The sequence below is a fragment of the Pseudomonas sp. EA_65y_Pfl2_P74 genome (assembly GCF_963970575.1).
GTDB lineage: Bacteria > Pseudomonadota > Gammaproteobacteria > Pseudomonadales > Pseudomonadaceae > Aquipseudomonas > Aquipseudomonas baetica_A.
Genome location: NZ_CAXAOQ010000019.1, coordinates 57,070 through 111,552 on the forward strand (window position 1 = coordinate 57,070; position 54,483 = coordinate 111,552).

The 54,483-nt window shown below is 58.8% G+C and carries 59 protein-coding genes (2 of these 59 cut by a window edge); 26 read left to right on the top strand and 33 right to left on the bottom strand.

The window, feature by feature from the left end; translation table 11 throughout:
- Positions 1-248: the 5' end (the start) of a c-type cytochrome gene (locus tag AACY18_RS16590; RefSeq protein WP_339432365.1), read on the bottom strand. The gene continues 358 nt to the left of window position 1, outside the view; 248 of the gene's 606 nt are visible here — the first part of the coding sequence; it begins with the start codon at positions 246-248; the stop codon falls past the left edge of the window.
- A gap of 32 nt (positions 249-280) precedes the next feature.
- Positions 281-586: a c-type cytochrome gene (locus tag AACY18_RS16595; RefSeq protein WP_339432366.1), complete on the bottom strand. Its 306-nt coding sequence runs from the start codon at positions 584-586 to the stop codon at positions 281-283.
- Positions 587-765: 179 nt separating this feature from the next.
- Here AACY18_RS16595 and yihA point away from each other — a divergent pair, with 179 nt between their 5' ends.
- Positions 766-1,410, top strand: a complete 645-nt coding sequence (gene yihA, locus AACY18_RS16600) for a ribosome biogenesis GTP-binding protein YihA/YsxC (protein WP_123455004.1) — start codon at positions 766-768, stop codon at positions 1,408-1,410.
- Positions 1,411-1,743: 333 nt separating this feature from the next.
- On the opposite strand, the gene polA is transcribed toward yihA, so the two are convergent.
- Positions 1,744-4,548 carry a DNA polymerase I gene (gene polA / locus AACY18_RS16605; protein WP_339465412.1) on the bottom strand — a complete coding sequence of 935 codons (2,805 nt, stop codon included), beginning with the start codon at positions 4,546-4,548 and terminating at the stop codon, positions 1,744-1,746.
- 74 nt (positions 4,549-4,622) lie between these two features.
- Here polA and AACY18_RS16610 point away from each other — a divergent pair, with 74 nt between their 5' ends.
- Together AACY18_RS16610 and AACY18_RS16615 are read left to right on the top strand one after the other, a co-directional pair.
- Positions 4,623-4,919, top strand: a complete 297-nt coding sequence (locus tag AACY18_RS16610) for a DUF2782 domain-containing protein (protein WP_339465414.1) — start codon at positions 4,623-4,625, stop codon at positions 4,917-4,919.
- A 61-nt stretch (positions 4,920-4,980) separates the two neighbouring features.
- Positions 4,981-5,934, top strand: coding sequence for a homoserine kinase (locus AACY18_RS16615; RefSeq protein ID WP_339432370.1), 954 nt, complete (start codon positions 4,981-4,983; stop codon positions 5,932-5,934).
- Positions 5,935-6,033: 99 nt separating this feature from the next.
- On the opposite strand, the gene znuA is transcribed toward AACY18_RS16615, so the two are convergent.
- Positions 6,034-6,954, bottom strand: coding sequence for a zinc ABC transporter substrate-binding protein ZnuA (gene znuA, locus AACY18_RS16620; protein WP_339432371.1), 921 nt, complete (start codon positions 6,952-6,954; stop codon positions 6,034-6,036).
- Positions 6,955-7,020: 66 nt separating this feature from the next.
- On the opposite strand from znuA, the gene AACY18_RS16625 reads away from it, so the two are divergent.
- From AACY18_RS16625 to AACY18_RS16640, 4 genes are read left to right on the top strand one after another with little or no spacing between them, the layout of a single operon-like run.
- Positions 7,021-7,503, top strand: a complete 483-nt coding sequence (locus tag AACY18_RS16625) for a Fur family transcriptional regulator (RefSeq protein WP_339432372.1) — start codon at positions 7,021-7,023, stop codon at positions 7,501-7,503.
- Entirely contained in the window at positions 7,503-8,288 is a 786-nt protein-coding gene (gene znuC / locus AACY18_RS16630; RefSeq protein WP_339432373.1) for a zinc ABC transporter ATP-binding protein ZnuC, read from the top strand. Before AACY18_RS16625 ends, znuC begins: the two co-directional genes overlap by 1 nt.
- Positions 8,281-9,069, top strand: a complete 789-nt coding sequence (gene znuB, locus AACY18_RS16635; protein ID WP_339432374.1) for a zinc ABC transporter permease subunit ZnuB — start codon at positions 8,281-8,283, stop codon at positions 9,067-9,069. The genes znuC and znuB overlap by 8 nt, the downstream gene beginning before the upstream one ends.
- Positions 9,070-9,106: 37 nt before the next feature.
- Positions 9,107-9,820 carry a PA5502 family lipoprotein gene (locus AACY18_RS16640; RefSeq protein WP_339465415.1) on the top strand — a complete coding sequence of 238 codons (714 nt, stop codon included), beginning with the start codon at positions 9,107-9,109 and terminating at the stop codon, positions 9,818-9,820.
- A gap of 124 nt (positions 9,821-9,944) precedes the next feature.
- Here the strand turns inward: AACY18_RS16640 and katE are convergent, their stop codons facing one another.
- Complete coding sequence (gene katE, locus AACY18_RS16645; protein WP_339465416.1) at positions 9,945-12,086, bottom strand: catalase HPII; 2,142 nt, start codon at positions 12,084-12,086, stop codon at positions 9,945-9,947.
- A gap of 262 nt (positions 12,087-12,348) precedes the next feature.
- Here katE and AACY18_RS16650 point away from each other — a divergent pair, with 262 nt between their 5' ends.
- The 3 genes from AACY18_RS16650 (at position 12,349) to AACY18_RS16660 (ending at position 14,882) form a co-directional block, all read left to right on the top strand.
- The gene (locus tag AACY18_RS16650) at positions 12,349-13,356 is read left to right on the top strand and encodes a methionine ABC transporter ATP-binding protein (protein ID WP_339432377.1); all 1,008 of its coding nucleotides are present in this window, start codon (positions 12,349-12,351) and stop codon (positions 13,354-13,356) included.
- On the top strand, positions 13,356-14,030 hold the full coding sequence (locus tag AACY18_RS16655) for a methionine ABC transporter permease (RefSeq protein WP_339465417.1): 675 nt from the start codon (positions 13,356-13,358) through the stop codon (positions 14,028-14,030). Before AACY18_RS16650 ends, AACY18_RS16655 begins: the two co-directional genes overlap by 1 nt.
- A 78-nt stretch (positions 14,031-14,108) precedes the next feature.
- Positions 14,109-14,882, top strand: a complete 774-nt coding sequence (locus AACY18_RS16660; RefSeq protein WP_339432378.1) for a MetQ/NlpA family ABC transporter substrate-binding protein — start codon at positions 14,109-14,111, stop codon at positions 14,880-14,882.
- A gap of 175 nt (positions 14,883-15,057) precedes the next feature.
- Here the strand turns inward: AACY18_RS16660 and AACY18_RS16665 are convergent, their stop codons facing one another.
- Genes AACY18_RS16665 through AACY18_RS16685 form a run of 5 tightly spaced genes read right to left on the bottom strand, consistent with a single transcriptional unit; the run spans position 15,058 to position 18,966 of the window.
- The gene (locus tag AACY18_RS16665; protein WP_339432379.1) at positions 15,058-15,693 is read right to left on the bottom strand and encodes an SCO family protein; all 636 of its coding nucleotides are present in this window, start codon (positions 15,691-15,693) and stop codon (positions 15,058-15,060) included.
- Complete coding sequence (gene cyoE, locus AACY18_RS16670) at positions 15,690-16,589, bottom strand: heme o synthase (RefSeq protein ID WP_339465418.1); 900 nt, start codon at positions 16,587-16,589, stop codon at positions 15,690-15,692. The genes AACY18_RS16665 and cyoE overlap by 4 nt, the downstream gene beginning before the upstream one ends.
- Entirely contained in the window at positions 16,577-17,656 is a 1,080-nt protein-coding gene (locus AACY18_RS16675; protein ID WP_339432381.1) for a COX15/CtaA family protein, read from the bottom strand. Before AACY18_RS16675 ends, cyoE begins: the two co-directional genes overlap by 13 nt.
- A gap of 10 nt (positions 17,657-17,666) precedes the next feature.
- On the bottom strand, positions 17,667-18,260 hold the full coding sequence (locus AACY18_RS16680) for a hypothetical protein (protein ID WP_339465419.1): 594 nt from the start codon (positions 18,258-18,260) through the stop codon (positions 17,667-17,669).
- Entirely contained in the window at positions 18,226-18,966 is a 741-nt protein-coding gene (locus AACY18_RS16685; protein ID WP_339465420.1) for an SURF1 family protein, read from the bottom strand. Before AACY18_RS16685 ends, AACY18_RS16680 begins: the two co-directional genes overlap by 35 nt.
- 70 nt (positions 18,967-19,036) lie before the next feature.
- Here AACY18_RS16685 and AACY18_RS16690 point away from each other — a divergent pair, with 70 nt between their 5' ends.
- Positions 19,037-19,240, top strand: coding sequence for a twin transmembrane helix small protein (locus tag AACY18_RS16690; protein ID WP_007911731.1), 204 nt, complete (start codon positions 19,037-19,039; stop codon positions 19,238-19,240).
- 9 nt (positions 19,241-19,249) lie between these two features.
- On the opposite strand, the gene AACY18_RS16695 is transcribed toward AACY18_RS16690, so the two are convergent.
- From AACY18_RS16695 to coxB, 4 genes are all read right to left on the bottom strand, one after another.
- The gene (locus AACY18_RS16695) at positions 19,250-20,137 is read right to left on the bottom strand and encodes a cytochrome c oxidase subunit 3 (protein ID WP_339432384.1); all 888 of its coding nucleotides are present in this window, start codon (positions 20,135-20,137) and stop codon (positions 19,250-19,252) included.
- A 25-nt stretch (positions 20,138-20,162) separates the two neighbouring features.
- Positions 20,163-20,714 (bottom strand): cytochrome c oxidase assembly protein, encoded by a 552-nt coding sequence (locus tag AACY18_RS16700; RefSeq protein ID WP_339432385.1) that lies wholly within the window; start codon positions 20,712-20,714, stop codon positions 20,163-20,165.
- A gap of 63 nt (positions 20,715-20,777) precedes the next feature.
- Positions 20,778-22,364 carry a cytochrome c oxidase subunit I gene (ctaD, locus tag AACY18_RS16705; RefSeq protein WP_339432386.1) on the bottom strand — a complete coding sequence of 529 codons (1,587 nt, stop codon included), beginning with the start codon at positions 22,362-22,364 and terminating at the stop codon, positions 20,778-20,780.
- Positions 22,365-22,446: 82 nt separating this feature from the next.
- Positions 22,447-23,574: a cytochrome c oxidase subunit II gene (gene coxB / locus AACY18_RS16710; RefSeq protein ID WP_221732288.1), complete on the bottom strand. Its 1,128-nt coding sequence runs from the start codon at positions 23,572-23,574 to the stop codon at positions 22,447-22,449.
- A 370-nt stretch (positions 23,575-23,944) separates the two neighbouring features.
- Here coxB and AACY18_RS16715 point away from each other — a divergent pair, with 370 nt between their 5' ends.
- Entirely contained in the window at positions 23,945-24,595 is a 651-nt protein-coding gene (locus AACY18_RS16715) for a hypothetical protein (RefSeq protein ID WP_339465421.1), read from the top strand.
- A 138-nt stretch (positions 24,596-24,733) separates the two neighbouring features.
- Here AACY18_RS16715 and AACY18_RS16720 read toward each other — a convergent pair whose 3' ends face one another.
- On the bottom strand, positions 24,734-26,260 hold the full coding sequence (locus tag AACY18_RS16720; protein ID WP_339465422.1) for a SulP family inorganic anion transporter: 1,527 nt from the start codon (positions 26,258-26,260) through the stop codon (positions 24,734-24,736).
- Positions 26,261-26,350: 90 nt separating this feature from the next.
- The gene (locus AACY18_RS16725) at positions 26,351-27,079 is read right to left on the bottom strand and encodes a carbonic anhydrase (protein ID WP_221732291.1); all 729 of its coding nucleotides are present in this window, start codon (positions 27,077-27,079) and stop codon (positions 26,351-26,353) included.
- Between the two features lie 429 nt (positions 27,080-27,508).
- Between AACY18_RS16725 and AACY18_RS16730 the strand changes: the two genes are divergently transcribed.
- The gene (locus AACY18_RS16730) at positions 27,509-27,901 is read left to right on the top strand and encodes a hypothetical protein (RefSeq protein ID WP_339465423.1); all 393 of its coding nucleotides are present in this window, start codon (positions 27,509-27,511) and stop codon (positions 27,899-27,901) included.
- Positions 27,902-27,965: 64 nt separating this feature from the next.
- On the opposite strand, the gene AACY18_RS16735 is transcribed toward AACY18_RS16730, so the two are convergent.
- Positions 27,966-29,024, bottom strand: a complete 1,059-nt coding sequence (locus tag AACY18_RS16735) for a PA0069 family radical SAM protein (RefSeq protein WP_339465424.1) — start codon at positions 29,022-29,024, stop codon at positions 27,966-27,968.
- 218 nt (positions 29,025-29,242) lie between these two features.
- On the opposite strand from AACY18_RS16735, the gene AACY18_RS16740 reads away from it, so the two are divergent.
- Positions 29,243-29,545, top strand: coding sequence for a hypothetical protein (locus AACY18_RS16740; protein ID WP_339465425.1), 303 nt, complete (start codon positions 29,243-29,245; stop codon positions 29,543-29,545).
- A gap of 105 nt (positions 29,546-29,650) precedes the next feature.
- Here AACY18_RS16740 and AACY18_RS16745 read toward each other — a convergent pair whose 3' ends face one another.
- Positions 29,651-30,220, bottom strand: coding sequence for a hypothetical protein (locus tag AACY18_RS16745; protein WP_339465426.1), 570 nt, complete (start codon positions 30,218-30,220; stop codon positions 29,651-29,653).
- A gap of 263 nt (positions 30,221-30,483) precedes the next feature.
- Here AACY18_RS16745 and AACY18_RS16750 point away from each other — a divergent pair, with 263 nt between their 5' ends.
- Positions 30,484-30,759 carry a hypothetical protein gene (locus AACY18_RS16750; protein ID WP_221732296.1) on the top strand — a complete coding sequence of 92 codons (276 nt, stop codon included), beginning with the start codon at positions 30,484-30,486 and terminating at the stop codon, positions 30,757-30,759.
- 56 nt (positions 30,760-30,815) lie between these two features.
- Here AACY18_RS16750 and AACY18_RS16755 read toward each other — a convergent pair whose 3' ends face one another.
- The 3 genes from AACY18_RS16755 to AACY18_RS16765 are packed head-to-tail and all read right to left on the bottom strand — an operon-like array spanning position 30,816 to position 34,651.
- Entirely contained in the window at positions 30,816-32,114 is a 1,299-nt protein-coding gene (locus AACY18_RS16755; protein ID WP_339465427.1) for a c-type cytochrome, read from the bottom strand.
- Positions 32,115-32,126: 12 nt separating this feature from the next.
- Positions 32,127-33,911 carry a GMC family oxidoreductase gene (locus AACY18_RS16760; RefSeq protein ID WP_339432395.1) on the bottom strand — a complete coding sequence of 595 codons (1,785 nt, stop codon included), beginning with the start codon at positions 33,909-33,911 and terminating at the stop codon, positions 32,127-32,129.
- A 2-nt stretch (positions 33,912-33,913) separates the two neighbouring features.
- Positions 33,914-34,651: a gluconate 2-dehydrogenase subunit 3 family protein gene (locus AACY18_RS16765; protein WP_339465428.1), complete on the bottom strand. Its 738-nt coding sequence runs from the start codon at positions 34,649-34,651 to the stop codon at positions 33,914-33,916.
- Between the two features lie 292 nt (positions 34,652-34,943).
- On the opposite strand from AACY18_RS16765, the gene AACY18_RS16770 reads away from it, so the two are divergent.
- Positions 34,944-35,588, top strand: coding sequence for a phosphatase domain-containing protein (locus AACY18_RS16770; RefSeq protein WP_339432397.1), 645 nt, complete (start codon positions 34,944-34,946; stop codon positions 35,586-35,588).
- 9 nt (positions 35,589-35,597) lie between these two features.
- Here the strand turns inward: AACY18_RS16770 and AACY18_RS16775 are convergent, their stop codons facing one another.
- The 3 genes from AACY18_RS16775 to prlC form a co-directional block, all read right to left on the bottom strand.
- On the bottom strand, positions 35,598-37,628 hold the full coding sequence (locus AACY18_RS16775) for a M3 family metallopeptidase (protein ID WP_339465430.1): 2,031 nt from the start codon (positions 37,626-37,628) through the stop codon (positions 35,598-35,600).
- Positions 37,629-37,738: 110 nt separating this feature from the next.
- Entirely contained in the window at positions 37,739-38,029 is a 291-nt protein-coding gene (locus AACY18_RS16780; protein WP_339465431.1) for a YheV family putative zinc ribbon protein, read from the bottom strand.
- Positions 38,026-40,077: an oligopeptidase A gene (gene prlC, locus AACY18_RS16785; RefSeq protein WP_339465433.1), complete on the bottom strand. Its 2,052-nt coding sequence runs from the start codon at positions 40,075-40,077 to the stop codon at positions 38,026-38,028. Before prlC ends, AACY18_RS16780 begins: the two co-directional genes overlap by 4 nt.
- Positions 40,078-40,166: 89 nt before the next feature.
- Here prlC and AACY18_RS16790 point away from each other — a divergent pair, with 89 nt between their 5' ends.
- Both AACY18_RS16790 and AACY18_RS16795 read left to right on the top strand, forming a co-directional pair.
- Positions 40,167-40,712: a gamma carbonic anhydrase family protein gene (locus AACY18_RS16790; RefSeq protein WP_339432401.1), complete on the top strand. Its 546-nt coding sequence runs from the start codon at positions 40,167-40,169 to the stop codon at positions 40,710-40,712.
- A 28-nt stretch (positions 40,713-40,740) separates the two neighbouring features.
- A complete protein-coding gene (locus tag AACY18_RS16795) occupies positions 40,741-41,394 on the top strand; it encodes an HAD family hydrolase (protein ID WP_339465434.1) in 654 nt (217 codons plus the stop codon).
- Between the two features lie 86 nt (positions 41,395-41,480).
- On the opposite strand, the gene AACY18_RS16800 is transcribed toward AACY18_RS16795, so the two are convergent.
- A complete protein-coding gene (locus AACY18_RS16800; RefSeq protein WP_339465435.1) occupies positions 41,481-42,557 on the bottom strand; it encodes an aminopeptidase in 1,077 nt (358 codons plus the stop codon).
- A 58-nt stretch (positions 42,558-42,615) separates the two neighbouring features.
- Here AACY18_RS16800 and AACY18_RS16805 point away from each other — a divergent pair, with 58 nt between their 5' ends.
- Positions 42,616-43,038 carry a PA0061/PA0062 family lipoprotein gene (locus AACY18_RS16805; protein WP_339432404.1) on the top strand — a complete coding sequence of 141 codons (423 nt, stop codon included), beginning with the start codon at positions 42,616-42,618 and terminating at the stop codon, positions 43,036-43,038.
- Between the two features lie 40 nt (positions 43,039-43,078).
- Complete coding sequence (locus AACY18_RS16810; protein ID WP_339432405.1) at positions 43,079-43,498, top strand: PA0061/PA0062 family lipoprotein; 420 nt, start codon at positions 43,079-43,081, stop codon at positions 43,496-43,498.
- Between the two features lie 6 nt (positions 43,499-43,504).
- Here the strand turns inward: AACY18_RS16810 and AACY18_RS16815 are convergent, their stop codons facing one another.
- Both AACY18_RS16815 and AACY18_RS16820 read right to left on the bottom strand, forming a co-directional pair.
- Positions 43,505-43,744, bottom strand: a complete 240-nt coding sequence (locus AACY18_RS16815) for a DUF1161 domain-containing protein (protein WP_339432406.1) — start codon at positions 43,742-43,744, stop codon at positions 43,505-43,507.
- A 244-nt stretch (positions 43,745-43,988) separates the two neighbouring features.
- Positions 43,989-44,420 carry an OsmC family protein gene (locus AACY18_RS16820; protein WP_221732310.1) on the bottom strand — a complete coding sequence of 144 codons (432 nt, stop codon included), beginning with the start codon at positions 44,418-44,420 and terminating at the stop codon, positions 43,989-43,991.
- A 238-nt stretch (positions 44,421-44,658) separates the two neighbouring features.
- Between AACY18_RS16820 and AACY18_RS16825 the strand changes: the two genes are divergently transcribed.
- Positions 44,659-45,660: an LLM class flavin-dependent oxidoreductase gene (locus AACY18_RS16825; RefSeq protein WP_339465436.1), complete on the top strand. Its 1,002-nt coding sequence runs from the start codon at positions 44,659-44,661 to the stop codon at positions 45,658-45,660.
- A gap of 97 nt (positions 45,661-45,757) precedes the next feature.
- Positions 45,758-46,411 (top strand): hypothetical protein, encoded by a 654-nt coding sequence (locus tag AACY18_RS16830; protein ID WP_339465437.1) that lies wholly within the window; start codon positions 45,758-45,760, stop codon positions 46,409-46,411.
- Position 46,412: 1 nt separating this feature from the next.
- On the opposite strand, the gene AACY18_RS16835 is transcribed toward AACY18_RS16830, so the two are convergent.
- The 3 genes from AACY18_RS16835 to AACY18_RS16845 all read right to left on the bottom strand — a co-directional run bounded on the left by AACY18_RS16835 (position 46,413) and on the right by AACY18_RS16845 (position 48,328).
- Positions 46,413-47,609 (bottom strand): DNA cytosine methyltransferase, encoded by a 1,197-nt coding sequence (locus tag AACY18_RS16835; protein ID WP_339465438.1) that lies wholly within the window; start codon positions 47,607-47,609, stop codon positions 46,413-46,415.
- Between the two features lie 150 nt (positions 47,610-47,759).
- Positions 47,760-47,984 (bottom strand): DUF1161 domain-containing protein, encoded by a 225-nt coding sequence (locus tag AACY18_RS16840; protein ID WP_339432408.1) that lies wholly within the window; start codon positions 47,982-47,984, stop codon positions 47,760-47,762.
- 128 nt (positions 47,985-48,112) lie between these two features.
- On the bottom strand, positions 48,113-48,328 hold the full coding sequence (locus tag AACY18_RS16845) for a dodecin (RefSeq protein ID WP_339432409.1): 216 nt from the start codon (positions 48,326-48,328) through the stop codon (positions 48,113-48,115).
- Positions 48,329-48,484: 156 nt separating this feature from the next.
- Between AACY18_RS16845 and AACY18_RS16850 the strand changes: the two genes are divergently transcribed.
- Positions 48,485-48,811 (top strand): DUF883 family protein, encoded by a 327-nt coding sequence (locus tag AACY18_RS16850; protein ID WP_339432410.1) that lies wholly within the window; start codon positions 48,485-48,487, stop codon positions 48,809-48,811.
- Here the strand turns inward: AACY18_RS16850 and AACY18_RS16855 are convergent.
- The gene (locus tag AACY18_RS16855; protein ID WP_339432411.1) at positions 48,784-49,701 is read right to left on the bottom strand and encodes a LysR family transcriptional regulator; all 918 of its coding nucleotides are present in this window, start codon (positions 49,699-49,701) and stop codon (positions 48,784-48,786) included. The two genes, AACY18_RS16850 and AACY18_RS16855, sit on opposite strands and share 28 nt — an antisense overlap.
- A 107-nt stretch (positions 49,702-49,808) precedes the next feature.
- Between AACY18_RS16855 and trpB the strand changes: the two genes are divergently transcribed.
- The 3 genes from trpB to AACY18_RS16870 all read left to right on the top strand — a co-directional run bounded on the left by trpB (position 49,809) and on the right by AACY18_RS16870 (position 52,430).
- Positions 49,809-51,041, top strand: coding sequence for a tryptophan synthase subunit beta (trpB, locus tag AACY18_RS16860; RefSeq protein WP_339465439.1), 1,233 nt, complete (start codon positions 49,809-49,811; stop codon positions 51,039-51,041).
- Positions 51,041-51,853 (top strand): tryptophan synthase subunit alpha, encoded by an 813-nt coding sequence (gene trpA, locus AACY18_RS16865; protein WP_339432413.1) that lies wholly within the window; start codon positions 51,041-51,043, stop codon positions 51,851-51,853. Before trpB ends, trpA begins: the two co-directional genes overlap by 1 nt.
- A 121-nt stretch (positions 51,854-51,974) precedes the next feature.
- Positions 51,975-52,430, top strand: a complete 456-nt coding sequence (locus tag AACY18_RS16870; RefSeq protein WP_339432414.1) for an anti-virulence regulator CigR family protein — start codon at positions 51,975-51,977, stop codon at positions 52,428-52,430.
- Positions 52,431-52,477: 47 nt separating this feature from the next.
- On the opposite strand, the gene AACY18_RS16875 is transcribed toward AACY18_RS16870, so the two are convergent.
- Both AACY18_RS16875 and AACY18_RS16880 read right to left on the bottom strand, forming a co-directional pair.
- The gene (locus AACY18_RS16875; RefSeq protein ID WP_339465440.1) at positions 52,478-54,439 is read right to left on the bottom strand and encodes a DUF7844 domain-containing protein; all 1,962 of its coding nucleotides are present in this window, start codon (positions 54,437-54,439) and stop codon (positions 52,478-52,480) included.
- On the bottom strand, positions 54,436-54,483 hold the end of the coding sequence (locus AACY18_RS16880; protein WP_221732320.1) for a DUF2388 domain-containing protein. 273 nt of this gene lie beyond the right edge of the window; the window shows 48 of its 321 coding nt (coding positions 274-321); its start codon lies off the right edge, out of view; the stop codon is at positions 54,436-54,438. The genes AACY18_RS16875 and AACY18_RS16880 overlap by 4 nt, the downstream gene beginning before the upstream one ends.

Here is a 54,483-nt window from a genome sequence, read left to right on the forward strand (position 1 = left end):
TTGGTCAACAGGCCGGTCATTTCCAGAACCGTGCGCTTGCCCGACTTGATGTCGTGCAGTTGCTTGGTCAGGTAGCGTTCACCTTGACCCGCCAGTTTCGGAAAGTTTGGCGCCATGCTGTTCCCGTCCGGGCCATGGCAGGCGCCGCAAACGGCGGCTTTTGCCTGGCCGGCGGCGGCATCACCGGCAGCATGGGCAAAGCCTGAGATTCCCACGGTCAACAGCAGACTCACGATCAATTTGTTCATCAGCTAATCCAACTACGGCTAAGGGTTAAGAGTTATGGGCCGGGCTTACTCTCGCTCATCCAAAGGATGATGGCCTGGTAATCCTCGGCACTGCAGTCCATGCACAAACCACGCGGCGGCATCGCCTTGAAACCCTGGGTCACGTGTTGCACCAGCGTCTCCATACCTTTCGCCAACCTCGGCGTCCAAGCCTTCTGATCGCCTCTTTTGGGCGCCATGGGGAGTTGGCCGGAATGACAGGCACCACAAACACGGTTGTACACGGCTTCCGGTTCCTGTGTAGCCTGTGCGCTGTAAAGCGGTATCAGGACTCCGGCAGCCAGCAGCCATTTCGTCATAAAACGACCTTTTCAGGGTTGAGAGCGTTCTGCGTTCTAATGCGCAATCAAGGTCTGTCGCTCTCCTGAGCTTCATCCTACGCTGGGACAAAGCACACACAAAATCTGCGGCATTATATACTGGCGTCACTGAAACGGAAGCGACACCGCGTTCCGGCGCCGCCCACATCGGAAATCTCATGCAACTCAAGAATCCCATCCTCGGCCTGTGCCAACAGTCCACGTTCATGCTCAGTGCCGCCAAAGTCGATCAATGCCCCGACGACGAAGGCTTTGAAGTGGCTTTCGCCGGTCGTTCCAACGCCGGCAAATCCAGCGCCCTGAACACCCTGACTCACGCCAGCCTGGCGCGCACCTCGAAAACCCCGGGGCGCACGCAACTGTTGAACTTCTTCAAGCTAGACGATGATCGGCGTCTGGTCGACCTTCCGGGCTACGGTTATGCAAAAGTGCCGATCCCGCTCAAGCAGCACTGGCAGCGTCACCTTGAGGCTTACCTCGGTGGCCGCGAGAGTTTGAAGGGGTTGATTCTGATGATGGACATCCGTCATCCAATGACCGACTTCGACCTGTTGATGCTCGACTGGGCCGTTGCGGCCGGCATGCCGATGCACATTCTGCTGACCAAGGCCGACAAGCTGACTTACGGCGCGGCCAAGAACACGCTGCTCAAAGTGCAGTCGGAAATTCGCAAGGGTTGGGGTGATCTGGTCACTATCCAGCTGTTCTCGGCGCCAAAACGCATGGGCCTGGAAGAGGCCTACACTGTGTTGGCAGGCTGGATGGAACTGGCTGACAAGGGCGCTGAAGCAGCGGCTGAGTAAGTGATTGCAAAATTGTCAGTGGCGCATTCTGGCAAGGGCGTCGCAGGCAATTTTTGGGCAAAAAAAGCCCCGGATTTCATTTGGGGAGGGAGAAATTCCGGGGTTCAAGTTCCGAACCGCTAGGGCGGGGTTCAGATATCTGCCAACACTTAACACAACATAGGAGCATCGAAGGGCTTCACCAGCCATTCAGTAACTCTGAGTCGTGTTCTTCCAGATTAGTTCAGATTTTTTTCAAAAAGCTTTGGAATAACCCCAAGAGCTTTTCGGACTAAGCGCATTTTCCGGGCTCTGCCGCGACGTCATGCCGCAGCAGAGCCGGTTTCAAATGGCTCAGTGAGCCTCATCCCAGTTGTTGCCCACGCCGACTTCCACCAGCAACGGCACATCCAGTTTCGCCGCTTCGCTCATGTGCACGCGAATCTCGGCGCTGACCTGCTCGACCAGATCCTCGCGAACCTCCAGCACCAGTTCATCGTGCACCTGCAGGATGACTTTGGCGTCCAGTCCGGACGTCGCCAACCAGTTGTCCACCGCCACCATGGCTTTCTTGATGATGTCCGCTGCGGTGCCCTGCATCGGCGCGTTGATCGCCGTGCGTTCGGCGGCGGCGCGTTCCTGTGGCTTGTTGGAGTTGATCTCCGGCAGGTACAGGCGCCGACCAAAGAAGGTCTCGACATAACCTTGATCCGCCGCTTGGGCGCGGGTGCGATCCATGTATTCGCGAACACCCGGATAACGGGCGAAGTAGGTATCGATGTAAGCCTTGGCGGTCTTGGTGTCGACGCCGATGTCCTTGCCGAGTTTCTGTGCGCCCATGCCGTAGATCAGACCGAAGTTGATCGCTTTGGCGCCGCGGCGCTGGTCGGAGGTGACTTCGTTGAGCTCCACCTTGAACACTTCGGCAGCGGTTGCGGTATGCACGTCCAGATTGTTGCGGAAGGCGTTCATCAAACCTTCGTCCTTGGACAGGTGCGCCATGATCCGCAGTTCGATCTGCGAATAGTCAGCCGCCAGCAGTTTGTAGCCTTTTGGCGCCACGAACGCCTGACGGATGCGCCGGCCTTCAGCGGTGCGTACCGGAATGTTCTGCAGGTTCGGATCGCTGGAGGACAAACGACCGGTCGAGGCCACCGCCTGATGGTACGACGTATGGATGCGCCCGGTACGCGGGTTGATCTGCTCCGGCAGGCGATCGGTGTAAGTGCTTTTCAGCTTGCTCATGGAACGGTGTTCCATCAGCACTTTCGGCAAGCGGTGATCGTCCTCGGCCAGTTTCGCCAGCACTTCTTCAGCGGTGGATGGCTGGCCCTTGGCGGTTTTCTTGAGTACCGGCAGGCCGAGCTTCTCGTAGAGAATCACGCCCAGTTGCTTGGGCGAGCCAAGGTTGAATTCTTCCCCCGCGATCTCGAACGCTTCGCGCTCCAGTGCGACCATTTTGTTACCCAGTTCAATACTCTGGATGCCGAGCAGTTCGGCATCGACGAACGCCCCTTGGCGCTCGATGCGCGCCAACACCGGTACCAGCGGGATTTCGATGTCGGTCAGCACGCTGGCCAGGCTTGGGATCGCGCTGAGTTTTTCGAACAACGTCTGGTGCAGACGCAGGGTGATGTCGGCGTCTTCGGCGGCATACGGCCCGGCCTGCTCCAGCGCAATCTGGTCGAACGTCAGCTGTTTGGCGCCTTTGCCAGCGATGTCCTGGAAACTCACGGTGGTGTGGTCCAGGTACTTCTGCGCCAGGCTGTCCATGTCGTGACGGGTGGCGGTGGAGTTGAGCACGTAGGACTCGAGCATCGTGTCGAAGGCGATGCCGCGCACGGTGATGCCTTCGTTCTGATCACCGCCGATGGCGCAGTTGGCCAGGATATTCATGTCGAACTTGGCGTGCTGGCCGACCTTGAGCTTGTTCGGGTCTTCCAGAATGGGCTTGAGCGCGCGCAGCACGGTGTCACGATCCAGTTGCTCAGGCACGCCGATGTAGGAGTGGGTCAACGGGATGTACGCCGCTTCGTTGGCCTGCACGGCGAACGACAGACCGACCAGTTGCGCCTGCTGCGCGTCGATGCCGGTGGTTTCGGTGTCGAAGGCGAACAGCTTGGCGCTCTTGAGTTTTTCCAGCCAGACGTCGAAACGCGCCTGATCGAGGATGGTCTCATAGGCGGCTTGGGCCGGAGCGGCCGGGGTCTCGGCCTCTGGCGTGCTGAACAGATCGCCCGCCGGCTCAGGCGCCGCAGCGCTGCTCAATTCCAGTCGTTTGGCGTCTCGATCGAGATCGTTGATCCAGCTCTTGAACTCCAGGAGCGTGTAAAGCTCGTAGAGCTTGGCCTGATCTTCGGCGCGCATCTGCAAATCGTCGAGTTCGACGTCCAGCGGCACGTCGATCTTGATGGTCGCCAGTTGATAGGAGAGGAACGCCATCTCCTTGTGCTCTTCGAGCTTGGCCGGCAGGGTTTTGGCGCCGCGAATCGGCAGGGTCGGCACGATGTCGAGATTGGCGTACAGCTCGGTGAGACCGCCATTCACGCCGACCAGCAGGCCGGACGCGGTTTTTGGGCCGATGCCGGGAACGCCCGGAATGTTGTCGGACGAATCGCCCATCAGCGCCAGATAATCGATGATCTGCTCCGGAGCGACGCCGAATTTCTCCTTCACGCCCTCCACGTCCATCGAACTACCGGACATCGTATTGACCAAGGTAATGTGGCCATCGACCAGTTGCGCCATGTCCTTGTCGCCGGTGGAGATGACCACCGGGCGATCCGCCGCCGCGCTGCTGCGCGCCAGGGTGCCGATCACGTCGTCAGCCTCGACGCCTTCCACGCACAGCAGCGGGAAGCCGAGAGCGATCACGCTCTGGTGCAGCGGCTCGATTTGCACGCGCATGTCGTCGGGCATGCTGGGGCGATTGGCCTTGTATTCGGCGTACATCTCATCGCGAAAGGTCCCGCCCTTGGCGTCGAAAACCACGGCGAACGGGCTGTCCGGGTACTGCTTGCGCAGACTCTTGAGCATGTTCAGCACACCCTTGACCGCACCGGTCGGCAGGCCTTTGGAGGTGGTCAACGGGGGCAGGGCGTGGAAAGCGCGGTACAGGTAAGACGAACCGTCCACCAGGACGAGGGGGGCTTGGCTCATGAGCAGAATCAACCTTTTCGGCGGGCCCGGCGCTAGAATAGCGGGACCGTTGACGACAAAGGGACAAGGTTATCATGCGTACGTTAAATCGCTTGCTGCTGGTCAGTTTGATTGCTGTCTCACCGTTGGCCGCAATGGCGGCAGATGATGCGCCGTCAAAGGAGCCGGAAGTTACCATTAACACGCACACGGAAGGCGACAAGGTTATCCAGGAATACAGTCGCAGTGGTTTCGTCTATGCGATCAAGGTCACGCCGAAGGGTGGCAAACCGTATTTCCTGGTGCGCGCCGATGGTACGGACGCGAACTACATTCGCTCCGACCAGCCGGATATGCTGATTCCGTCGTGGGAAATCTTTACCTGGAAGTAAGTTTCCCGACTTTTAATCGGCGTCGCCTGACCGCGACGCCTGAACTGAGCAGTTTTTAACCATGTCTGTGTTCACTCCCCTGGCTCGGCCCGAGCTGGAAACCTTTCTCGCCCCTTACGGGCTTGGCCGTCTGCTTGATTTCCAGGGGATCGCCGCCGGCAGCGAAAACACCAATTTCTTTATCAGCCTGGAGCAGGGCGAGTTTGTCCTGACCTTGGTCGAGCGCGGCCCGGTGCAGGAGATGCCGTTCTTCATCGACCTGCTCGACGTGCTGCACGAAGCCGATTTGCCGGTGCCTTACGCACTGCGCACCACCGAAGGCCAGGCGTTGCGGGAGCTCAAGGGCAAACCGGCGCTGCTGCAACCGCGCCTGGCCGGCAAGCACATCAAGGTCGCCAATGCTCAGCATTGCGCGCAGGTCGGCGAGTTGCAGGCGCATCTGCACCTGGCGACCCAGGGCGAGCGCATGATCAAGCGCACGACCGATCGTGGCCTCGACTGGATGCTGGAAGAGGGCACCGAGTTTCTCTCGCACCTGGCCGACGAGCCGCGTGCGCTGCTGCACAAAGCGCTGGATGAGATCACTGCGCAGAAAGAAAAAATTCTCGCGCTGCCACGGGCCAACATCCACGCCGACCTGTTCCGCGACAATGCGATGTTCGAAGGCACGCACCTGACCGGTCTGATCGACTTCTACAACGCCTGCTCGGGGCCGATGCTGTATGACGTGGCGATTGCCTTGAACGACTGGTGTTCGGACGATGACGGCTTGATCGACGGCCCGCGTGCCCGGGCTTTCCTCGGTGCCTATGCGGCGCTGCGGCCGTTCACGGCGGCGGAGGCTGAGTTGTGGCCGACGATGCTGCGCGTGGCGTGTGTGCGGTTCTGGCTGTCGCGGTTGATCGCGGCCGAACAGTTTGCCGGGCAGGACGTGTTGATTCACGATCCGAAGGAGTTTGAGCAGCGTTTGGCGCAACGCCAGCAGGTTCTCACCCCTCTACCGTTTGCCCTTTAAAAGCTTCGCGAGCAAGCCCGCCACCTTGGTTCTGTGTCATGCACACATCCAAGGTGGGAGCGGGCTCGCACGCGAATGGGCCGACACAGATGGCCGGGTTTAGAGAGACTCCAGGCAGCCGGCCAGATCATTGCCCAATTTTTCCAGCACCTGCTCATACCCCTGAGCAGTCGCCGGGGTGTACCCGCCCAGCGCATCGAGCTCGGCCAGTTTTACCGGCAGACCGGCCACCAGTGTTTCCGCCAGACGCGGGCGCAGTGGCGGCTCGCTGAATACACACGTCTTGCCTATTTCCTGCAAGCGTTTGCGCATTGCCGCCACGTGTTGCGCACCTGGCTGCACTTCCGCCGCTACGCTGAACACGCCGGTGTGCTTCAAGCCGTAAGCGTCTTCGAAGTAATCAAATGCTTCGTGAAAAACGAAGTACGGTTTGCCTTCAATGCTGGCCAGACGCTTCTTGAGCCGCTGATCCAAGGCATCCAGTCGTTCATCGAACGCCTTGGCGTTGTGCTGATAGCGCTCGGCATTGGCCGGGTCGGCGGCGCTTAGATCCGTTGCCATTTTGTCGGCAATAACGCGCGCGTTCACCGGCGATAGCCACAAATGCGCGTCCAGCGTGCCCGGACGGTGATCGTGATCATGCTCATCGGCGTCTTCGGCGTGGGAATGGCTGTCTTGCGCGAAATGACGCAATTTCAATCCCGGCAAATCCTGCACCGCCACGCTCGGCAGCTTCCGACCGCTCAGCACGCGCGGCAGGAACCCTTCCATGTCCGGGCCGATCCAGTAGAGCAGGTCCACCGATTGCACTTTCCGTACGTCGGATGGGCGCAGGGCATAGTTATGTGGCGAGGCGCCCGGCGGCAGCAGCACTTCGGGAGTCGCCACGCCGTCCTGCACCGCCGCTGCAATCAGTTGCAACGGTTTGATGCTGGTGAGGACTTTGACCTCGGCCTGAGCCGAACCGATCAGCAGGAAACTGGCGACAAATGCCGCAAAAACAGAAAAAAGTCGGGACACGATGACCACTCAAGGAGGCGAGAACGGGTAACATAATAACGTCTCTATCAAAACTCGTCGCCGCCCATGCCTATTACACCGATTGCCAGCCGTCCCCACGACCACTCTCATTGCGTGCACAGTGCTTTGTCCGAGGCCGATGCCTTGTGCGCCCAGAAAGGCCTGCGCCTGACCGCGTTGCGCCGCCGGGTGCTGGAGCTGGTGTGGCAGAGCCACAAGCCGCTGGGCGCTTATGACATCCTCGCGGTACTCAGCGAGCAGGACGGCCGCCGCGCCGCGCCGCCGACCGTCTATCGCGCACTGGATTTCCTTCTGGAAAACGGCCTGGTGCATCGCATTTCCTCGCTCAATGCCTTCGTCGGCTGCGTGCAGCCGGAGCACGCGCATCAGGGCCAGTTCCTGATCTGCCGCGACTGCCACGCCGCAATCGAACTTGAACAAAAATCCATCAGCGACGCGATCATCAACAGCGCCAGGGATGTCGGTTTCATCGTCGAAGCCCAGACCGTCGAAGTCGTCGGCCTGTGCTCCGGTTGCCAGGGGGCTTGATGAGCAACGCGCTGATCCGTCTGGAGCAGGTCGCCGTCACGTTTGCCGGGCAGACCGTGCTGGACAACATCGATTTGAGCGTCGAACCGGGACAGATCGTCACTCTGATCGGCCCCAACGGCGCCGGCAAAACCACGTTGGTGCGCGCCGTGCTCGGGTTGTTGAAGCCGGACAGCGGCAGCGTCTGGCGCAAGCCGAAGCTGCGCGTCGGCTATATGCCGCAAAAACTTCATGTCGACCCGACCCTGCCGCTCTCGGTGCTGCGTTTTCTGCGCTTGGTGCCGGGCGTCGATCGCCCGCGTGCACTGGCGGCGTTGAAGGAAGTGGGCGCCGAACACGTCATCGACAGCCCGGTACAAAGCGTTTCCGGCGGTGAAATGCAGCGCGTGCTGCTGGCCCGGGCGCTGTTACGCGAACCGGAGCTGTTAGTGCTCGACGAACCGGTGCAAGGCGTCGACGTTGCCGGTCAGGCCGAGTTGTACAGCCTGATCACCCGGCTGCGCGACCGCCATGGCTGCGGTGTACTGATGGTTTCTCACGATTTGCATCTGGTGATGAGCACCACCGATCAGGTGGTCTGCCTCAACCGTCACGTCTGCTGCTCCGGGCACCCCGAGCAAGTCAGCGGCGATCCGGCGTTCGTCGAGCTGTTCGGCAAGAACGCGCAGAGCCTGGCGATCTATCACCACCATCATGACCACGCCCACGACCTGCACGGTTCAGTGGTCAAGGGCCCGGTTTCGGGCCAACCCCACGTTCATGGAGACAACTGCAAGCATGGCTGATTTTCTGTTGTATGCCCTGCTTGCAGGTCTGGCGCTGGCGCTGGTTGCCGGGCCGTTGGGGTCTTTCGTGGTCTGGCGGCGCATGGCCTATTTCGGCGATACGTTGTCGCATGCGGCCCTGTTGGGGGTGGCCTTGGGCTTTGTGCTGGATGTCAGCCCGACGGTTGCCGTAACGGTCGGTTGCCTGCTGCTGGCGGTGCTGCTGGTGACGTTGCAACAGCGCCAGCCACTGGCGTCCGACACGCTTTTGGGAATTCTCGCACCGAGCACGCTCTCTCTCGGGCTGGTGGTACTAAGCTTCATGCATGAAGTGCGGATCGACCTGATGGCCTATCTGTTCGGCGACCTGCTGGCGATCAGCCCGACCGATCTGGCGTGGATCCTCGGCGGCAGCGCGGCGGTGCTGGTGTTGCTGGTGACACTGTGGCGCCCATTGCTGGCGATCACCGTGCATGAAGAGTTGGCCAAAGTCGAAGGCCTGCCGGTGGCCGGTCTGCGCATGGCGCTGATGCTGTTGATTGCGGTGGTGATCGCGGTGGCGATGAAAATCGTCGGGGTGTTGCTGATTACTTCGCTGTTGATCATCCCGGCGGCTGCGGCACAGCGTCATGCCCGTTCACCGGAGCAAATGGCCGTGGGCGCAAGCCTGCTGGGCATGCTCGCTGTGTGTGGCGGCCTGGCGCTGTCGTGGTTCAAGGACACCCCGGCCGGCCCGTCAATCGTTGTGACGGCGGCCGCACTGTTTCTGCTGAGTTTTGTTCTGCCCCGTCGAGGGGTGTAGACTTGCTCGCTTTTTGCGCAAATAGAGAGTCGCAGGAATGAAGCCGTTCGCCTCCCGTTATCTGCTCCTTGTCGCATTTTCACTGCTGCTGGGCGCCTGCCAAAGCACGCCACCGGTGGCTGAAGTCGCCGATGCGCGAGCTACGGCCATCGCACAGCTGGAGCAAAGCCTGGCCAGTAGCGAATTGGCCACTGCCGAAGACCAGTTGGCCGCCATGCAGGCCGAAACCCCCAACGATCAATCCCTTGAGCACTATCAGCGGCAATTGGCCGAGGCGTATCTGCGTCGTAGCCAGATCGTGCTGCAGAAGGGGGACGTGAATGCTGCGGCTACCGCGTTGAGCCGTGCGCGTGCGTTGATGCCGAAAGCGCCAGCGCTGACCGGTGGCGTCAACGGTGCCATCACCCAAGCGCGCAAGGCCGAACTGGAAAAGGCCGAAGCAGCGTTGTTGGCAGCCGAAGCCAAGCCGAAAGCCAAGGTGATTGATCCGACCGCCGAGAGCACTACGGTTGCGCTGAACATCACCGATAGCCGCAAACTTCGTCGGCAGCTCGATGCGATCGCCGCCGATGTGGTGAATTACGAATGTGAAGTGAGCATTCAGGCGCCCCGCACCAATGATTACCCTTGGTTGGCGACGTTGCTGACCAAGCGGGTGAAGAAATTGAATCCGGATTTCGATCTGAAAATCGAGAAACAGATTTTGCGCACGGTGCCGGCGCAGATGGTTCTAAGTCCGAAAAAGCCCTAAAAGCTTCGCAAGCAAGCCCGCTCCCACCCTTGATCCTCTGTGCCCACAAATTTTGTGTTCGACGCAGATCCAGAGTGGCAGCGGGCTTGCTCGCGAAGGTGTCCCTTCAGTCAGTGAATGACTTTTAGGCCGCAATGGCTTTCGCCTTGGGCTCGCGCGCCCAAACCCGATGCTGCCCGATCGCGGCAAAGAACGGTTTGGTCAGCGCACCAACATCCTTGCCCTCAAGCAGCCCGGCATCCGCCTCCAGCTTCAGCACATTCAGCAACTGCTTGGCGTCACCCTGCAACGCAATCGCCTTCAAATGCTTGTACGCCTCCAGCAGGTAGTGCAACGCCACGCCGTCACCGCTCAACGCCTTGATCGATGCCGCGCCACCCGGCACGAACACCGCATCAAAGATCACCGACGGCATACCTTCCATCGAGGCATCCACCGGCAGGCTTTTGCCATCAGCGGTTTTGACGGGTGCCGACGTCGGCCCGAGCAGTTTGGCGTGTGCCCCCTCAGCTTCAAGCGCTTTCTTCATGGCATCAATCGCCGCACCATCGACGCCGTTGGCCGCAAGAATGGCTACTTTTCGCGTCTTGATGTTCTCCGGCAACAGATTTGCCTGACTCAGTGCAGGGGATCGGTCCGGTGACGTTTTGCGCACCTCAATCGTGCCTTTGGCTGGCGCCGGCAAACCGAGGTTCTCGGCCACTCGCTTGGCCAGTTCCAGATCGATGTTGGCCAGAATTTCGTTCACCTGCCGCGCACGGATGAATTCGCGCTCGACCTTGCCCAACTCAAAGCTGTAAGCAGAAATGATGTGTTCCTGCTCATGCTTGCTCATGCTGTGAAAGAACAACCGTGCTTGAGAGAAGTGATCGCTGAACGACTCGCTGCGCTGGCGGATCTTGTTGGCGTCAATGCGTTCCGGATAGCTCTCGAAACCACCGTCCTGCGCGCCCGGCGGAGTTTCTTTCGGCCAGCCGCCATCAATCGAGTTCGGCTCGTAGGACGCACGGCCCTTGTCGATCACCGTGCGGTGCTGAGCATCGCGCTGACCGTTGTGGAACGGCGCCACCGGGCGATTGATCGGCAGTTCATGAAAGTTCGGCCCGCCGAGTCGGCTGATTTGCGTATCGGTGTAGGAAAACAGCCGACCTTGTAGCAATGGATCATTGGAAAAGTCGATTCCCGGGACGATGTGGCCCGGACAGAACGCAACCTGTTCAGTCTCGGCAAAGTAATTGTCCGGATTGCGGTTGAGGGTCATTTTGCCCAGCGGCGTGATCGGCACGATTTCTTCGGGGATCAACTTGGTCGGGTCGAGGATGTCGAAATCGAAGTCGTGCTCGTTTTCCTCCTCGATGACCTGCACGCCCAGTTCCCATTCCGGGTAGTCGCCCATCTCGATCGATTCCCAAAGGTCGCGACGGTGATAGTCCGTGTCCTTGCCGGCGAGTTTCTGCGCCTCATCCCACACCAGCGAGCAAGTGCCGGCGGTAGGGCGCCAGTGGAATTTGACGAAGCGCGATTTGCCTTCGGCGTTGATCAAACGGAAGGTGTGGATGCCAAAGCCCTGCATGCTGCGCAGGCTTTTGGGGATCGCCCGGTCGGACATCGCCCAAATGACCATGTGCGCCGATTCCGGGACCAGCGAGACGAAATCCCAGAAAGTGTCATGGGCCGAACCGCCGGTAGGGATTTCGTTGTGGGGCTCGGGTTTCACCGCATGGACGAAGTCGGGAAACTTGATCGCATCCTGAATGAAAAACACCGGCATGTTGTTGCCGACCAGATCGAAGTTGCCCTCATCTGTGTAGAACTTCACCGCGAAACCGCGTACGTCACGTACGGTATCGCCAGAGCCGCGTGGCCCCTGCACCGTGGAAAAGCGCACGAACACCGGAGTTTTCTTCCCCGGATCCTGTAGGAAGCCAGCCTTGGTCAGCGTGGCGTGATTCTCGTAGGCCTGAAAGAAGCCGTGAGCCCCGGTGCCGCGGGCGTGGACGATGCGTTCTGGAATCCGCTCGTGGTCAAAGTGCGTGATCTTTTCACGCATGATGAAATCTTCGAGCAGCGACGGCCCGCGGGCGCCGGCCGTCAGGGTGTTCTGGTTGTCGGCAATTTTTACGCCCTGATTGGTGCGCAGGGCCTGGCCGGTGGCGTCGGAGCGAAACTTCTCCAGGCTGTCGAGTTTGGCGTTGGTGTTGGCGCGATCCTTGGTATCGGTTCCGGCCAGTTGGCTTTTGTCAGCGGTGGGCTTCTTACTGCTCATCAGACGTAAACTCCTCGTTTGACCCCGAGGCTTGCCGGGGGCTCTTGAGTGGTTCCCGGGCACGGCACCCAGGGTTTTCAAGTCGCTTACCTAGTGACTGACGAGGATTTTGAGCGTTCCTTTTTTATGACCTTTGATCTTGTTATTGCCAAATCGAAGGTTAATTGAGAAATAAATGCTAAGAACCTCTATACGGACAGGCTAAAATGCGCGCCCGGCTAAACGCTGATCCTTTTCTAACGCGCCCCACAAGGTTCGCTACGTGATCGAGTTTCAAAACGTCCACAAGACTTACCGCGTCGCCGGTAAGGACATTCCCGCCCTGCACCCGACCAGCCTCTCGATCGAGAATGGTCAGGTCTTCGGCCTGATCGGTCATTCCGGTGCGGGCAAAAGTACCCTGCTGCGTCTGATCAATCGCCTGGAAGATTCCAGCGGCGGCAAGATCTTCGTCGACGGCGAAGAAGTCACCGCGCTGGACGCCAACGGCCTGCGTCGTTTCCGTCAGCAAGTCGGGATGATCTTCCAGCACTTCAACCTGCTGGCATCCAAGACGGTGGCCGACAACGTGGCGCTGCCGCTGACCCTGGCGGGCGAATTGTCGAGCAGTGAAATCGACAAGCGCGTGGCTGAGTTGCTGGCGCGGGTCGGTCTGTCCGATCACGCCAGGAAGTACCCGGCGCAATTGTCCGGCGGCCAGAAGCAGCGCGTCGGCATTGCCCGCGCCCTGGCGACCAAACCCAAGATTCTGCTCTGCGACGAAGCCACCAGCGCCCTTGACCCGCAGACCACCGCGTCGGTCCTGCAACTGCTGGCCGAGATCAATCGCGAGCTGAAACTGACCATCGTCCTGATCACCCACGAGATGGATGTGATCCGTCGCGTGTGCGATCAGGTTGGCGTGATGGATGCCGGCGTGATCGTCGAGCAAGGTTCGGTGGCCGATGTGTTCCTGCATCCGCAGCACCCGACCACCAAGCGTTTCGTGCAGGAAAGCGAGCAGATCGACGACAACGAACAGCGCGATGACTTCGCGCATGTGCCGGGTCGCATCGTGCGTCTGACTTTCCAGGGCGAAGCGACCTACGCGCCGTTGCTCGGTACCGTCGCCCGGGAAACCGGGGTCGACTACAGCATCCTCGCCGGTCGCATCGATCGCATCAAAGACATTCCGTACGGGCAATTGACCCTCGCCGTCACCGGTGGCGACATGGAAGCGGCGTTCGCCCGCTTCACCGCCGCTGACGTTCACATGGAGGTGCTGCGTTAATGGAACTGCTCAAGACTTTCTTCGAAAACATCGACTGGTTTGAAATCTGGCTGGCGACGGGCGACACCCTGCTGATGCTCGGCGGTTCGCTGCTGTTCACCGTGCTGCTCGGTTTGCCGCTGGGCGTGTTGCTGTTCTTGTGCAGCCCGCGTCAGTTACTCGAAGCCAAAGGCGTCTACGCCATGTTGTCGCTGGCGGTGAACATTCTGCGTTCGCTGCCGTTCATTATTCTGTTGATCGTGATGATCCCGTTCACGGTGCTGATCACCGGCACGTCGCTGGGCGTGGCCGGTGCGATTCCGCCGTTGGTGGTGGGTGCCACGCCGTTCTTCGCGCGTCTGGTGGAAACCGCCCTGCGTGAAGTCGATCGCGGCATCATCGAAGCGACCCAGTCGATGGGCGCGACGACCCGGCAGATCATCGTCAACGCTTTGCTGCCTGAGGCTCGTCCGGGGATCTTCGCGGCGATTACGGTGACGGCGATTACTCTGGTGTCCTACACGGCCATGGCCGGTGTCGTGGGCGCGGGTGGTCTGGGTGACCTGGCGATCCGCTTCGGCTATCAGCGTTTCCAGACTGACGTGATGATCGTCACCGTGGTCTTGCTGTTGATCCTGGTGCAAATGTTGCAAATGGTAGGTGACAGACTGGTCGTGCATTTCTCGCGCAAGTAACCGGTTTCGTCATTAATAAATGAGCCGGCCATTCGCTGGCAGGCGCCGCAAGCGGGTGCCTCAAATGGAGTTAGCTGAATGAAAAAACTGATCGTTGCCCTCGCCGCCGTGGCGGCTTTTTCGGCCCAGGCAGAAGAAACCCTGACCGTAGCCGCCACTCCGGTGCCGCACGCTGAAATCCTCGAGTTCGTGAAGCCGGCGCTGGCCAAAGAAGGCGTGGACCTGAAGGTCAAAGTCTTCACCGACTATGTTCAGCCGAACGTGCAGGTCGCGGAAAAGCGTCTGGACGCCAACTTCTTCCAGCACCAGCCGTACCTCGATGAGTTCAACAAGGCCAAGGGCACCCACCTGGTGGCTGTGACCGGCGTGCACCTGGAGCCGCTGGGCGCTTACTCCAGCAAGATCAAGGATCTCAAAGACCTGCCAAGCGGCGCTAACGTGGTGATCCCGAACGACGCCACCAACGGCGGCCGTGCGCTGTTGCTGCTGGCCAAGGCTGGCGTGATCAAGTTGAAGGATTCGAACAACATCCTGTCGACCGTCAAAGACATCGTCGAAAACCCGAAAGACCTGAAGATCCGTGAACTGGAAGCCGCGACCATTCCGCGCGTGCTGACTCAGGTCGACCTGGCGCTGATCAACACCAACTACGCGCTGGAAGCCAAGCTTGATCCATCCAAGGACGCGCTGGTGATCGAAGGCAATGACTCGCCTTACGTGAACATCCTGGTGTCCCGCGAGGACAACAAGGACAGCGACGCGATGAAGAAACTGGCTGCGGCGTTGCACAGCCCAGAAGTGAAGCAATTCATCACCGAGAAGTACAAAGGCGCGGTATTGCCGGCGTTCTGATTCAGAACGCGGCAATGAAAAAAGGGGCGCATTCGATGCGCCCCTTTTTTTGCCTGGAATATGGCCCCTGTGGAAGCGGGCTTGCTCGCGAAAGCGGTGTGTCAGTCAGTAGAGAGCTTGGCTGGACTGACGCCTTCGCGAGCACGCCCGCTCCCACCAGGGAACCGTGGTGTCTTTACTTGCGGTTAAGCATCACTGGCAACTGCGCGACAAGCTTGGCGTTGTTCAACGGTGCCCGAATAAACCCGCGCTGTGTCCCGTCCGGCCCGATCACCGCCAGGTTGCCGCTGTGATCAACCGTGTAATTGGGCTTGCTGGTATCGGCCGGGATAAACGGAATGCTCACCGCGTTGGCGACTTTCTGCAGCTCCTCGATCGAGTTCGGCGTCAGGCCGATGAACTGTGGATCGAAGTAGCCCAGGTACTGCTTCAACTGCTTCGGGTTATCGCGATTCGGGTCGACGCTGACCAGCACGATCTGCAACTTATCCACAGCCTCTTTGGGCAACTCGCTCTTGATCTGCCGCAGTTGGGCGAGGGTGGTCGGGCAGATGTCCGGGCAGAAGGTGTAGCCGAAGAACAACAGGCTCCACTTGCCTTTGAGCTCATTGATCGCGACCGGTTTGCCGTCCTGATCGGTCATCGTCACGTCCGGCAGGGTGCGGCTCTGCGGCAGCAGGATGATGCCGGCGTCGATCAGCGCGGTGGGGTCGCCCTGGCCCTTGCCGCTCAGCACTTTGTTAACGGTAAGTCCCAGGATCAGCGCGATCACGGCGACGAGGATGAAGACGGTTTTCTGGGTTCGAGTCATAGGTTCAACAGTAAGTAGTGGTCTACGAGCAGGGCGATGAACAACAGGAACAAGTAATAAATAGAGTACTTGAAGGTGTTGATCGCCGCGTGCGGCCGAGTGCCACGGTACAGCACCACGGCCCATTGCAGAAACCTTGCACCCAGGCCGAGGGCGCAGATCAGGTACAACACGCCGCTCATGTGGATCACATACGGCAGCAGGCTCACCGCGAGCAGGGCGAAGGTGTACAGCAGAATGTGCACCTTGGTGTAGTGCTCGCCGTGGGTGACCGGCAGCATCGGTATATCGGCCTTGGCGTATTCCTCTTTGCGGTGGATCGCCAGTGCCCAGAAGTGCGGCGGGGTCCAGGCGAAGATGATCAGCACCAGCAGTAACGGTTCGGCGCTGACATGGCCGGTGGCAGCGGTCCAGCCGAGCAGCGGTGGCGCGGCGCCGGCGAGGCCGCCGATGACGATGTTCTGCGGCGTCGCGCGTTTGAGAAAACCGGTGTAGATCACCGCGTAACCGAGCAACGAGGCCAGCGTCAGCCACGCCGTCAGCGCATTGGTAAAGGTCAGGAGAATCGCCTGACCAAGTAAGGCCAGCACCAGTGCAAAGGTCAACGCCGCTACTGGCGAGACGCGACCTTCAGCCAATGGCCGTTTGTGCGTGCGCGCCATCACTGCATCGATACGCCGATCCACCACATGATTGACCGCCGCCGCGCCACCGGCACACAGCGCAATACCCAGATTGCCAAACACCAGCACCGTCCACGGCACCCCGGCGCGGGTCGCGAGGAACATGCCGACCAGCGAGGTGATCAGCATCAACACCACGACTTTTGGTTTGGTCAGTTCCAGATAATCACGCCAGATCGCCTGAGTGGGACGTTCGCCAATCAGAATCGCCATGGCGTTTCTCCTTTTAGGGTGATGGGCGCAGCGCAGTGTTTACGTGGGCTCAGGCGCCAGCGCGCAAGCACCGGCTGCTTGACCCGGACCAGACTGGTGCGCGCGTGATAATTGACCAGCACCAAAGTCAGCAACAGCGCTGCGCCGCCGGCGTTGTGCGCCACGGCCACCGGCAGTGGCAGATGGAACATCACGTTGCTGATGCCAAGCGTGATTTGTGCGCCGAGGGCGATCAGCACCAGCCCGGCCAGCCGCGTCATGCCGACCACTTTCAGTTGCCAGGCCAGGCCGAGCAGCACCAGCGTCACCAGCAGCGCGCCGATGCGATGAGTCAGGTGAATCGCCGTGCGCGCATCGCTGTCGAGTTGTCCGCCCAGGTAATTGGGGCCGATGTGTTGAGTCAGGTGAAAACCGTTGGCGAAGTCGGCGGGCGGCAGCCATTGGCCGTGGCAGGTCGGGAAGTCGATGCAGGCGACTGCCGCATAGTTGGAGCTGACCCAGCCACCGAGCGCGATCTGGCCGATCACCAGCAACAATCCGGCAGTCGCCCAATATTGCAGACGTTTGGGCACGGTCAGCGCCGGTAGCACGCCGGACAATCTCAGGGTCAGCAAAAACAACAGACTCAGCGTCGCAAAGCCGCCGAGCAAATGCCCGGTGACCACTTGCGGCCAGAGCTTGAGCGTCACCGTCCACATGCCGAACGCCGCTTGCGCGAACACCACCGCCAGGAGAAACAGTGGCAGCTTCAACGGTTGTCCCGGATGACGACGGTTGACCCACGCACGCCCGGCCAGAATCGAAATGAGCAGGCCAAGGGTGCCGGCGAAGTAGCGGTGGATCATCTCGTTCCAGCCCTTGTGCGCCTCCACTGGCGAGTCGGGGTAATGCAGTTCGGCATGGGCCAGTTGGGCTTCGCTTTTCGGCACGCTGATAAACCCGTAGCAGCCCGGCCAGTCCGGACAGCCGAGGCCGGCGTGGGTCAGGCGGGTGTAGGCGCCAAGCAGCACGACAATCAGTGCCAGCAGGGTGGCAAACAGCGCGAGGCGAAATCCAGGTTTGGCCATGACGATGCCCTTATCCGATGTTCGACAGTTTCAGCAGGTGGCGCAGGTCGTTGAGCAGGTCCTTGCCCTTCACCTTCGGGTCGTAACGCAGCACAAGGTTGCCGTGGGGGTCGATGATCCACAGTTGCGGCGTGACCTTGTCGCCCGTCGTTTTGCTGAACACGGCGGCGTCCAGCCGATAGCGCTGCAATTGCGGGTATTCGCGGCTGAGTTTGGCTTGATAGTCGGTGCTCAGCGGTTGCGCGGCGGCGAGGGCGTGGCTGGCACGGCCGGCATCGCGGCCCAGGCCGATCTGGATTTGTCGCGCCAGGTACACCAGTTGCTGGCAATCCACCGCGCAATCTTTCGGCGCGGTCACCAGCATCTGCCAGCGCTCTTCATCGGCCTGCACGCCAAGGTCGGCGCGGGTCTGGCCGTTGCCGATCAGTTCGCCGTGATAGCTGCGACCTTCCGGCACCCAGAACTGCAATTTGTACATGCCGGTGGCGAGGATCATCGGGCCGACCACGCCGAGCACAATCAGCAGCAGTTGAAGGCGTCCGCGACGACGGCTGGCGGCAGGTTTCGCCTCAGACATGCTGGGTGGATTCATGGCCGTTCCCATGGTGTTTCTCCTTTGCGTTGTGCCAGCCGAGGTAGACATAGAGACCGAGCAGGGCGGTGGCCATGGCGAACCACTGCACGGCGTAACCGAGGTGTTTTTCCGGGCCCATGGCAACCACCGGCCAGTCGGCCTCGTAGCTGGCCGGGCCGGGCTCGGCGCGTAATTCATAAGCGAAGCCGTCGCGCTCGAGGGTTTTCCACAGCCTGGCCGGCTCGACGGCGGTGATGGTTTGCGGCCAGGTATTGCTGACCGGGTCGGCGTGCAGCTGGAAGGTTGCGCCGGGGGCGACGTAGACCCAGGCGTCGATGTTCAGCGCCTGGGTAGGCGTGGTGAATTGCGGCGGTACGCGTCGGTCCGGCCACGGCAGCCAGCCGCGATTGACCAGCAGCCACAATCCCGTGCGCTGATCCTGAAACGGTTGCAGCAACTCGACGCCGACCTTGCCGTTGCGCTGGCGGTTGTCGAGCAGCAGGCTGTGGGCGGTATCGAACTGGCCATAAAGGTGTACGCGGCGATAGGCCGGGTCGGCGCTGTGCAGCAACTCGCCGCTGGCCATAGGATCAGCGGCACGACGTTCGGCATAACTGGCGAGCAGGGCGGTTTTCGCTGCGCCACGGCCCAGTTGCCAGAAGCCCAGCGACACCAGCAACGGCAGCAACAACGCCACCACCACCGTCGGTATGACGCCCGGACGGAAGCGCATCATGGCCGCGCCACAAAGTCAGTCGTCGTGATCGCTATACTCAAACACATCGCCTGTCCCCCGGAGTCTTCCCATGCTCAAAACAGCCATCGTCCTGATGCTGATTGCCACGGTGATCAGCCTGTTCAGCGGCCTGTTTTTCCTGGTCAAGGACGACAGCAGTTCCAATCGCCTGGTCATCGCCTTGAGTGTTCGGGTGGCGTTGGCCGCTGCCACCGTCGGCTTGATCGCCTGGGGCTTTTACAGCGGCCAACTGGTGTCGCATGCGCCTTGGTAGTGCTGATTCTCAGAGCACGTAAACGAAAACGAACAAGCCGATCCACACCACGTCGACGAAGTGCCAATACCAGCTCGCCGCTTCGAAGCCGAACTGGTGCTCGTTGTCGAAGTGGCCCTTCATGATCCGCATCAGCATCACAAACAGAATGATCGTGCCGATGGTCACGTGGGCGCCGTGAAAACCGGTGAGCATGAAGAACGTCGCGCCATAAATGCCCGAACCCAGTGTCAGGCCCAGTTCGTGGTAGGCGTGCATGTATTCCTCAGCCTGGAAGCCGAGGAACGCGCAGCCCAGCAGCACGGTGATCGCCAGCCAGATTTTCAGCGCGCCGCGATGGCCCTTCTTCAAGGCGTGGTGGGCGATGGTGATGGTCACGCTGGAGCTGACCAGCAGAATCGTGTTGATCAGCGGCAGGCCCCACGGGCTGATGACTTCCTTGGGTGGCGGGAACAGTTTCGGATCCGGGGTGTGCAGCAGCGGCCAGGTGAACTGGAAGTTCGGCCACAGCATATGGGCAATGCCTTTGGGGCCTTCACCGCCGAGCGCCGGGCCGGAGATGTGACGCACGTAAAACAGCGCACCAAAGAAGGCGGCGAAGAACATCACCTCGGAGAAAATGAACCAACTCATGCCCCAGCGGAACGAGCGATCGAGTTGCGAGCTGTAGAGCCCCGCACGGCTTTCCTTGATCACCACCCCGAACCAGCCGAACAGCATGTACGCCAGTAACAGTCCGCCGACGAAAAAGATGTACGGCCCGTGGGATTCCGGGCGTGCAGCCTTCAGATCGTTGAACCAGGTGGCCAGGCCATACATGGTGATGGCCATGCCGAACGTGGCGATGATCGGCCATTTGCTCTGGGCCGGGACGTAATAGTGCTCATGAGTTGCCATTTATTGTTCTCCTTATCGGGCACGCTTAACCGCCAGTGTGTACAGCCACCGGTGGATGTCGGGCGGTGATATCGAACAGCGTGTAGGACAGCGTCAGGTGCTTCACATCCTTGGGCATGTCGCGGTCAACAATGAAACGCACCGGCATCTCGATCTGTTCACCGGGCTGCAGCACCTGCTGGGTAAAACAAAAGCACTCGGTCTTGTGGAAATACGCCGCCGCGTTGCTCGGCGCGATGCTCGGCACGGCTTGCGCACTCATTGGTTTGTCGGTGGGGTTGCGGGCGATAAAGATCATCTCGTTGACCGCCCCGGGGTTGGCCGTCAGCTCGTCGTGCTTGGGGTAGAAGTCCCACGGCATGTCGACGTTGTTGGTCGACAAAAACTGCACGCGCACCTGCCGCGAAGTGTCGACGACCTGCTCGCCCTCATACTGCCCGGCGGTCTTGCCATTGATACCCAAGGCTTTGCACATCACGTCGTAGATCGGCACCAGGGCGAAACCGAAAACAAACATCGCCACCACCACGCCGAGCAGGCGGGTGACCAGTTTCTTCAACGAAATCGAGTCAGCCATGGTTCCAGCCCTCAACCGAGAACCCCTGTGGGAGCAAGCCCCCTCCCACAAAGGCAAGGCGTTTCATTTCACTTCCGGCGGCGTAGTAAAGGTGTGATACGGCGCCGGTGATGGCACGCTCCACTCCAGGCCTTCGGCGCCATCCCATGGTTTGGCCGGTGCCGGCGGCCCGCCGCGAATGGTCTTGATCACGATGAACAGGAAGAAGATCTGCGTGGCGCCGAACATGAACGCGCCGATCGAGGAGACCATGTTGAAGTCGGCGAACTGCAGGTTGTAGTCCGGAATCCGCCGCGGCATTCCCGCAAGGCCGACAAAGTGCATCGGGAAGAAGGTCAGGTTCATGCCGACGAATGACAGCCAGAAGTGCAGCTTGCCGAGGGTTTCGTCGTACATGTGGCCGGTCCATTTCGGCAGCCAGTAGTACGTGGAGGCGAAGATCCCGAAAATCGCACCCGGCACCAGCACGTAGTGGAAATGCGCCACCACGAAGTAGGTGTCCTGATACTGGAAGTCCGCCGGGGCGATGGCCAGCATCAGCCCGGAGAACCCGCCGATCGAGAACAGGATCACGAACGCCACGGCAAACAGCATCGGCGTCTCGAAGGTCAGCGAGCCTTGCCACATGGTGCTCGCCCAGTTGAACACCTTGACCCCGGTCGGCACGGCGATCAGTAGTGTGGCGTACATGAAGAACAGCTCGCCGACCAGCGGAATGCCGACCACGAACATGTGGTGCGCCCAGACAATGAACGACAGGAACGCGATGCTCGCCGTCGCGTAGACCATCGAGGTGTAGCCGAACAGCGGTTTGCGCGAGAAGGTCGGGATGATCGAGCTGACGGCACCGAAGGCAGGCAGGATCATGATGTACACCTCGGGGTGGCCGAAGAACCAGAACACATGCTGGAACAAGACCGGGTCACCGCCACCGGCGGCGCTGAAGAAACTGGTGCCGAAGTGAATGTCCATCAGCATCATCGTCACGCACCCGGCCAGCACCGGCATCACCGCGATCAGCAGGAACGCGGTGATCAGCCAGGTCCAGACGAACAGCGGCATTTTCATCAACGTCATGCCGGGGGCGCGCAGGTTGAGGATGGTCGCGATCACGTTGATCGCGCCCATGATCGAACTGATCCCCATCAAATGGATGGCGAAGATGAAAAACGTCACGCTTTCCGGCGCGTAGGTGGTCGACAGCGGCGCATAGAACGTCCAGCCAAAGTTCGGCCCGCCACCGGGGGTGAACAGGGTCGACACCAGGATCAGGAACGCTGCCGGCAGCAGCCAGAAACTGAAGTTGTTCATCCGTGGCAGGGCCATGTCCGGCGCGCCGATCATCAACGGGATCATCCAGTTGGCGAGGCCGACGAACGCCGGCATCACCGCCCCGAAAACCATCACCAGACCGTGCATGGTGGTCATCTGGTTGAAGAACGCCGGTTCGACGATCTGCAATCCGGGCTGGAACAGCTCGGCGCGGATCACCATGGCGAACGAGCCGCCCAGCAAGAACATGGAAAACGCGAACCACAGGTACAGCGTGCCGATGTCCTTGTGGTTGGTGGTCAGCACCCAGCGCATCAGGCCTTTGGCGGGGCCGTGGGCGTGGTCGGCATGACCGTGGTCGTCGATGACAGCGCTCATGGCCGGTCTCCTTTACTTGAGTGGACGGGGCTGGCCGGGGCGCGCTGCCCCGGCCGGTTCACGAAGTACGCGATAGACCGGCTCATTTGCTTTGCGCCTGTTTCAGCTCCAGCACTTCTTTTGGCGTGACCATGTCGCCCTTGTTGTTGCCCCAGGCGTTACGTTCGTAAGTCACGACCGCTGCGATATCGACTTCCGACAGTTGCTTGCCGAACGCCGCCATGGCGGTGCCGGGTTTGCCGTGGAAGACAATGCTCAGGTGACCTTCTTTCGGCCCTGTGGCGATTTTCGAGCCTTTGAGCGCCGGGAACATCGGCGGCAGGCCCTGGCCTTCGGCCTGGTGACAGGCTACGCAGGTGGTGTGATAGACCTTGTCGCCGCGCTCCTTGAGCTCGTCGAGGGTCCATTCCTTGCTGGTCAGCTCTTTGAGCTGCGCGGCCTCGGCCTTACGCTCGGCGAGCCACTTGTCGTAGTCGGCCTTTTCCTTGACCTCGACCACGATCGGCATGAAGCCGTGATCCTTGCCGCACAATTCGGCGCACTGGCCACGGTAAATGCCGGGCTTGTCGATGCGCGTCCAGGCTTCGTTGACGAACCCAGGGATTGCATCGCGCTTGACTGCGAAGGCCGGCACCCACCATGAGTGGATGACGTCGGCTGAGGTTACGAGGAAGCGCACCTTGGCCCCGGTTGGCAGCACCAACGGCTTGTCGACCTCAAGCAGGTAGTGCTCGCCCTTGGCTTCCTTGTTATGGATCTGCTCGGCGGGGGTGGCCAGGTTGCTGAAGAACTCAACGTCCTGGCCCAGGTATTTGTAGTGCCACTTCCACTGATACCCGGTGATCTGGATATCGATATCCGGCTCACTGGTGTCGTACATCTTGATCAGGGTGGCGGTCGCCGGCACGGCCATCGCCACCAGAATCAGGAACGGCACGATGGTCCAGAGAATCTCGACGGTGGTGCTTTCGTGGAATTTTGCGGCGACCTGCCCGGTAGAACGGCGGTGCACCATCATCGACCAGAACATGGCGCCGAAGACGATGACCCCGATCACCACACAGATCCAGAAGATGGTCATGTGCAGGTCGAATACTGCGTGACTGATCTCAGTCGCTCCAGGCGCCATATTCACAGTCCAGGCCGCATTAGCCTGGCTGAAAATCGACCACAACAGGAGGCCCATCCAGACGTGTGGATGTCGCATCATTGCGGGTTCCCCTTATCGTTCTTGTTATCCCGTAGGCGCAACGCCTGCGGCAAGGGAGCGGCTGCATCAGACTACGAACTTGAATCGCCGGGCCTTGCTGCGTGGGCAGTCGGGCGTCATCAGCTAACTCCATTCAATGGCGAGTATAGACAGCGACTGGAAATTGCAATGTGAGGACGTAAATGAACTGAAACAGCCGGGACTTGCGTTCGAGGGCACGAATGGAGAAGGATGCAGACGAGTGGTGGCAAACGGATATAACGCGGGTGCATCAAGGATGAAATAATTATGACAAATGCGTCTTAGCATTTTTCGTAAGCCAGCTAACTTATGTCTTCCCTATTTCATTGCCTTGTTTCCTGGAGTTTTCATGAACACCGCCGCATTGCGCGAGCAGATCCAAACAGCCCAACAACATGAGAAAGACACCGGCCTGCTGACTCGTCAGCTGGAAAGCAAGCTGCCTCATTTACATCCGGCGATCCAATTGCCGGAAGCCGACGCCCAAGGCGTACTGACGCGTTTTGTCGCCGCCTACATCGAAGAAGTGCCAGACCTGCTGGATGCAGCCAATGAAGTCGCCAGGGAAGCGGGAATCGAATCGCAGATCAAACCGGTGCTGAAAATCGCCGAGCAGTATTTCCTCCAGCCGCCGGCCATCATCGCCGGGCACGTTGGCCTGGACAGCCTGCTGGACGAAGCCTATCTGGCGCACCGTTTTGTCGAAGAGGTCAACGACCTCTACATCAAGCATTTCGGCCAGCCACTGATCCCCCTGGACATGACGGTCGCCAACCTGATTGCTCACCAATTGATCGGTGAGGAATTTGCCAACCAACTGGACGAAGCTGTGCATCACGCCATCGACGAGATGCTCGACGAAGAGAGTTTTGCGCTGGAGTCGGTAGAGGCCTACCGCGAAAAACTCAGCAGCCCGGACACCGGCGCCGCGTGGAAACGCTGGCCGTGCATGGGCCGCCGACTGGGCGTGGGCCTGGAACTGGATCAACCGGCTGCCTGATTTAAAGGCGTGCGCAAATGCCAATGTGGGAGGGGGCTTGCTCCCGAAGGCGGTGTGTCAGTCACTAACAATGTCGACTGATCCACCGCTTTCGGGAGCAAGCCCCCTCCCACAGGGTTTGTGTTCAGGCGGGAAGATTTAGCCGGCCGTGCCGATCCCGGTGGTAGTACGAATCCGCCCCTCTAGCCTGCGCTTCAACCCACGCGACTCAATCAACAGTTTCGACCCCTTCGCCGCATTCGCCCGACCCCACTCCTCCAGCAACTCCAGACACGAATGGTCGATGTAGCTCAGGTTATTGAGCGGCACATGCACCGTCGTGCCCGTTGGAATCGTGTTCAGCACCTGCGTCAGCGCCGGCACCTTGAGGAACGTCGCCGCGCCGAGCAGGCGCAACTCCATCTCGCCTTGTTGCGGCAGATCGATCAGGCTGATTTTCAGTCGTGAAGCCTTGAACGCCAGTTTCAGCAAGGTCAGACCGAAACCGATCAGTACGCCGGTCAGCAGATCCGTGAAGATGATCGCCAGCGCCGTCGCGGCGTAGGTGAACATCGGCATCCGGCCATAACGGCTCAGACCACGGAAGACTTTCAGGTCCACCAGTTTGAAACCGGTATACACCAGCACACCCGCCAGACTCGCCACCGGAATGCTTTGCAGCACGCTCGATAACAACAGCACGAACGCCAGCAACCACAGGCCATGGAAAATCGTTGAGTAACGCGTGGTCGCACCGGCCTGAACGTTGGCCGAACTGCGCACGATCACCCCGGTCATCGGCAGCGCACCGACAAGACCGCAGAGCATGTTGCCCACACCCTGCGCCGACAGTTCTCGGTCGAAGTCCGAGCGTACGCCGCTGTGCATCCGATCGACCGCGGCCGCCGACAACAGGGTTTCGGCGCTGGCGATAAACGCTACGGCAAGCGCAGCGATCAGCAGCGTCGGATCCGCCAGACTGAGCAGATCCGCAGGTTTCAGCCAGTCGATGGCTTGCGCCAGGTTCGCCGGCACTTCAACCCGTTTCACCTGCAAGGCGAGCATCAGGCTGGCGCCCGTAGTCAGACCGACCCCCAGCAATGCGCCGGGAATGAAGCGCAGCGAATGCGGGCGCAATTTCTCCCACAGCCACATCACGGCAATGGTCGACAGCCCGAGCAGTCCGGCCTGCCAGCCGAATGACGGCAAGGCTTGCGCCACCGCACCGGGGAAAGCCGTGAGGTTATCCAGCCCGGAGGGCTTTGGTGAGGCGTCGAGCATCACATGGATTTGTGAGAGCACGATCAATACGCCGATCCCTGCGAGCATGCCGTACACCACCGCTGGCGCCGTGACGCGAAACCAGCAACCGAGCTTCAAGCGCCCGGCCACCCATTGCAGGAAACCTGCCAGCAACAGAATCGGCCCGAGCATCTCGATGCCGTGCTGTCGTACCAGTTCGAATACCAGCACCGCCAAACCCGCTGCCGGTCCGCTGACCTGCAGAGGGGAACCGGCCAGCCAACCCACCACCAGACCACCGATGATCCCAGTGATCAGCCCTTTGGCCGGTGGCAATCCCGACGCAATCGCAATACCCATGCACAGCGGCAGGGCGACCAGAAACACAACCACTGAAGCGAGCAACTCCCGTGGCAATACCGCTTTCAATTGAGCCGCACGCATGGCGATTCTCCCGAAGTTTTCTTCAGGCATGGCTTCGCCGAACCGCTGAAACAGCGGCCGGCGTCAAACCACACAGATTTTTAGGAAGATTTAGAAGCGCGCTTTGGGCGTCGCCACCGGAATCGGATGGCTGCCGTCGAGCGGCAGGAATCGACTCTGATCCGCGTCGTAAGCTTTGATTTCGCTGGTTTCGATGTTGTAGACCCAGCCATGGATGAACAGATGACCGTTCGCCATGCGTGAGGCTACCGAAGGATGGGTACGCAAGTGCTGCAATTGGGCGATGACGTTTTCCTCGGTGAGGATCGGCATGCTTTCTTTTTCGTCGGCGCAGTGACAGTTGTCGTGCACCATGGTTTTCGCGACTTCAGCGTGGCGCAGCCAGGCTTTGACCGTCGGCATTTTTTCCAGGCTGTCCGGGTTGAGCACCGCACGCATGGCGCCACAATCGGAGTGCCCGCAGATGATGATGTGCTGCACGCCCAGCGCCAGCACCGCGTATTCGATGGCGGTGGAAACGCCGCCGTTCATCTGGCCATAAGGTGGAACAACGTTGCCGACGTTACGCGTCACGAACAGATCGCCGGGTGAACTCTGAGTGATCAGCTCGGGGACGATGCGCGAATCGGCGCAGGTAATGAACATCGCCCGTGGCGATTGGGCCGTGGCGAGTTTCTTGAAGAGTTCTTCCTGCTGCGGGAAGACCTCATGATGAAAATGCAAAAAGCCGTCAACGATCTGTCGCAGCGCTGCATCGGCGGATTGCGCCTCAGGGGCTTGCGCCGACGCAGCCAACGGCTGTTTATCCTTGTCACTCATGATTCATCCTCTTTGGCGGATTCTGGGAGTCATTCCCGTGTATTCCGGTGTGAAGCCAGTGGCTGTTTAAAACATCCGGGTTATCCCGACCCGTCAGTCACTCGATGAACAAGGTAGCCGTCGAAACTTAATTCAAACTGAATCAAACGCTCTAGAACGTGTGTTCCAGGTCACAAAAAACGTGACTGAGGCAGTTCGACGGAAGGGTTCCAACCGCTCAACCATAGGTCAATTGTCGCTAAATCTAGGAAATCTGGCGACCCGGCGGACAGAAGGCTGTGCAATTTTTATCGGGCCTTGAGGTGGGTGAGTCCTCCCTTGCCGTGACAAGTCGTGGCGGCGTCGCTGGCGCTCAGCAATTGAGGGCAGAGCAGTGGGCCGAGCCAGTCCCTGGGTTAACCATACGAAACCTGATGAAACAGATGTTGAATGGCGTTGAAGATGATGGCCCGTATGATCCGAAGTGCCGAGACGTTCAATAAGGCAAATAAATTAAAAAAGGGATTTTTTATGACATCTGTTTTGCGTCCAAATAGTATCAAAGGTATTTTTCTAGAAAAGATGGAAATTTCGCTGCCTCGCAAAGAGATCATGGTGATCATGAACTTTGCAACTAAACAAAAACAACAGGATCCAGAAACAAAACTTATAACCGAAAAGTTGGTTGACATTAAACAGATTGCTGCAATATCACGCGATAACGGCAAAAATTTTGAGGTCGGGCCATACGGCGATATGGACGGTGACGGTGATATTGACCGTCATGACCGGGCGAAGTTGATCGCGTTGGCGAAGGCTTACAGTGGCATCGTCATTGCGTAAATAAAGACAAGGCCTGTATGAGTTCTCATACAGGCCTCGTTATATCCATGCATTGGCCCGTTTGCTAAATCAATGACATCTGCCGTCCTGGCGGACAGAAGGCTGTGCAATCGAGGTTGTAGCCCTCGCGGTGATTGAGTCCAAGACGCTTGATGGCTTTGGCGAAACGTTGCGCGAGCAGATCGGCAAACGGCCCTTCGCCCCGCATCCGTGCGCCGAAACGGCTGTCGTAGAGCTCGCCGCCACGGCTCTGGCGAATCAGGCTCAGCACATGCGCCGCCCTTTGCGGGTAATGCGCGTTCAGCCATTCTTCGAACAGCGGCGCCACTTCCAGCGGCAGGCGCAGCATCATGTACGCAGCACTTTGCGCGCCGGCGGCGTGGGCCTCGGTGAGCAGGCTCTCGATCTCGCTGTCGTTGATCATCGCAATCATTGGCGAACACAGCACGCCCACCGGAATTCCTGCTTCGCGCATCACCCGGATTGCCCTCAGCCGTGCCTTGGGCGCTGCGGCGCGGGGTTCGAGGATGCGCTTGAGCTCATCGTCCAGCGTCGTGAGGCTGATCATCACCGCCACCAGCCGTTGCTGCGCCAGTTCGGTCAGTAGATCGAGATCACGCAGGATCAGCGAGCCTTTGGTGACGATGGTCACCGGGTGTCGATAGCGCAAAAGCACTTCGAGGATCTGACGAGTGATCTTGTATTCGCGTTCGATTGGCTGATACGGATCGGTGTTGGAACCGAGATTGATCGGCGCGCATTGATAGCCTTTTTTCCCGAGTTGTTCTTCCAGTACCTGTGCGGCATTGGTCTTGGCGATCAGCTTCGTTTCAAAATCCAGACCCGGCGACATATCCCAATAGGCGTGGCTGGGTCGCGCGTAGCAATAGATGCAGCCGTGCTCGCAGCCACGATAGGGATTGATCGAACGATCAAAGGGCAAATCCGGCGACGTGTTACGAGTGATGATGGTCTTCGCGGTTTCGATCATCACCTCGGTGCCCTGCGTCTCGGGCACTTCCTGATACCAGCCGTCGTCCTCGGCCACCGAGCGGTTCGGCGCGAAACGGTTGTGCGGGTTGGTGGCGGTGCCGCGACCGCAGGGAGGGAGATGGCTGATCATTGAAGAATCTCGGGTCTGTATATGCATACAGTATCCGGTAATGCCCATCGTGATCCAGTACCGTTCAGCCATGCAGCTTGCTGATAGGTTTCTTAAATAGCCATAACTATGGAAAGCCGGCGATACATATGTTCCGTTGTATATGAAAATTATCAAATATAGTCTTGTTCAACTTTCAGGTACTGATGCCTGATTTTTAAACTAAAAGGACTTTATGTATGTCGTACCTCAATCAACGTGGTGTTTTTCTACAAATGATGCTGCCGGGTCCATCGGAACCCAATACCATTGTTTCCATGCAACTTGCCCGCAAGGAACTGGGTTGGAATGCCGAGGAGCAACTATCGACCGAGGCGTTGGTCGATTCCATTTACGTGGTGGCGGTATCCGCTGATCGCGGCAAGTCCTTCACCATCCGCACGGACAAGAAAGATGTCGACGGCGACGGTGACATTGAAGGCGATGACAAAGCCAAGTTGATGGCGCTGGCCAAGGCTTATGCAAGTATCGTTAATCCGTAAGGCGCACGGCGATAAATGCAAGAAAACCCTGCATGATTCACGCATGCAGGGTTTTTTGTCGGACAGTGTTTCGTCGACACCGTAGCAACCATGTCAGCGCTTATTTCAAATTTTAAAATCTCTCATTGACGCAAAGGAGACCGCGATTTTTCTGAAAATAAACTCATCGTCCAGATCAATATCGCCATCACCGTCTGCGTCCGTCGATCCTGACACTTTCTTATACATACCCTTGTCATAACCTGTGACGGTCACGACTGAATCCGGGCGAGTCAAATCGGAGTTCGCGACATTAAACAAACCAATGTTGACGTCGCCAAGTTTGCTCCCTGAGGCGTTGTCTCCAAATGAGATAAGTATGCATCGGTAAAGACGACCCGCACCGACGGTACTCAAACCGACCAAAGCAGAGGCGAGGTCGCTTGCCAGGGCATAATAGGATTCGTCATCCTCATCAATGTCACCGTCACCGTCACCGTCACCGTCACCGTCGCCCTCGACGTCGTCGACTCCGGTGACCGTGTCAAATTTTCCGTTGGCGGTATTGGCGTACGCCGTGACCACAACGTCGGGCATTGAATTAACTGCATCTCCATTGTTGTACCGGGAAATTACCGCTTCTGCCTTTCCGTCCCCATCCGTGTCTTTGAACTCATATAGCAATGAATAGCTCATGTCTTTGTGCTCCATACCAGGGCGATATTAAGGACAATTGCGTCTGCGTCCCTTTGCACCCTAAGTAACGTAAAGAAGAGTGTCTACTGTCAGAGTTGACAGGTGTCAGTATTTACAGTGGTTATTGTTCAGGCCAGACGACTGTATGGGTATACATCCTGTCAAGTCTGACAGTAGACCCGATTTCTCCCCAACTTTAATGTCCAGAAGCCTAGGCACGATTGTCGGTTGTACGGGCGAAATCAACTGAAAGGACTTGATCAATGGCTATCAGGATATTGCTGGAAATTGCGGATATGGACCGAGACGGAAATCCTGAGGTCGCGTTTTATCACTATGATGAAGACGCGACCGAAATGATGGACTACGACTACTCGCTCTTCGCCTCTTCATCGGAAGGCAATGGTCGTTATGACCTGATTTCCGAAGACGCCGTTGACGCCGATGGCGATGGTGACGTCGATAAATACGACAAAAAACTTTACCTGCAGTTAGCCGATGCCTTTGCGCAATTCAAGGGCTTTCAGTCCACGCGTTGAATTGCCCGCTGACACAGCAAAAACACCCATGCCATGTCAGCGGTATTCAAGCCTCGTTACTGCGCAGTAACTTGCCCCAGGTCATCCCCGGAAGTGGTCTGCGTATCGTTCTTGCGCAGGCTCGCGACATCGGCAGCGTTCACCGGCGCGCCCTTGTTACCCCAACTGCCGCGAATGAAGCTCACCACATCCGCCACTTCCTGATCCGACAACCGCCAGGCGAAGCCGGGCATGGTGAAGGTCGAAGGCGCGGTGTGCGTTGCCGGCAATGTCCCGCCCTTGAGCACGATGTGGATCAATGAGGTTGGATCTTCCGATTGCAGCACTGGATTACCTGCCAGCGCCGGGAATACCCGCGTATAGCCGTGGCCGTCGGTGCGGTGGCATGCCGCGCAGTTGTCGATGTAAACCGACGCGCCGCGCTGGCTGTCGTCACCGTTCCATAGGGCCTTGGCGGCTTTTTCATCGTACGAGTGCGGTTGATCGTTCGGATCAGTCGCTGGCAACGACTTCAGGTAGCGAGCAATTGCAGTCAGGTCGGCGTCGGTCATGTATTGCATGCTGTGGGTGACCACATCGCTCATGCCGCCGAACACTGCGCTGCGGTCACTGCGGCCGGTCTTGAGGAACTGCACCAGTTGCTCTTCGCTCCAACTGCCGAGGCCGTCCTTGTGATCGCCGCGCAGGCTCTTGGCGATCCAGCCTTCCAGTGGCGCGCTGCCGGCCAGGAACGTGCTGCCATCGGCCGCGCTCAGGGATTTTTCCTGCAGGGTCAGGGCACGCGGCGTGTGGCAGGCGCCGCAATGGCCCAGGCCTTCCACCAGGTACGCCCCACGGCTGATCACCGGATCATCCGATGTCGCTTTATAGCCCTCGACCTTCGGCGCAAACATCCAGCGCCAGCCCATCAGCGGCCAGCGCATGCTCAACGGCCATGGAATGTCGCTGGCCTTGTTCTGTTGCGCCACCGGTTCTACGCCCTGCATGAAATACGCGTATAGCGCTTTCATGTCGGTTTGGCTGACACGGGCGTAGGACGGATACGGCATCGCCGGGTACAACGTACTACCGTTTTTAGCGACACCATGACGTACGGCCTGATCAAAGTCCTCGAAGCTGTAATCACCGATGCCGGTTTTATCCGGAGTGATGTTGGTCGAATAGATCGTGCCGATCGGGGTTTCCATCGGCAGGCCACCAGCGAACGCCTTACCGTTTTTTGCAGTGTGGCAAGCCACACAGTCGCCGGCACGGGCGAGGTATTCGCCCATTTTGATCAAGGATTGATCAACTTCGGCGGCCTGCAAAGAGGCGCTGCCGAGCAGGGCCAAGGTCGCGATAACAAGATTTTTCATGGTCATCGCTCCTTACGCCTGAACCAGCGGGCCGGGGTTTTTCAGGTATTGCTCGCGGATCGCTTTTGCCGACCAGTAGGTCAACGCAGCCACCAGCCCGGTCGGGTTGTAGCCCAGGCCCTGCGGGAACGCTGAAGCGCCCGGCACGAAGACGTTATGCACGTCCCAGCTCTGCAAGTAGCGGTTCAGCGCGCTGGTCTTCGGATCGGTGCCCATGATCGCGCCACCGTTGAGGTGCGTGGTCTGGTAGGCCGCGGTGTTGAAGTGATCGCCAACGTTCTTGCCAATCACCGCAATGGCTTTCGGGCCCATCGCCTCGGCGACTTTGCCCATTTTCTCGACCATGAAGCGGTTCATTTTGATGTCGTTTTCCTGCCAGTCGAACGTCATCCGCAGCAGGGGCAAGCCGTAGGCATCGCGGTACACCGGGTCGAGATCGAGGTAGTTGCCTCTGTAGGATTGATGCGCGCCGTGAGCGTCCATCGACACCTGGTGGGTGTAGTAATCGGCGGTCGCGCGTTTCCAGGCACTGCCCCAGGCCGGAGTGCCCGGTGGGTTGGAGGTGCCGGCAATCGGTCGGCTGCCCGCCTGGTTGACCCACATTGGCGAACCGCCGACGAAGCCGTGCGGGCCGTGGTCGAAGTTGTCGGCGTTGAAGTCATCCAGCGCCACGCCGTTACCGCCGGCGCCGATGAAGTTGTTGGTGTGGGTGTCCTTGTCGAAGAACGCCTTGATGGTCGCCATGTTCTGGTAGGCGAAGTTACGCCCCACCACACCTTCGCCGCTGATGGGGTCGTAAGGTTTGCCAATCCCGGAAAGCAGCATCAGACGCACGTTGTGCAACTGGAAAGCACCGAGGATCACCAGGTCCGCCGGTTGCTCGATCTCGCGGCCCTGGCTGTCGACGTAAGTGACGCCGGTGGCTTTGGTTTTGCTGCTGTCGAGGTTGATCCGCAGCACATGGGCATTGGGTCGCAATTCGAAATTCGGCAGAGGCTTGAGCGCCGGCAGAATGTTCACGTTCGGCGAGGCCTTGGAATACATGTAGCAAACGTAACCGCTGCAGAACCCGCAGAAATTGCACGGGCCCATCTGCGCGCCGTAAGGATTGGTGTACGGGCCCGAGGTGTTGGCCGAAGGCAGGTTGTAGGGTTTGTAACCGACCTCCGTGGCCGCTTTGCCGAACAGCTGTGCGGACACGGTGTTTTTCTGTGCCTGCAGCGGGAACGGGTTGGAGCGATCCGGTGCGTAAGGGTTGCCCCCCTTGCCCTGACCGACCAATTGACCTTTCACGGTCCAGGCCTGGCCCGACGTGCCGAAAACCTTTTCGGCGAAATCGAAGAACGGCTCCAGTTCTTCATAGCTGACGCCGAAGTCCTGGATGGTCATGTCTTTGGGGATGAAGCTTTTGCCGTAACGCTCTTCGTAATGGCTGCGCATGCGCAACTCGATCGGGTCGACACGAAAGTGCACACCCGACCAGTGCAGCCCGGCGCCGCCGACGCCGTTGCCCGGGAGGAACGCGCCCAACTGGCGGTTGGGCAAGGCAATGTCGTTGACGCTATGGCGAATGGTCACGGTCTCTTTGGAAATGTCCTGGAAGAGTTTTTTCCGCACGCTGTAGGTCAGTTCGTCAATCACCTGTGGATAGTTGCCGTCGGGGTAGGTGTCTTGCATCGGCCCGCGCTCCAGCGCCAGCACGTTGAGCCCGGCCTCGGTCAGCTCTTTGGCCATGATCGCGCCCGTCCAGCCGAAACCGACGATCACGGCGTCGACCTTCTTCATTACCGTTGCCATTCTCACGCCCTCTCGCCGCGAATCGAAACTGCCGGAAAGGGGTATTGCTCGTTGCGTTCCACCCAATCCATGAAATCGGCGCGGGCGCCGGGGAAGCCGATCATGGTCCAGCCGACCATGCCTTTATTGCCGCCGTGGATCGGGTCGCAGAAGAATCCTTCCTTGGTGTTTTGCAGCAGCAGGTTGAAGAAAATCTTCGCGGGGACGGTATCGAATTGCGGTTTTCCGGCTTCGAGTTGTTTGAGTAAATCGTCTCGGGTAGCGCTGTCTTGGTCAGCAAATACTTTACCGTTGATGGATTTTGCCCACTGATCCGTGGCGGCGATGCCGAGGCGATAGATCTCTTTTGGCACGAGTTTGCTCTGCCAGCCCATCTCCGGCGCCGCGTCGGCGTTGAAGGGGCCTTGCATGTACCAAAGGGCGCCAGCGGCATACGGGGTGTTCATCTGACGATCAATGTATTGCGGCACGCCAGCTTCCAGCGCTCCCGGGCCTTGATCGTCGTTGGGGATCAGTTGCGCCACGGCGGCATGGATGAAGGCCCATTCTTGGGCGGTGAAATAGCTTGGCTGATAATCGTCGGCGTCAGCGCGAACCGGTTGCGTTGCGGGCGCAGGTTCAGGCGCGGCTTGCAGCACGCTGCTGCCCAGACCGGTACCGGCCAGGGTGACAACGGGAATCAGGGTCAGGGATTTGCGCAAAAACTCACGCCGCGGGTTGTCTCGATCTTCATCAGACATGTGGGGGGGCACCTCATCAGGCATTAAGGGTGGTCAGCCGTTTCTGCGAACGGCTTGAGGATTTTTCGTCGCGACGTGGCCGGGATGATCCGGAGAGCTGCAACATGATGTGACAAATGGTAGCAGCCTAAGCATTGAGATGAATCGTTTCAGTCGAAAAAAGCCGAAATGGCTGACCCGCTTTTCAGCGGATTGATGCCGATTCACATTTCTTTGACAGACGGCTCACGGGGCTTTGACCGGCAAACCTTGAAGCTTCAATTCTTCAAAAACCCGACACGGTCTACCCAGCATGTCTCGAGTGCGTTTTTTCCCCGCTTTGTGTTTGTCGCTTGTCGCCATGCTGCACCTGATCCCGGCCCAGGCGGCTGATACCGTGCCTTCCCGTCCCGAGGAGTGGGCGCAGCCGGTCGAGGTGCAATACAACCTGTTCCAGATGTCGCCGACCCTCTATCGCAGTGCATTGCCCGATAGCGGCGCGGTGCCGTTGTTGAAAAATCTCAAAGTGGCAACGGTGATCAACTTCTTGCCGGAGGCCGACAGTCGCTGGCTGTCCGAGCCAGGCATCAATCAAGTGCAGTTGTCCTATCGCACCAATCACGTTGATGACAGCGATGTGCTCAAGACTTTGCGCGCTATCCAGAGCGCCGAAGCCAAGGGCCCGGTGTTGATGCATTGCAAACACGGTTCTGACCGCACCGGCCTGATGGCAGCGATGTACCGCGTGGTGGTGCAAGGCTGGAGCAAAGAGGATGCCTTGAACGAGATGACCCAAGGTGGTTTCGGCGAAAGCGGCCATTTCAAGGATGGCATTCGCTACATGATGCAGGCCGATGTCGACAAGCTGCGCACTGCGCTGGCCAATGGTGATTGCAGCACCAGCGCGTTCGCCACCTGCTCGATGAAGAGCTGGTTTCAGACCGTCAATCTCAAGTGACCAGAGAATTCATTGAGGTGCGGCCGCAAAAAATTGCGTGTTGACCGGCTCGCCGAGAAACGCCTGCGCCGCGCTCAGCAACGAGCGCGAGTCGCCGGGGGAAAAGAACGCCTCGCGAAAATCCCGACCCGTTTGTGCGTCGAACACCCAGTCTCGCTGAAACCGCTTGAACACTTCGGTTGCCAGCACGCCAGACCATTTGTAGGCATAGACTGACGCCTCGTAACCGGTCACTAAATAGTCAAAGCCATAGGCGAAGCGGTGATAACCCGACATTCCTAGATGAGGCATTTCGCGTTGCACATCCTCGAACACTTGTTCGATGCTTCGGCCATCGCCATGAGTGTGGTGCAACTCCAGATCAAACAGCGCCGTCATCAGTAACATCGCGGTGGTCCGACTGGTGTGGGCGCCAATGGCGGCCAGCGCGGTGTTGACCCGCGCTTCTGTCAGGCGTTCGCCGCTCTGGTAATGCGCCGCCAGCCACACCAGAAACTCGGGTGACAGGCACCAGTGTTCAAACAACTGCCCGGCAAATTCGGCGGTATCACGCGCCAGTTGGGAAATCCCCGACAAGTTGCGATGGGGCGAGCGCGTCAGCACATGCTGCAGGCAATGGCCGAATTCGTGGAACAGCACCCGCAGGTTTTCATGGGAGAGCAGGCACGGGTGCTCGTCGGTGGCAGGGCTGAAATTGCAGTAGAGGCAAGCAATCGGCAGTGACGGCCGTCCCTCGGCATTGATTCGACGGGTGCGCAAGACGGAGGTGAAGGCGAAGTCGGCCGCGTCTTCGCGGTGATAGGGGTCAACATAGATATGCCCGATCACCTGCCCATGTTCACTGACCTCCAGTAGCCGTACGCTTTGATGCCAGTGGCTGGCGGTCGTCTGTTCGACGATGCTGATCCCGAACATGCGCTCGCTGAACAGACAAAGTCGGCGCAACGTGCCCTCCAGCGGGAAGTACTCACGCAAGCCTTTCAACGCACCGTTCAACTGCTGGAGGCGTAACTGCTCGGCGAGGAAGTCTTCATCCCACGCCTGGATATCCACAATCCCTTGGGTGTGCGCAAACGCTTTCAGGGCTTGGGCATCGCGCAGCAGGGCCGGCGTATTCAACGCCAGTTGCTGGCGCAAAAAAGCTTCAACCTGTGCAGCAGAGGTGGCCATGCGGTTTTCGAGACGCATCTGGACGAAATTCTCGAAGCCCAACAATTGGGCTTTCTCGTGACGCAATGCGATCAGCACCTTGAGTACCGGATCGTTATCGAGTTTTTTCGCCTGTGGGCCTAGATCCGACGCCCGGTTGATCCAGGCTGTGAAATAGGCCTCACGCAGCGCCCGGTTTTGCGCATGGGTCATGATTTGCCGGTAGGTGTTTTGCTCCAGCGTCAGCCGCCAGCCCACGTGTCCTGCCTCTTTGGCGTTGAGCGCCAGGCGCGCCTTCACTGCCGCAGACAAGCCTTCGAGCTGAGTGACATCGTCTATGCGTTGGCTCCACGCGGCGTTGGCCAGCTCCAGATGACTTCGAAAACGTTGCTCCGTTAGCCGGATCTCGCCATTCAAGCGGGCAAGTTTGCGCTGTTGTGCGAGCGGCAGTTCGATACCGGACAACCGGAATTTGCGCAGAATTTTCGCCAGAGACGCTTTGCGTTGATCGTCGAAACCGGTGGCGACCGAACTCTTCGCCAGCCGTTGATAACTGCGGTACAGCGCCAGGTCAGCGGTCTTGTCGGCTCTGTACTGAGCGGCAACGACGCTGCACAACGCGCTTTCCCTGAGCCAGTCCATATCGTTGGATTTGACCGTCGAAAGCGTGTCGATAACGGCCATGGCCTCAACCAGACGTGCATCGGTTTCGTCGATGGCCACGACCAGATCGTCCCAGCCCGGATGCTCAGCCTGGCTGGTGATCACCCTGGCAATGACCTGGCGGTTATCGGTCACGATCGCGTTGATGGCTGGCAGCAGATGTTCGGCGCGTATCGCCGACCACGGAGGCAGGGTCCAGTGTTGTAAAAGAGGGTTGGTGTGGAGCATGGCGTCTTCCTTGAGCGATGGCTGAAAGTGCCAGCCTAAGCAGGAAGCGCGGCAGAAGGGTGGTACATAGTTACCACCTTCCACCGCAATCGGTGGAAGGTGGCACTGACTCAGTGTTGTTCGTCGGGGTTTTTCTTCAATTTTGGATTCGGGAAGAACTGCACCGCCTGGACGCTCTTGTCTGCTGGCGGTTTGAGCGCGCTGGTATTGACCCGCGTGCCCAGTTCTTTGGGCACCGACAGCCCTTGCTCGTTGAGCGTGTCGGCGTAACCGCAGGCCACGCATTCGCGGTGTGGCACGCTGTCCTCGTTCCACATCATCAACTTGTCCGGCTCGCTGCACGCCGGGCAAACCGCCCCGGCGATAAAGCGCTTCTTGGTAATCACAGGCCCCTCACTCATGCTGCCGCGTCCTCACTCAGGCCGCTGTGGCGCAAGAGTGCGTCAATCGACGGCTCGCGACCACGGAAGTCGACGAACAGCACCATCGGCGCCTGCGAACCGCCACGCGCCAGAATCGCTTCGCGGAAAGCGCGGCCGGTTTCAGCGTTGAGCACGCCGTCTTCTTCGAATTTGGAGAAAGCATCCGCCGACAGCACTTCGGCCCACTTGTAGCTGTAGTAACCCGCCGCGTAACCGCCGGCAAAGATGTGCGCGAAGCTGTTGGGGAAGCGGTTGTAGGCCGGTGGACGCATCACCGACACCTCGTCGCGTACGCCTTCGAGCACCTGCGCGGCGCTGCGCCCGTCACCGTGGGTGGCGTGCAGTTCGAAGTCGAAAAGCGAGAACTCCAACTGACGCACCATCATCAGGCCAGACTGGAAATTCTTCGCCGCGAGCATTTTTTCCAGCAGATCCTGGGGCAGCGGCTCGCCGGTTTCGTAGTGACCGGAAATCAGCGCCAGGCCTTCCGGCTCCCAGCACCAGTTTTCCATGAACTGGCTTGGCAGCTCGACGGCGTCCCACGCCACGCCGTTGATCCCGGACACGCCGGCATGTTCGACGCGGGTCAGCAGGTGATGCAGGCCATGACCGAATTCGTGGAACAGGGTGGTGACTTCATCGTGGGTCAACAGCGCAGGTTTGCCGCTGTCGGCCGGGGTGAAGTTGCACACCAGATTGGCCACTGGGCTTTGCAGCACGCCGTCGACAGTGCGACGACGATCACGAGCGCCGTCCATCCAGGCACCGCCGCGCTTGTTGGCACGGGCATAGAGGTCGAAGAAGAAGCGGCCGACGTGCTGGCCGTTTTCCTTGATTTCGAACAGGCGCACGTCCGGGTGCCAGGTGTCGAAGCCTTTGAGCTCGGCAATCTCGATGCCGTACAGGCGTTGAACGATGGCGAATAGACCGCTCAGCACCTTGTCGATCGGGAAGTACGCGCGCAGGGTTTCCTGGGCGACGCTGTAGCGTTGTTCACGAAGTTTTTCGCCGTAGAAACCGCTGTCCCAGCTTTGCAGATCGGCGCAGCCCTGTTCGGCGGCGTAGGCACGCAATTGTTGCAGATCCTGCGCGGCAAACGGTTTGCTGCGCTTGGCCAGGTCGCGCAGGAAGCTCAGCACCTGATCGCTGGACTCGGCCATTTTCGTCGCCAGACTCAACTCGGAGAAACTGGCGAAGCCCAACAGTTGGGCCAGTTCCTGACGCAGATCCAGAATCTCTTCCATCACCGGGCCGTTGTCGTTCTGGCCAGCATTGGGGCCTTGATCCGAGGCGCGGGTGCAGTAGGCGGCGTAGACTTCTTCGCGCAGCGCGCGGTCCTGGGCATAGGTCATCACCGCGTAGTAGCTCGGGAATTCCAGGGTGATCAGCCAGCCGTCCAGACCTTTAGCCTGTGCGGCGGCAGCCATTTGCGCCTTGGCCGAATCGGTCAGGCCGGCGAGGGCGGCTTCGTCGGTGACGTGCTTGGTCCAGGCCTGAGTGGCGTCGAGCAGTTGGTTGGAGAAGCGGCTGCCCAGCTCGGACAGTTTGCTCTGCACTTCGGCGTAGCGCTTCTGTTCGGCTTCCGGAAGGTCGATACCCGACAGACGGAAATCGCGCAGGGCGTGTTCCAGAATGGTTTTTTGCGCCACGTCGAAACCGGCAGCTTGCGGGCTGTTGGCCAGGGCTTCATAGGCCTGGAACAATTCGCGGTTCTGGCCCATCTCGGTGGAGTAGGCGCTCAGGGCTGGCAGGCACGACTCGTAGGCATCACGCAGTTCGGCACTGTTGCACACGGCGTTGAGGTGGCTGACCGGGCTCCATGCCGCACCGAGGCGGTCATTGAGTTCGTCCATCGCCAGTACCAGGCCGGCCCATGTCGGGTTCTGGCCTTGGGTCTTGAGGATGTCGGCGATGGCGGCGCGGTTGTCGGCCAGGATGGTTTCAATGGCCGGCAGGACGTGTTCGGCACGGATCGTGGAGAACGGCGGCAGGTCGTAGGACTGCAGAAGAGGGTTGTTCACGCTCACGGTTGGCACCTTGGCTGGAAGAAACATGCGCCCATCTTAATTACAATCGACACTCACCGCAGCTATCGGCGACAGAGAGAGAACTAATCGTGTCCCTTCGCAAATACCAGAATCACACCCCGCAGTTGAGCAAAGGCGCATTTGTCGACGGCTCGGCGGTGGTGATCGGCGACGTCGAAATCGGCGAAGACAGCTCCGTCTGGCCGCTGACGGTTATTCGTGGCGACATGCACCGCATCCGCATCGGTGCGCGCACCAGCGTGCAGGACGGTTGCGTGTTGCACATTACCCACGCCGGCCCGTTCAACCCGGACGGCTTCGCGCTGCTGATTGGCGACGACGTGACCATTGCCCACAAAGTCATGCTCCACGGCTGCACGGTTGGCAGCCGCGTGTTGATCGGCATGGGCAGCATTGTCATGGACGGCGCGGTGGTCGAGGACGATGTGATCATCGGCGCTGGCAGCCTGGTGCCGCCGGGCAAACGTCTGGAAAGCGGCTTTCTGTATGTGGGCAGTCCGGTGAAACAGGTCCGTGCGCTGACCGATAAGGAAAACGCCTTCTTCACCTACAGCGCGGCGAATTACGTGAAGCTCAAGGATCTGCACCTGGCTGAAGGCTACGACCAGCTCTGAATCGACTTACACCTGCTCAGGATTTCTCATGCATTACCAGACCGTACTGTTCGACCTCGATGGCACCCTGACCGACCCGCGTGAGGGCATCACTCGTTCCATTCAGTTCGCCTTGAGCAAACTCGGCATCGACGAGCCGGACCTGACAAAGCTTGAGCATTTCATCGGCCCGCCGCTGTTGCAGGCGTTCATGCAGTTCTACGATTTCGACGAGGCCAAGGCCTGGGAGGCGGTGAATTTCTACCGCGAGCGTTTCAAGGTGACGGGACTGTACGAGAACCGCGTGTTCGACGGTGTCACGCCGTTGCTGGAAACCCTGAGTGGCCAAGGGCGGCAGCTGTATATCGCGACGTCCAAGCCATGGGTGTACGCCCGCGAGATCGCCCGGCACTTCGACTTTGCCCGACACTTCAAGGTGATCTACGGCAGCGAGCTGGATGGCACGCGGACCAACAAGGTCGAGTTGATTGCCCACCTGATTGCCGAGCAAGGGCTGAATCCGGCGGATACGCTGATGATCGGCGATCGTAAACATGACCTGATCGGTGCACGCAGCAATGGCCTGGATGGGGCGGCGGTGGGCTATGGGTTTGGCAGTTTTGAAGAGTTGAACGCTGAAGCGCCGGCTTATCACTTTGAAACGCTGGAGGAGTTGCATCAGGCGTTTTTGCAGAACCGATGAAATTGCGCTCCCACAGGGCCTGTATGTCGTGTGCAAGTCCAGTGTGGGAGCCGGCTTGCTCGCGAACAGGCCCGTTCAGTCAGCCATCATGAATCTGCCAGCGTTTTCAACGCTGCCTTACGCTCGAGCACCGGCAAATTCCCCAGCCTCTCCACCGCTGAATAAAACCTCACCCAATCACCTCCCACCTGCCTGAACAGCGCAGAAAACGCCGGCACCCACTGGTCGTACAGTCCAAACGGCAACAGCCGCGCATTGTTCAGCGGCGCATTGACCCACGCGTCATAGCGCTTGTCCCCGGCCCACTGACTATCCCGCATCACCCGGTAATCCCGGCGAAACTGTTCGAACTGCGCCGCTTTGCGCTCACGCATCTGCTCGGCCGGCAATGACTGGGCGTAGAGCTTTTCCAGACGTGAACGGGTATCGAGCACCAGTGCAATGAACTGGTCACGCTGTTTGAGTTTTGAGTCGTTATCCGCTGGCAATCCGCGAAACGCCCGCCATTGCCGGGTGCCTTCCTGCTCGACGAACGTGGCGAAGGACTCGTTGAACTCGGTGTCGTCTTTCACATAGAAGCGCTGATGGGCCAACTCATGAAAAATCAGTGTGGCCAACCGCTCGTCGCCCCAACCCATCATCGAATTGAGTATTGGGTCGTTGAACCAGCCCAGCGTGGAGTACGCCTCGACGCCGCCGATCGACACGTCCATGCCCTGCAGGCGTTGGATCGCGGCTTCGCCCCGGGCCGCGCTCTGGCTGTAGTAACCGCGATAGGCCACGCATCCGGCAATCGGGAAACAGTGGTTTTGCGGGGTCAGCGAAAACTCTTGGGTGGCGAACACATTCCACACCACAAACGGCCTTCCAATGTCGGCGTACAGGCGATAGCTCTGGTTATCCGGAAGGTGCAAGTGCTGGCTGGCGAAGGTGCGGGCCTTTTGTGACTGCGCCAAGTGTGCGCGTAACTTTACGTCGCGGCTTGGGTCGGCAATCACCTCGGCCACCGGCTCGCGGGCCCGCAGCAATTGCCATTGACCGCTGGCCAACTGGCCGTAGTAGCTGACGCTGGCGCAACCGTTGAGCAACAAAAGCATCACACCCGGAAACAAAATCCGAAAAACGCGATCAAGTAACCGATGGCTTGGAAGCGGCCTGATCAAAATAAGAAACCCCTGGAAAGTCTGCCCGCAAGACTATCCCGCCCATTGGAGCTGCGCTATGCGTATGTTGATGCTGACAGGAGGCCTGCTGACGCTGGCCGGATGTGCCGGATTTGGAGTGCCTGATCCTGACCCCTCGCAGGCCTGGATCGATCTGAATGCCCGGCAGCAGGACACGGCACTGCAAGCACTGCAAGTCGACCGCAAGGCTGCCATCGACAAACGCTATTTCGAGGTGCAGCCCGGCAGTCATGAGCTGACGGTGCGTTATCAGTTTCCGGTGGAAGCCACCAATATTGGTCCCGACGCCGAGCCGCTCTGGCGCGATTGCCAGTTGAACGTGAAATTCAATGATTTCAACGCCGGCCAGCGATATCAATTGCAGGCCGGCAGTATCGGTTTCCGACCTTGGGCCAAGCTCTATGACGAACAGCGCAAGGTCGTGGGGCAGGGCACTCCGGCTGGATGTCAGAAGACCTGATCGGCGCTATGCTCAATCTCCCATCCAAAGGACATTGATCATGCGCAGGTTGACGTTGTTGCTTGCTGCAAGTGTGGTTGCCGGTTGCCAGAGCCCGATGCCAGCGGCTGACCCCGGCAAGGCCTGGGTCGACTTCGCCATGCCCACCCCTGGCGGCAAAGTGCTGATGGCGGAACGGCTGGACAAACAGAGAATGCCGGACGGACGGTTTTTCCAGGTCACGCCGGGCAGTCACGAGTTGACGGTTCGCTTTGATTTCGAGGTGTTCGGCGGTGGCATGAGCATGAACACCGATCCGCAGGAGCGGCTGTGTTACCTGACCGTGCGTTACGATCATTTCGAGGCCGGGCAACGTTATCGTCTTGAAGCCAGGTCACTGGCCTTTACGCCGAGCGCCCGGTTGATCAATCGCCAAGGTCAGATCGTTGCCGAAGAACGGCAGGTCAACTGCGTGCCGTGATCGACCTCAATTGTCGTTTTTCTGATAGATGATCGCTTTGGTGCCGTTTTCGCATGTCCCTACGACCATGGCGATTTCGTGCTTTTCAGCCTCTTCCTTGCTGACGATTTCCAGCGTGTAGGAGGGCACGGCATTCGCCTGGATTTTGATTTCGATCTCGTTCTTCAATTCTTCACAGTCTTTGGGGGCGGCAAGAACCGAGGTGGCCAGTGCACTGCAAAAAATCGCCAAGCCAATACGTTTCATGAGAGAAGCTCCTTGAGGCAGCGCGCACGGGTGTGCGCTGAAGCTGCTGTCATTTATTCGACCATACTTTTACTCGGCGAGTTCTGACTTCGCTCACAGGTCTTGTTTATCGCTTCAGGCTTCGTGGGGATTTTCAGGTCGCTTTCGCAAGCAAGCCCGCTCCCACAACAGATCTTGTGAAACACCAAAGACCCTTTGTGGGCGCGGGCTTGCTCGCGAAGACGTCGGCCCAGCCAACGCCTGCTTAAGCGACCAGCGATGCCTCAAGGGTAATCTTCGCATTGAGTACCTTGGACACCGGGCACCCTTCCTTGGCCTTGTTGCTCAGTTCTTCAAACTGCGCCTGACTGGCTCCCGGGATCTTCGCCTTGAGAATCAGCTTCACCGCCGTGATCGCAAAACCGCCATCGACCTGGTCGAGGGTGACTTCAGCGTCGGTGTCGATGCTGTCGGCCTTCAGGCCTGCATCGCCGAGAATCATCGAGAACGCCATGGAGAAACAACCGGCATGTGCGGCGCCGATCAGTTCTTCCGGGTTGGTGCCCTTACCGCCTTCGAAACGGGCCTTGAAACCGTAGGGTGCTTCTCTGAGGACGCCGGTTTCAGTAGAAATCGAGCCGATACCGGTTTTCAGATCACCTGCCCAATGTGCGGATGCTTTCTTAACGATAGCCATGCTGCCTCCTCAAGATCAGACGCGGAACGCCGCGCCGTTGTGAATTTTGCTTGCAAGGGTTCTGAGGATAGACGTCGGGACAAAGTTCAGCTCGTCTGAATCGTTGACTTTTTTAGTAGGATTTTTCGTTCTGCTATTGAAACTCGGGTATATGCCCTCATTGCACAAAACACGCTTATGATTCGGCAGGTTTTCGTTTGCAAGAAAAACCTGCCTCCTCACTCGGAGACGCAGGTTTATGAAGCAACTGTCCGACGTAAAATTTTCCACCCTCGACCTGGTGCCAGTGCGCGAGAACGGCAGCCCGGCGCAATCGCTGCGCAACTCGCTGAACCTGGCGCAGCATGTCGAGAAACTCGGCTATACGCGGTTCTGGGTGGCTGAACATCACAACATGGACGGCATCGCCAGTTCCGCTACCTCGGTGCTGCTCGGTTATCTGGCCGGGGGTACGTCAACCATCCGCGTCGGCTCCGGCGGCGTCATGCTGCCCAACCATGCGCCACTGGTGATTGCCGAGCAGTTCGGCACGCTGGAAAGCCTGTATCCGGGGCGGATCGACTTGGGGCTGGGCCGCGCGCCCGGCTCCGATCAAATGACCGCCCGTGCCCTGCGCCGCGAGCGTTCCGGCAGTGCCGATGATTTCCCGGAAGACGTCGCCGAACTGGCGCGCTTCCTCGGCCCGCGCACCCCGGAGCAACGAGTCATCGCGATGCCCGGCACCGGCACCCATGTGCCGATCTGGCTCCTTGGTTCCAGCCTGTTCAGTGCACAACTGGCCGGCGAGCGCGGTTTGCCCTACGCCTTCGCCTCACATTTCGCACCGCGCTTGATGCATGAGGCGATCCGCGTCTACCGCAATCACTTCAAACCGTCGGCAGTGCTCGACAAACCGTATGTGATGCTCGGTGTGCCGCTGGTTGCAGCAGATACCGATGAGCAGGCGGATTACCTGGCGACTTCGGTGTACCAGCGCATTCTCGCGTTGATGCGTGGACAAAGCCTGGTGCAACGCCCTCCCGTGAAAACCATGGACGGCCTGTGGCGGCCTCACGAGCGTGAAGCGGTCGGCGATTTCCTCGGTCTGGCGATGGTCGGCAGCCCGCAGAAAATCCGCGCCAAACTGGAAATGCTGGTTGAACAGACCCAGGCCGATGAGCTGATTTTCACCTGCGATCTGTATGAACATGCTGATCGCCTGCATTCCTATGAGTTGCTGGCGCAGGTGATGAATAACTAGATTGCCCTATTATTCATTAAACGTAACAACCTTCTAAAAAAGTAGAGAGTCTGGAATAATGATGGCGAATTGAAATCAATGTTCGGTAGAGGGAAAGATGAGCGGAAATTTTCAGGATGATGCGCGTGAGAAGCAAATGTGCGAGCTTTTCAACCTTCGCAAAGATGAAACGGAAGGACGATCAGGTATTGACGCCTTCTTAGATCTGGAATCCGGTTCGATCCCTTTCGAATTGAAGACTACATCAAAGGGCTCGGTCACAACGGTTCGTGACTTCGGTCTTGATCATATTAAAAAATGGAAGGGTAAGCACTGGCTGATTGGCTTCTTTCATGCGGGAAATAATTATTATGTTTATGGCTCTCCGTGTGCAATGGCGCCTTGGATTGCGTCTAAAGAAACTTATATTGCGCCAGATATAGCGTTGGCAGCAATTGCTGCGTCGAAGTTAAGTCTAAGTGATGTGTTCGATGCATTGGGTCGGAAAGATGTTTATAGCATCGAAGACGCAAAAGCCCTACAGAAGAAGCAGTATAGTGCTGCTCGCTATTTAGAATTGATGGATAGGAGTTTTGGTTATAGTCCAGAACGAATGCTTGAAATTCTTAAAGAAAGAACTATTTATCTAATGACTAGAGGGAGTACGCTTAATAACCCACACATCCCTCTTAGCTATTTCGAGGGATGGGTGCGGATTGAGAAAAACCACGCTAATGAATTACGGGCGTTGGTTTTAGAGTATATGGGTTAACTTATTCGTTAAGATTGATTGCTTCAAGCAGTTTTTTCGCGACTTGATAGGCAACAGGTGGGGCAACCGAATTTCCGATTTGCCCCAATACTTGATATACAGCGCCGGCGAATTTCCAGTCCTCTGGGAAGCCTTGTAATATCGCTACATCCTGTACAGATAGCCTAAAATGATCTTCCTTTGCTGGAAATATTGAAGCAGAAACTCTGTCACTCTGTACGCCATTTGGCCAGATTTCCATATCCCCCCAAGTTTTTTGACCTGCAGAGCTGTTTAGAATTGAAGTGGTGTTTCTTTTTCCTGTAAATGCACTTCGGATTGTAGGTGCGAGGTCATCATATCCGATGTCAGATAATCCGAGGGCCATGCGAACCCCCATCGTTTTTGGCAGTATGTTGTCGAATAGAGGAGTCGCATTTTTTTGAGATTTAAATAGGGCGCTTGCATCATGCGTTGGCGTTGGTGATTTAAATTTTTGCAGATCCTTCGCATATTTGAAGCCAACAAAAAAAACCCTGCGGCGAATTTGAGGAACACCATAATCAGCAGCATTCATTTCGAATTTTACAATGTGGTAATCTGGAAGCTTGTCAAGAATTTGGACTTTTACGAAGCTTTCAAATTTAGGGTTCAGTATTCCTAGTACGTTTTCTGCCACAAAAGCACGTGGGCTGATCGAGTTAACCGCTCTTATGAACTCTCCCCACATGTTCCGTTCATCGTCCATTCCCTTTTGCTCACCGGCGATAGAAAATGGTTGGCAAGGTGGACCGCCATGAATTATGTCGACTTGGCCGTTGTAGGAATCCCACTCAACTTTCGTCACATCTCCATCTTGTTGTCCGCCGAAAACATTCCAGTTCGATCTATTTTTCTGGAGTGTTTCTTTGCATATTGGAATGAGCTCATATGAGGCTACGTGTTCGTAACCTGCTCTATCGAAACCAAGGTCAAGTCCTCCGCCACCAGAGAACAGACTTAGGCAGCGTAAGCCGTTGCGTTCAAGTTGAGGCATGAGATTACACGGATTCAACCTCGGGGAATTAATATCATGGCATGATTTAATTAAGCCGAGTTCCGCGGAGGATTTAGCTAATCGCGAATCCTGAGAGGTTTGGCGATAAACAGCGCGCTGCTCATCTGTTAGCACGTATTCCTTCTTGGAGGAGTTTTTATAGACTGATGAACTTGTTTCCATAATAGAAATCCCCCGAGGAGCCAAAACTGGCGGCTATACTATCAGGGAGATTTGGAAATGTCAGCTGCTTTCTGATGATATGTGACGTAAGCGATTGTAGATTTATAAAAAGCCGACGCATGAGCGTCGGCTTTTGCATTTCAGGCGCGATCAACCGCGCTTGTAGACGATTTCCTTGGTGCCGCCTTCACAACTGCCGACCACCTTGCCGTCAGTCGCTGCACCCTTATCGACGATCTCCAGCGAATACCCGGCAACCCCCTTGGCATCCAGCTTCGCCGCAATCTCGCTCTTGAGCTCGTCACAAGGCTTGCCAGCAGCAAACGCGCCACCCGCAAGGCTCAACAAACCTACTGCCAATATGAACTTCTTCATCGGTCGCACTCCCTGGTCGGATTAATAGAGGCGGGCATCGGAGCATTGGCCCGATGCGCTCACCCTGTAGCGCTTTGCCATTCCTATGGCACTCGGCCAGCGCGCAAGTTCAGAAGTGTAGACCCAACTCAGCTACTGGCGATCCGGAAGCCGACTTTGAGCGTCACTTGAAAGTGCGCGGCCTTGCCGTCCTTGATGTGACCACGGGTGTCGATCACTTCGAACCATTCCAGATGCTTGATGCTTTTGTTGGCTTCGGCCAGCGCGTTGTTGATGGCGTCCTCGATGCTGTTGGTGGAAGAACCGACCAGCTCGACTTTCTTGTACGTGTGATGGTCACTCATGACGATCTCCTAGGCGTGTGGATTTGAGACTAGCAGTGAATTGCACTGTTGATTTCGGTGGCTACACGCAAGCGAAGTTCAGATTTTCTGCACTTTCTCAAACCGCTGAAGTCCCAATCAACACACGCCACTCATCACCAATGCAGGAGAGCCACCATGGCCAACACCTCTTTACGTAAAGCCTCGTTGCAAAGCATGGAAGCCGAGATCGAGAGTCTGCTCAAATCGTTGGAAAGCCTCAAAGACGACGCTTCGGACGAGTCGCGCAAGACCCTCAAGGCGCTCAAAAGCAACGCCGAGAGTGCGCTGAAACACTCGCGCCACCTGCTCAGCGATGCCTATGAAGAAGTCAAAGTGAAAACCCGCGAGACCGGGCTCGCCACCCGTGATTACGCTCAGGAACATCCTTGGACAACGGCCGGTGTGGCGGTCGGTGCACTGGGCCTGCTCGCGGCCTACTTGCTGTTCAAGCGCGGCGAATGATCCGGCTGGCGCAGCTCGTTCTTGAGCCATTGCGCCAGTTGCCGGGCGCGCCCGTCTGCGGCGCGTTTGGGTAGCCACAGCGCCAGTTGCGCCGGGGTTTCACAGAAGCCCCACGGCGCAACCAGGCGACCAGCCTTCAAGTCTTCAGTCACCAGCGGCTCCGGCGCGATTGCCACCCCCAGTCCCGCCACTGCGGCCTCCAGCAAGTAATACAAATGCTCGAAACCTTGCCCGAGCTTCAACGTTTTGGCGTCGAGGCGGTTTTGCTGTGCCCAACTGGGCCAGGCTTGCGGGCGCGATGTGGTGTGCAGCAATGGCTCATCGAGCAAAGCCTCGGCAGATGCCCTTTGCAGGCGTTGATAGCCGCTGAATAGTGGGCTCATCACCGGGCCGATGCGCTCGGCAGCTAATTCATACACCTGCATGTCCGCCGGCCATGGCGGCTCGGCGAACAACAGCAAAGCATCGAGCCCGGGACGTCGAGGGTCAAGATCGCCCTCACCGGCCGACAGATGCAGGCGCAAATCCGGCAGATCGGCATTCAGCCGTCCCAAGCGTGGAATGAACCAACGCGCCAGCAGGCTTCCGGAACAACCGAGCACAAATGGCGCGTCGGCAGTGCTTTGGGTTAATTCGGTGCAAACACTGCGCAACCGATCAAAGGCTTCAGCGCTGGCGTCGCGTAGACGCACGCCTGCATCTGTGAGTTTCAAGCCGCGTCCATCCTTGATGAACAGGCTGAGACCTAGGTGCTCTTCCAGCACCTTGAGCTGACGACTGACCGCGCCATGGGTGACGTGCAGTTGTTCGGCCGCCTGACTGACGCTGTTCAGGCGTGCGGTGGCTTCGAAGGCGCGCAAAGCGTTCAGCGGGGGAAGGTCATGGCTCATGGTATCTGTGAGTTTTCCTGACAGGTTGCGGCGATCTTATCGGTTTTCAGCATAGAAGGTCAGGGGTAGAGTGGTCGTCATTGTCTTTTGACCCCCTGGAGCAAACCATGACCCAGACTTCGCACAACGCCGATCTGCGTAACGGCCCTGACGCCAACGGCCTGTTCGGCTCGTTCGGTGGCCGCTACGTGGCGGAAACCCTGATGCCGTTGATCCTCGATCTGGCCCGCGAGTACGAAGGGGCCAAAGAAGATCCTGCCTTCAAAGAAGAACTGGCCTACTTCCAGCGCGACTACGTCGGACGTCCCAGTCCGTTGTATTTCGCCGAACGTCTGACCGAGTTCTGCGGTGGCGCCAAGATCTACCTCAAGCGCGAAGAGCTGAACCACACTGGCGCGCACAAGATCAACAACTGCATCGGCCAGATCCTGCTGGCGCGGCGCATGGGCAAGAAACGCATCATCGCCGAGACCGGCGCTGGCATGCACGGCGTGGCAACTGCCACCGTGGCTGCGCGCTTCGGTCTGGACTGCGTGATCTACATGGGCACTACCGACATCGAGCGTCAGCAGGCCAACGTGTTCCGCATGAAGTTGCTGGGGGCCGAAGTGATCCCGGTGGTCGCCGGCACCGGCACCCTGAAGGACGCGATGAACGAAGCCCTGCGTGACTGGGTGACCAATGTCGACAGCACTTTCTACCTGATCGGCACCGTGGCCGGGCCGCACCCGTATCCCGCGATGGTTCGCGACTTCCAGGCCGTGATCGGCAAGGAAACCCGCGACCAACTGCAAGCCCAGGAAGGTCGCCTGCCGGACAGCCTGGTGGCCTGCATCGGCGGTGGCTCCAATGCCATGGGCCTGTTTCACCCGTTCCTCGACGACAAAAGCGTTGAAATCATCGGTGTTGAAGCGGCCGGTTACGGCATCGAAACCGGCAAGCATGCGGCCAGCCTCAACGGCGGCGTACCGGGTGTATTGCACGGCAACCGTACCTTCCTGCTGCAGGACGACGACGGCCAGATCATTGACGCGCACTCGATTTCCGCCGGTCTCGACTATCCGGGCATCGGTCCGGAACATGCCTGGTTGCATGACATCGGCCGCGTGCAGTACACCTCGGTGACCGACGATGAAGCCCTCGCTGCGTTCCACAAATGCTGCCGCCTGGAAGGGATCATTCCTGCCCTGGAAAGCGCTCATGCCCTGGCTGAAGTGTTCAAACGCGCACCGAAGCTGCCCAAGGATCACCTGATGGTGGTCAACCTGTCCGGTCGTGGTGACAAAGACATGCAGACCGTGATGCACCATATGGAACAGTCGCAGCAGGAGAAACACTGATGAGCCGCCTGCAAACCCGTTTTGCTGAACTCAAGGAACACAATCGCGCCGCGCTGGTGACCTTCGTCACCGCCGGTGACCCGGACTACGACACCTCGCTGGCGATCCTCAAAGGCCTGCCGAAAGCCGGTGCCGATGTGATCGAGTTGGGCATGCCGTTCACCGATCCGATGGCGGACGGCCCGGCCATCCAACTGGCCAACATCCGTGCGCTGGGTGCCAGGCAGAATCTGGCGAAAACCCTGCAAATGGTTCGCGAATTCCGTGAAGGCAACAGCGACACGCCGTTGGTGCTGATGGGCTACTTCAACCCGATCCACAAGTTTGGCGTTGAGCGTTTCATTGCTGAAGCCAAAGACGCGGGCGTCGATGGCCTGATCGTGGTCGACATGCCACCGGAGCACAACGAAGAGCTGTGCGACCCGGCCCAGGCTGCCGGTCTGGACTTCATCCGTCTGACGACTCCGACCACGGATGACGCGCGTCTGCCGAAGGTGCTTAACGGCAGTTCCGGATTTGTTTACTACGTCTCGGTGGCCGGTGTCACCGGTGCCGGTGCAGCGACGCTGGAACACGTCGAAGAGGCGGTCACTCGCCTGCGCCGCCACACGGATCTGCCGATCAGCATCGGTTTTGGCATTCGTACGCCGGAACAAGCGGCGGCCATTGCGCGTCTGGCAGACGGTGTTGTGGTGGGGTCGGCGCTGATCGATCACATTGCTAATGCCACGACGCCCGATCAGGCGATCGACGGCGTGCTGAGCCTGTGCTCGGCGCTGGCCGAAGGCGTGCGTAAGGCCCGGGTCAGTTGAAGGTAAAGTTCCTGATACAGAGGAATTAGCACCTCGCGGCACAGCCTAACCAAGCAAGACCGAGGGATTCAGAACCACGTTCTGAATCCCTTTTTGCTGTTAGTGCAATGAGGAACCCCCCATGAAAATGCCGAAACGTCTGATTGCCAGTCTGGGCGTGCTGATGATCAGCGCGACACCGCTGCTGGCCAGCGCTGATCAGCGCGATGATCACGACCGCGGCGGCCCGCAGCAGGGCCACTACGATAACCGCGGGGACAATCGCGGCAACGATCACCATGGCCCACAGAACAACCACCGAGGTGGCCCGCCGCCGCGCGACTTCGGCCCGGTGCGCCAGACCATTCGCGACAACCACGGCTACTTCGTGCGCGGCGCACCGCCGCCACCGGGCATCCATCTGGTACGAGGCCGGCCGCTGCCCCACGGATATTACGGTGAGCGCCTGGAGGGTCGTGCGTTAGGTCGTTTGCCGGTCTATCCGGGTTACGAATGGCGCCGGGCCGGGCGCGATATCGTGCTGATCGCGGTGGGTACCGGGATCGTGTATGAAATTCTGGATGGGGTTTTGTACTGATTCACAGGCAATAAAAAAGATCGCAGCCCAGGCGGCGATCTTTCGCGTCAGGGCAACTCCAGCCCGCCCGAGGCTTTGTGCAGTTTGCGCAAATGCTCGCCAATGTGTTTCACATTGGCTTCACTCGCGGCAATCTCGGCCGCGCGCTTGGGTTCAAGCAGCTTGCGCACCTCCGTGTCCAGATCGCCGGAAAGCGCCAGGAGCTTTTTCTGCCGCTGGCTGCTTTCCGCTTGCAGTCGGCTGAACTCGCTCGGTTGCGGCAAGCCGTAACCCTTGGAATCAAGCAATTCTGCCGGGCGACTGAGGAAACCGCTGTTGGCGAGGATTTGCTGCAAAGTCGCGTTGGCCTTGTCCATCCCGCCGTTATCCAGTTCGCGTTCACCGAGGTAGCGCTGCTTGACCTCGTCCTGAGCCAGCAGCAGTTGCCGGCGAAAACTGGCCTGCTCCAACAGCAGCAGTGCGGCGCTGGTGCGCAGGTCGGCGCGATCAAACCACGGACGGCGTTCCTCGGCCGACAACGATAGCCACTCCTCGACGCTGTTCTGTTTGATCGGTAATTGTTTCTTCAGTACAGCGAACATCGCTTGATAGCGATCGCGGAACGAGTCGAAGCGATACCCCAGGCGCAGAGCCTCCTTCGGATCGTCCAGCACGCTGGTGTCGGCGAGGCCGCGTCCTTTAAGCACTTCCAGCAAACCATTGGGCATGATGCTGTCCAGGCCGACGAGCTGAGCGTTGTTGCTGCCGCTGCGCAACAGCTTCAGGCCTTCCACTGCGCAATTGTTGGACAGGAAGAAGTAGTTGCCGTCGTAGCTCCAGTGCATCTCGGCGGCGTGTTCGACCACGCCTTCAATCTCGCTGCGTGACAGGTTCAGCGGCACCGATGCAAGGCTGCGCAGCTCGGTTTTGGTGTATTCATCGATGACCTGCGCCAGTGGCAAGACGAACAGCCGCGAAGGGTATTTGCCGACCAAGCCGTCCCAACTCGACAGTTGTACATCGCCCACGAAGGCGCGGTAGGACAGCACCAGATGCTGGTCCAGATCGAGCCGGCAATCCGGGCCACGTGGCCGACCCGGTGCGCAAATCACCAGACGCAACATGCTGTGGCCCCAACGGCTGACCCAGTTCTGGTTGGCCTCGGCGAGCAGGTAGTCGACGGCGTACACCCGCTCCGGATCGACTTGTCCCAACGGCTGCTTGGCGAAGTCGTTGCCCGCATTGAGAAACGCGAAACTCTTGCTGCAAGTGTCCTTGGCGGGCGGCGCCCAGCCAAAGTGTTCCTTGTAATAGCGGTACAGCGCCGGGCGGCGGCAGGCGTAGCTCGGGTCGAGGAGGAAATACTCCATGTTGACCGCGACGAACTCTTTCGGACTGGAGATTTCGTACAGATCCGGGCTGCGGGCAATCTGGCGGTTGTGTTGTTCGCGCTCGCCACGACGACCGACGTATTGCTGCCAACCGGCGAGATCGAGCAGGCGTGGGTCATCACTGAGGGTGAAGCGGCGGCCGTTCTGGCCACGGCACTCATCGGGAAGACCGATCAGCCCGGCGCTGTTGAAACGTCGGGTGCAGCGCTGGATCAGCGTGCGCTCGGCACTCGGCCACAGGCGCGCGCGATCATAAATATGGGTGACTTCGTGCAGCACCGTGGCGAGCAGTTCCTGGCGCACAGTACCGTGGGGGCGATTGGTTTTTTCTTTGGCCGCGCTGCCGTCGGTGAGGCTGTCGAGCAGTTTGCGGTTTAGATCGAGCTCGGCAACCAGCGTGGCCTGGCCGTAGGCATTGCCGGGCATGTCGTCGGTCCAGCCAACGTCGATGTGCCGGTCCAGCCGCTCGATGAAGCTGGGCGGCAAGGCCTGCATGGCTTCATCGATCAGCGCTTGACTGGCCTGTTGTTGCGCGGCGCTCAGACCGTCGGTCTTGAGCCGCAATTGCAGGCCGGCGTGGGCGCTGTTGCCTAGCAGCAACAACGCCCCGGCCAGCAGCCAGGCGCCGAGTGATTTCACAGTGCGAGGATGGCTTCGGCGAGGACCTGATCGCTGGCGTCGCG

Excerpts from the sequence above, each read along its gene's own strand:
- AACY18_RS16595 (WP_339432366.1), bottom strand. The coding sequence starts at position 586 with ATGACGAAATGGCTGCTGGCTGCCGGAGTCCTGATACCGCTTTACAGC.
- yihA (WP_123455004.1), top strand. The coding sequence starts at position 766 with ATGCAACTCAAGAATCCCATCCTCGGCCTGTGCCAACAGTCCACGTTC.
- polA (WP_339465412.1), bottom strand. The coding sequence starts at position 4,548 with ATGAGCCAAGCCCCCCTCGTCCTGGTGGACGGTTCGTCTTACCTGTAC.
- AACY18_RS16610 (WP_339465414.1), top strand. The coding sequence starts at position 4,623 with ATGCGTACGTTAAATCGCTTGCTGCTGGTCAGTTTGATTGCTGTCTCA.
- AACY18_RS16615 (WP_339432370.1), top strand. The coding sequence starts at position 4,981 with ATGTCTGTGTTCACTCCCCTGGCTCGGCCCGAGCTGGAAACCTTTCTC.
- AACY18_RS16625 (WP_339432372.1), top strand. The coding sequence starts at position 7,021 with ATGCCTATTACACCGATTGCCAGCCGTCCCCACGACCACTCTCATTGC.
- znuC (WP_339432373.1), top strand. The coding sequence starts at position 7,503 with ATGAGCAACGCGCTGATCCGTCTGGAGCAGGTCGCCGTCACGTTTGCC.
- znuB (WP_339432374.1), top strand. The coding sequence starts at position 8,281 with ATGGCTGATTTTCTGTTGTATGCCCTGCTTGCAGGTCTGGCGCTGGCG.
- AACY18_RS16640 (WP_339465415.1), top strand. The coding sequence starts at position 9,107 with ATGAAGCCGTTCGCCTCCCGTTATCTGCTCCTTGTCGCATTTTCACTG.
- katE (WP_339465416.1), bottom strand. The coding sequence starts at position 12,086 with ATGAGCAGTAAGAAGCCCACCGCTGACAAAAGCCAACTGGCCGGAACC.
- AACY18_RS16655 (WP_339465417.1), top strand. The coding sequence starts at position 13,356 with ATGGAACTGCTCAAGACTTTCTTCGAAAACATCGACTGGTTTGAAATC.
- AACY18_RS16660 (WP_339432378.1), top strand. The coding sequence starts at position 14,109 with ATGAAAAAACTGATCGTTGCCCTCGCCGCCGTGGCGGCTTTTTCGGCC.
- AACY18_RS16665 (WP_339432379.1), bottom strand. The coding sequence starts at position 15,693 with ATGACTCGAACCCAGAAAACCGTCTTCATCCTCGTCGCCGTGATCGCG.
- cyoE (WP_339465418.1), bottom strand. The coding sequence starts at position 16,589 with ATGGCGATTCTGATTGGCGAACGTCCCACTCAGGCGATCTGGCGTGAT.
- AACY18_RS16675 (WP_339432381.1), bottom strand. The coding sequence starts at position 17,656 with ATGGCCAAACCTGGATTTCGCCTCGCGCTGTTTGCCACCCTGCTGGCA.
- AACY18_RS16680 (WP_339465419.1), bottom strand. The coding sequence starts at position 18,260 with ATGGGAACGGCCATGAATCCACCCAGCATGTCTGAGGCGAAACCTGCC.
- AACY18_RS16685 (WP_339465420.1), bottom strand. The coding sequence starts at position 18,966 with ATGATGCGCTTCCGTCCGGGCGTCATACCGACGGTGGTGGTGGCGTTG.
- AACY18_RS16690 (WP_007911731.1), top strand. The coding sequence starts at position 19,037 with ATGCTCAAAACAGCCATCGTCCTGATGCTGATTGCCACGGTGATCAGC.
- AACY18_RS16695 (WP_339432384.1), bottom strand. The coding sequence starts at position 20,137 with ATGGCAACTCATGAGCACTATTACGTCCCGGCCCAGAGCAAATGGCCG.
- AACY18_RS16700 (WP_339432385.1), bottom strand. The coding sequence starts at position 20,714 with ATGGCTGACTCGATTTCGTTGAAGAAACTGGTCACCCGCCTGCTCGGC.
- ctaD (WP_339432386.1), bottom strand. The coding sequence starts at position 22,364 with ATGAGCGCTGTCATCGACGACCACGGTCATGCCGACCACGCCCACGGC.
- coxB (WP_221732288.1), bottom strand. The coding sequence starts at position 23,574 with ATGATGCGACATCCACACGTCTGGATGGGCCTCCTGTTGTGGTCGATT.
- AACY18_RS16715 (WP_339465421.1), top strand. The coding sequence starts at position 23,945 with ATGAACACCGCCGCATTGCGCGAGCAGATCCAAACAGCCCAACAACAT.
- AACY18_RS16720 (WP_339465422.1), bottom strand. The coding sequence starts at position 26,260 with ATGCGTGCGGCTCAATTGAAAGCGGTATTGCCACGGGAGTTGCTCGCT.
- AACY18_RS16725 (WP_221732291.1), bottom strand. The coding sequence starts at position 27,079 with ATGAGTGACAAGGATAAACAGCCGTTGGCTGCGTCGGCGCAAGCCCCT.
- AACY18_RS16730 (WP_339465423.1), top strand. The coding sequence starts at position 27,509 with ATGGCGTTGAAGATGATGGCCCGTATGATCCGAAGTGCCGAGACGTTC.
- AACY18_RS16735 (WP_339465424.1), bottom strand. The coding sequence starts at position 29,024 with ATGATCAGCCATCTCCCTCCCTGCGGTCGCGGCACCGCCACCAACCCG.
- AACY18_RS16740 (WP_339465425.1), top strand. The coding sequence starts at position 29,243 with ATGTCGTACCTCAATCAACGTGGTGTTTTTCTACAAATGATGCTGCCG.
- AACY18_RS16745 (WP_339465426.1), bottom strand. The coding sequence starts at position 30,220 with ATGAGCTATTCATTGCTATATGAGTTCAAAGACACGGATGGGGACGGA.
- AACY18_RS16750 (WP_221732296.1), top strand. The coding sequence starts at position 30,484 with ATGGCTATCAGGATATTGCTGGAAATTGCGGATATGGACCGAGACGGA.
- AACY18_RS16755 (WP_339465427.1), bottom strand. The coding sequence starts at position 32,114 with ATGAAAAATCTTGTTATCGCGACCTTGGCCCTGCTCGGCAGCGCCTCT.
- AACY18_RS16760 (WP_339432395.1), bottom strand. The coding sequence starts at position 33,911 with ATGGCAACGGTAATGAAGAAGGTCGACGCCGTGATCGTCGGTTTCGGC.
- AACY18_RS16765 (WP_339465428.1), bottom strand. The coding sequence starts at position 34,651 with ATGTCTGATGAAGATCGAGACAACCCGCGGCGTGAGTTTTTGCGCAAA.
- AACY18_RS16770 (WP_339432397.1), top strand. The coding sequence starts at position 34,944 with ATGTCTCGAGTGCGTTTTTTCCCCGCTTTGTGTTTGTCGCTTGTCGCC.
- AACY18_RS16775 (WP_339465430.1), bottom strand. The coding sequence starts at position 37,628 with ATGCTCCACACCAACCCTCTTTTACAACACTGGACCCTGCCTCCGTGG.
- AACY18_RS16780 (WP_339465431.1), bottom strand. The coding sequence starts at position 38,029 with ATGAGTGAGGGGCCTGTGATTACCAAGAAGCGCTTTATCGCCGGGGCG.
- AACY18_RS16795 (WP_339465434.1), top strand. The coding sequence starts at position 40,741 with ATGCATTACCAGACCGTACTGTTCGACCTCGATGGCACCCTGACCGAC.
- AACY18_RS16805 (WP_339432404.1), top strand. The coding sequence starts at position 42,616 with ATGCGTATGTTGATGCTGACAGGAGGCCTGCTGACGCTGGCCGGATGT.
- AACY18_RS16810 (WP_339432405.1), top strand. The coding sequence starts at position 43,079 with ATGCGCAGGTTGACGTTGTTGCTTGCTGCAAGTGTGGTTGCCGGTTGC.
- AACY18_RS16815 (WP_339432406.1), bottom strand. The coding sequence starts at position 43,744 with ATGAAACGTATTGGCTTGGCGATTTTTTGCAGTGCACTGGCCACCTCG.
- AACY18_RS16820 (WP_221732310.1), bottom strand. The coding sequence starts at position 44,420 with ATGGCTATCGTTAAGAAAGCATCCGCACATTGGGCAGGTGATCTGAAA.
- AACY18_RS16825 (WP_339465436.1), top strand. The coding sequence starts at position 44,659 with ATGAAGCAACTGTCCGACGTAAAATTTTCCACCCTCGACCTGGTGCCA.
- AACY18_RS16830 (WP_339465437.1), top strand. The coding sequence starts at position 45,758 with ATGAGCGGAAATTTTCAGGATGATGCGCGTGAGAAGCAAATGTGCGAG.
- AACY18_RS16835 (WP_339465438.1), bottom strand. The coding sequence starts at position 47,609 with ATGGAAACAAGTTCATCAGTCTATAAAAACTCCTCCAAGAAGGAATAC.
- AACY18_RS16840 (WP_339432408.1), bottom strand. The coding sequence starts at position 47,984 with ATGAAGAAGTTCATATTGGCAGTAGGTTTGTTGAGCCTTGCGGGTGGC.
- AACY18_RS16845 (WP_339432409.1), bottom strand. The coding sequence starts at position 48,328 with ATGAGTGACCATCACACGTACAAGAAAGTCGAGCTGGTCGGTTCTTCC.
- AACY18_RS16850 (WP_339432410.1), top strand. The coding sequence starts at position 48,485 with ATGGCCAACACCTCTTTACGTAAAGCCTCGTTGCAAAGCATGGAAGCC.
- AACY18_RS16855 (WP_339432411.1), bottom strand. The coding sequence starts at position 49,701 with ATGAGCCATGACCTTCCCCCGCTGAACGCTTTGCGCGCCTTCGAAGCC.
- trpB (WP_339465439.1), top strand. The coding sequence starts at position 49,809 with ATGACCCAGACTTCGCACAACGCCGATCTGCGTAACGGCCCTGACGCC.
- trpA (WP_339432413.1), top strand. The coding sequence starts at position 51,041 with ATGAGCCGCCTGCAAACCCGTTTTGCTGAACTCAAGGAACACAATCGC.
- AACY18_RS16870 (WP_339432414.1), top strand. The coding sequence starts at position 51,975 with ATGAAAATGCCGAAACGTCTGATTGCCAGTCTGGGCGTGCTGATGATC.